We start from the raw sequence: 56722 nt of genomic DNA, 5'->3' as shown, positions 1-56722 counted from the left end.
CCGGCGGTGAGCGCGTCGAGCAGCACCGCCTGGCCCGCGTCGGACAGGTAGTACAGGTTGAGCCGCTCCCGGTCGGTAGTGCCCGGCGCGTCGGCGGGCAGTGCGGCCACGACCTCCCGCTCGTCGTGCCGCAGCGGCGCCTCGGCGAGGTAGCGCCCGGTGGCGAACCCGCCGTGCACGACCTCCAGCGTCACCCACGCCGGGGTGTCAGCGACGGGCGTGCGGGAGCCGACCGTGAGCGTGCCGTCGGCCATCCCGTCGAGCACGGCACGCCAGCGCGCAGCCCGCGGGGAGCCCTCCCCCGCGTGCCGCAACGCGCGCCGCAACTGCCCGAAGGCGTACCCCTCGCCGACCTGTGCCATGACCTGGAGGCGAGAGTCGAACTTCGCGCCCTCCCGGTGGCAGCCGGGTGTTCTGCCGCTGAACTACTCCAGGATGGACATGGAGGCGGGAATCGAACCCGCGCCCTCCCGGTCCCAGCCAGGCGGTCTGCCACTGACCTACTCCATGCTCGCGGTGAGCCTAGCGCCCCGCCCGCTCGATCACCTCCCGTTTTTCACAGGTGCCACACCGGTTCCCGCTCGGGGCGGTAGCCGCACGTGGTGCCCGTGGCGACCGACGCGCGCAGGTGCTCGGCCAGTTCCGGGTGGCGGGTGTCGAGCTTGCGCAGCGTGTCGCGGATGCGGGCCGTCACGGTCTTGCGGGCGCGTTCGGCCTCGTCGCCGAGGCGGCGGGTGCGGCCGCCGAGGCCGGTGGCCGTGCGGAGTTCTTCCAGCAGCAGTGCGCGTTCCTCGTCGTACTTCGCGGCACGCCGGTCGTCGCCGCGCTCCTCCGCCCGCGCGATCTGCTCGTCCAGTGTGGACAGGCGGGCGCGGTAGGCGGCCCTGGCCTCCTCGTCCAGCACCACGTCCCCGCCGAGGCTCGCCGCCGCCGCGACCTCCGCGCCGCCGGCCGGGTTCAGCAGGCGGGTCGCCGGGATCTCCTTGCCCGGCGCGCGAAGCAGCACGTGCAGGTCACGCAAACCTTTGCTGTCCGGCATGTGCACGGTCCGGCCCGCCATGGACAGCGCCCACGTCTCGCCGGTGAAGCGGAACTCGTTGTGCGGCAGGGACTCCCCCGGCCCCGCCGCAAGGTGCCGGATGCCGAGCGCGGCCGCCTCCCTGCCCACCGCGGCACGCAGTTCGGCGCCGCGCGGGCCCAGCGCGGTCGCGAGCCCCGCGCGCGCTTCCAGGGACCACGGGCGGGAGCCGAGCCGGTCGGCCACGTCCCTGGCGGACTCGAAGTGCGTGACCGCCCGCGCCGTCTCGCCGAGCACCAGCGCGAGGTGCCCCAGCCACAGCGGCACCGGCCCGCTGATGTCGCACCCGTACATGGACACCAGCCACGTGCCCGCGTGCGGGGCCAGCGACTCGTACAGCTCGGCGCACCGCGCCACGTCACCGGTCGCCACCGCCACCTGCACGCGCAGCCGCGTCAGCAGGCCCTCGTACGCGCTGGACACCGGTTCCCGCAACGCCTCCAGCTCCGCGAGGCACCGCGTGGCGGTCGCCGCGTCCCCGCTCGCGGCCGCGGTGATGCCCGTCAGCAGCGCCGGGAACGGGTACTTCACGTCGGCCGACCTCGCCAGGAGACCCGGCAGCTCGTCGTACCGGCCGCGCAGCATGTCCATCGCCCACCGCAGGTGGTGGTCGATGTACACGAACTGCTCGTGCGGCACGTCCAGGTCCCGCGCCGTCGTGAGGTAGGCCTCGGCCTCCGCGAACCGGCCGTGGAACGCCGCGATGATGTTGCGGTCCACGTACGTGCCGAACTCCATCGGTGTCGGCTCGCGCTTCTCCTCCGCCAGCGCCAGGAACTCGGTGAACCGCTCGTAGTAGGCCGGGTCGTTCAGCTCCAGCTTCGCCACCCAGCCGAGCGAGACCGCGTACTGCTCCATCTCGTAGTCGCCGGTGCGGCGCGCGATCGCGGCCAGTTCGTCGGTGAGCGCGAGCCGTTCCTCGGCGTGCCCGAGGCCCCAGAGCTGGTCGTGCTGCGTCCACAGGCTGAACCCCAGCGTGTCGTCGTCGCCGCCGTCCCGCGCGATCGCGATCACCCGCATGATCACCTCCTGCGCGAGGTGGTCGAGCGAGCCCGCGGGCGGGTCCACGCCGGGCACCAGCCGCTCGTACGCCCTGCGCAGCAGCTCGGCCTTCAGCTTCGCGCGACCGTCCGGGGTGGACAGGCCGTAGATGGTCAGCGCGGAGCGGGTCAGCACGGCGACGTCGTCGGCGGACAGCGCGATGCCGGCGACCTCCTCCAGCACCTGCCACGCCTCCGAGCGCTCACCGAAGTGGTGCAGCTGCACGCCGAGGTCCAGCCCGATCCGCGCCCGCCGGGGGTCGGCCGGGTCGAGCACCTCGACGGCGCGCCGGTAGTGGCCTGCCGACTCCTCGATCGCGAACCGCCGCCGCGCCTCCTTGGCCGCCGCGACCAGCAGGTCCACCACCCGGCCCTGGTCGAGCGCCGCGCGCCCGAGGTAGGCGTGCCGCGCGAGGTCGGCGGGGAAGATCCGCCCGGCCAGCGCGGGCGAGCGGTCCAGGGCACGCACGACGGCCGCGTGCCGCGCCGCCACGCCGTCCTCGTCGATCCCCTCGTACAGGGTCTCGCGCACCAGGTCATGGGCGAACGCGAAGCGCCCGTCGCCGAGCGTCACCACGAGCCGGGCCGCGACCGCCTGCGTGAGCTGCCGGTCGACCTGCGCGACCGGCGCGCTCACCGACGCCGCGAGCACCTGCCGGTGGAACTCCCTGCCCAGCACCGCGGCGGTGGTGAGCAACCCGGACACCGACGCGGGCAGCAGCGACAGCCTGCGCCGCACCGCGTCCCGCACGCCGGGCGCCACCGAGGCCGCGGAACCACCGCTGTGCCACAGCCGGGCGGTCTCCTCGACGAAGAACGGGTTGCCGCCGGTCCGCAGGTGCACCTCGGTGACCAGCGCCGGGTCCGGTTCGGCGCCGACCGTGCGGGCCATCAGCGCACCGACCTCGTCCCGGCCGAGCCCGGTGAGCGTGACCGTGGTGGCCTTGGCCCGCAACGGCGTCATGAGCGGCGCGAGCGGGTGGTCGACCGCGTCGACCTCCACGTCCCGGTACGTGGCGACCAGCAGCAGCCGCTCGAACCAGGTGTGCTGCGCGACGAACTCCAGCAGCCGCACCGACGACGGGTCGGCCCAGTGCAGGTCGTCGAGCACGACCACCACGGGCCGCCGCTGCGACACCGCGACCAGCGCGGACGTGACCGCGTCGTACATGCCGAACCCGTCGGCCGGGCCGTCGGTGTCCACCTCGCCGAGCAGGACCGCGAGCTGACCGCCGGACACCTCCGCCGCGGCCGCCCACTCCCCGGGTGCCGCGTGGCGGCGCAGCCCGCGGATCACCTGCACCCACGGCCAGAACCCGGGCGCGGCCGAGGAGTCCCAGCAGGAGCCGGACAGCACGAGCGCGCCCCGCGCCCGCGCCACCCCGACGGCCTCGGTGACCAGCGCCGTCTTGCCGATCCCCGCCTCGCCGGCGACCAGCACGAGCCCGCCGTGGCTGTCGGTGGCGCGGCTGATCTCGGCGCGCAGTACGCCCGCGGGGTGGTCCCGCCCGATGAGCCCGGATGCCATGCCGCCGATAGTAGGAGAAGGGTCCGACAAAAAGCCTATTCGACCGGCTCGGCGGGCATTTCGGACGAGAACACGAACACCCGGACCGCGTAACCGGTGTTCGGGTGCACCTGCGCGAGGTAGGCCGTCACCGGCTCGCCGACGATGCCCTCGACCGCGTCGAGGAACTCCTGCCTGGTCGCCTCGTGCAGCGCCTCGTGGTGCTTGATCACCGAGTCGCGGTAGCCGCGCTCGGACAGGACCGCGTCGGCGACGGTCAGCGTGTCGATGGACAGCACGATGAGGCTGACGGGCTCATCGTCGGACACCGACACCTGGACGTTGCGCGGACCGCGGCCGTAGAACGCGCGCTCGAGGCTGGTGATCTTCTCGGCGACGGCGTTCCGCTGCGCCTTGGTTATCCGCATCGCGGGCATTACCCTCTCGACCTGAGCATGTCGCTCACCCACCGAAAACCATAGTGGCTGATCGGGCCGTGCCGCAGTGACTCGCCGAGCGCGAGGAGCGGCGGTGCGACTCGAGCGAGACACGGCCCGTGGTGGCCGCGAGCGAGGTACGGCACGTACAGCGCACGGGGAAACCACGGGCGACCAAGCGAAAGGGCTTGTCTCGTGAGTAATTCGCGTCAGTTCGCCGTGCCCGCGTTGCGGGACCTCGTGCGCGAGATCGCGGCGGATCCCTCCGAATGGGCCGGTCAGGTCCGGTTCGACCTCACCGAACGGTTCTACCTCCGGCTGCGCCGCACCGACGACGTCGAGGTGTGGCTCATCTGCTGGGACATCGGCCAGGACACGTTGCTGCACGACCACGGCGGCAGTTCCGGCGCGTTCACCGTCGTGCGCGGGTCGTTGTTCGAGGACTTCGGCAGCGTCGACCGTCCCGGTCTGCGCACCAGGCGGCACGCCGAGGGGGACACCGTCGGTTTCGGCGTCGACTACCTGCACAACCTCGTGAACGTCGGCACCGAGCCGACGGTGTCCATCCACGCCTACTCGCCCCCGTTGCGTGCGATGAACTTCTACTGCTGGCTGCCGACCGGCATGCACCACCTGCGCGAGGTCCCGTGCGACAACCCGGAGCCGGACACCACCGCGCTCGAGGCCGAGGCGGCGCAGCTCCGGGAGGCCGTGCGATGAGCACCGTCGAGACACTGCTGGACGACGCGCGGTCCCACATCACCCGCTACACCCCCGAGGAGGCGGCCGAGGCCATGCGCCGCGGCGCCCTGCTCGTCGACCTGCGGCCGGTCGAGTACCGGTGGCGGTTCGGCGAGGTGCCCGGCGCCATCGCGGTGTCGCGGCACGTCCTCGAGTGGCGGCTGGACGTGACGAGCGAGCACCGGCTCGCGCAGCTGCGGTACGGCGACCGCGACCAGGAGATCGTCCTGATGTGCAACGAGGGCTACACCTCGAGCCTCGCCGCGTACCAGGTCATGCGCCAGCTCGGCCTGACCGACGTGAAGGACGTGGCGGGCGGGTTCGCCGCGTGGCAGGCGGCCGGACTGCCGACGGTGCGGCGGCTGGCCGGGTAACCTCTTTCTAGAACGTGTTCTAGTCGGAGGTGCGCATGGGACGGACGGCGCTGGTCACGGGTGGCGCGAGCGGGATCGGGCAGGCGTGCGCGGCCCTGCTCGCCGAGGAGGGGCTGTCGGTGGTCACCGCCGACCTGGCCCCCGGCGCGGACCTGCGCCTGGACGTCACGTCGTCGGCGGCGGTCGAGCAGGCCGCCGCCGACCTCTCCGTCGACGTGCTGGTGAACAGCGCGGGCGTCATCGGCCCGAACAAGCCGTTCACGGAGGTCCGCGACGACGAGTGGGCCGCGACGTTCGCGGTGAACGTCACCGGCGTGTTCCACATGTGCCGCGCGTTCGTCCCGGGCATGGTGGCCAGGGGCTGGGGGCGGGTGGTGAACGTCGCCAGCATCGCGGGCAAGGAGGGGAACCCGAACCTGTCGGCGTACTCGGCGAGCAAGGCCGCGGTCATCGGCCTGACCAAGTCGCTGGGCAAGGAGCTGGCGACCAGCGGGGTGCTGGTCAACGCGGTCGCGCCCGCGGTGATCGAGACACCGATGAACGCGGCGACCGCGCCCGCGGTGCTGGACCGGCTGGTGAGCCTGATCCCCATGCACCGCATGGGTTCCGCACGCGAGGTGGCAGAACTCGTGGCCTGGCTCGCGTCGGACCGCTGCAGCTTTTCGACGGGCGCCGTCTACGACATCAGCGGCGGCCGGGCGACGTACTAGGCGCTCGCCCGCGTGGGGACGTAGAGCATGCCGGGGAGGTAGTCGTCCGGCAGCGACAACAGTTTCGCCATGACCACCGAGGCGGGCCCCCGCTCCCGCCAGTGGTAGCGCCGCGGGGCCAGGATGTCCTGGTCGGGCGGCATGCGAGTGGCGACGGCGTCGTCCTCGCTGTGCAACTCGACGACGTCGAGGACGTCGTCGTGGGCGCGAACCCCGACGACGGCGACGACCTCACCGTGTTCGTCGCGCGGGTCGACAAAGCGGAAGCCCTTGCCGACCAGCGCGCGCAACTGGAAGTCGACGCTTGGCGCGGCGACACCAGTGGAAAACATCAAGCGCTCCGTTCCTTGGCGCCGGCGACGAAGGACAGGAGCTCACGCGTGGGCACCACGAGCACGGGGCCGTGGGGATCACGGGAGTTGCGCACGCCCGCCTGACCGTCGAACCAGCTCAGTTCAACACAGTTACCGACAGCGCCGCTGTAGCTGCTCTTGCGCCAGACCGCGCCGGGGAGTTCATCCGCCGAAACGCCGTTGTGGATCGTGTCCATGAGGGGACCCCACCTTCCGACATCGCAAACAGTGGGTGCATCTGCACGTGCATTGATCTCTTGAACAATATCACGGGCAAGTGCAGCGGTAAATGCACGTGCATTCGCCCTGGCACGCACACAGCTCCCGTCGTTCACTACGGAGCGTGCACCCAGAAGTGGTCCGACGCCGGTCTTTGTCACTGTCGGCAACAAGATCGGGAATCTTGAGGTCACGACCGGGTGATGCCCCCGAAGACATGCAGTCATGTCGGTATGCGCGAGCGCGACAGATAACGATTTGTCTCGGCGTGGAGGGTCACCCGAATGCAGGAACCGACTGTGGGCATTTCTGTGGACTGTGCGAAATGGACCCTCGGGTGTCCGGGGTGGGGTGTCGCCTCAGGCGGACCCGGTACCGCAGGGGTCCGGTTCGGGGGCGGGCCCGGTTCGGGGACGCCGGTGTCAACCTGTCCTGAACGGGCCTTTCAGGACACCGAGCCGTCGTCGAGGGGTGGCACATCGGGCGGACCAGTCCCGCCGGACCCGGGGGCCCGCTTCCCGGGACACGGCGTCCGGAAAGGCGCGTTCACGACAACCGCGAAGTCCTGAAAGGCGCGTTCATGCCACCCAGCGACCTGAACGGCCAGTTCAGGACAGCCGACCCCTCCTGAACGGGCCTGTCAGGACACGAGCCGGAGCCTCCCCGACGGGTGACCACTTCGGGCGGACACGCTCCGCCGGACCCGGAGCCCGCTTCCCGGGACACAGCGTCCGGAAAGGCGCGTTCTTGCCACCCAACGACCTGCACAGCCCGTGCAGGACAGCCGACCCCTCCTGAACGCGCCTTTCAGGACCCGAGCCCGGGGCCTCCCTGACGGGGGCGGTCCCTTCGGGGAGGCCCCGCTTCACAGAGCACGGGCCCGCTTCCCGGGACACAGCGTCCGGAAAGGCGCGTTCATGTCACCGACCGACCTGAACGGCCCCTTCAGGACCGCCAACCTGTCCCGAATCAGGACCCGAGCCGGGCGTCGCCAAAGGAGTGACACCTCGGGCCGACCCACTCCGCGAGACGTGGCGTCCGCAAAGGCCCAGCCACCTGACGCCGCAGCAGCGCCTCGGGATCAGATCTCCTGGCGGAACTTCGACAGGAGCTGCCTGCTGCGGTCGGGTGTCTCGGCGTCGACGGCCAGGCGGTCGATGACGCGGCCGTAGACCTCGAGCTCCTCGACGCGGTCCAGGTACAGCGCGCCGCTGAGGTGCTCGATGTAGACGATGTCCGGCAGCGACGGCTCGGCGAACCGCAGCATCGAGAACGCGCCCTCGGCCGCGTAGCCGCTCATGTTGTACGGCAGGATCTGCAGCGTCACGTTCGGCTGGCGGGTCAGCTCGAGCAGGTGCTCGATCTGCTGGCGCAGCACCCGCGGCCCGCCGATCGGGCGGTGCAGGACCGACTCGTCGACGACCGCCCACACGCGGGGCGCGCCCTGCCTGGTCAGGACCTTCTGCCGCTGCAGGCGGAGCGCGACGCGGCGTTCGCCCTCCTGGTCGATCAGCTCCGGTCTGCCGTGGCCGACGACGGCGCGGATGTAGTCCTCGGTCTGCATGAGACCGGGCACGAACTGCAGCTCGTAGCTCTGGATGAGCGACGCGGACTCCTCGAGCCCGACGAAGTCCTGGAACCAGTTCGGCATGGTGCCGGAGTAGCGGTGCCACCAGCCGCGCTCGTTGGACTTGCGGACCATGTCGAGGAAGACGCGACGCTCCTCCTCGTCGGTGACGCCGTACATGGTGAGCAGGTCGGCGACGTCGCGTTCCTTGAAGCCGACGCGGCCGAGTTCCATGCGGCTGATCTTCGAGTCCGACCCGCGGATGGCGTATCCGGCGTCGGCACGACTGATGTCGGCTGCCTCCCGGAGACGGCGAAGCTGGGCGCCGAGCACGATCCGCCGCGCCGTTGGCGCACCGGACTGCTCGCCGCCGCCGAACCTGGGAGACTCCTCGCCTCGAGGGTCTTCCGCGGGCATCCGCCCCTCCTACCGTGAAATCGACGGTCACCGCCAGAACACCCAGAGTACGCGCTCCGGGCGAGCTTGAGGAGACGCACCGCCGGATCGGACGAGCGCTGCGCCGTTCGGCGGCCCGGCAGCCGCCAAGTCAAAGATTATTGACACCGTGTCCACGTCACTTTACATTCGTCGATGTCAAAGTTGTTTTACATCGGGAGTCGGCGTGGCACTCGAAGAGAAGCGTGCGTGGATCATGGCGCTGGTCACGGCCTGCACGTACGCGGTCTACCTCGTCATCGTCCTCGGCCGCACGGGCGACGCGCCGGCCGCCGAGGTGCCGTACGCGGCGACGCTGCTGTGGACCGTCGGCACGGCGATCGTCGTGACGATCGTGCTCAGCGTGGCCGCCGCGATCGCCACGCCGGAGGACTCCAGGAAGAAGGACCAGCGGGACCGGGAGATCGAGCGGTTCGGCGAGTACATCGGCCACTCGTTCACCGCCATCGGCGGCGTCGCGGTGCTGGTCATGGCCCTGGCCGAGGTCGACCACTTCTGGATCGCCAACGCGATCTACCTCGCGTTCGCGCTGTCCGGCCTGCTCGCGTCCGTGGCCAAGATCTTCGCCTACCGCAGGGGATTCCAGCAGTGGTGAAGTCGACGAAGGTCACCAACTCGATCCGGGCGCTGCGGTTCGCCAACGGCGAGATGACCCAGGCGGAGCTCGCGGCGCGGATCGGTGTCACCAGGCAGACCGTCATCGCCATCGAGCAGGGGCGGTACTCGCCCTCGCTGGAGGTGGCGTTCCAGATCGCGCGGGTCTTCGGGGTCCCGCTCGACGACGTGTTCCAGTACCCGGACGGAGAGCAGTGATGAAAGCAGTGGTGCAGGACAGATACGGCCCGGCCGACGTGTTGCGGCTCGCCGACGTCGACACCCCGTCGCCCGGCGACGGCGAGGTGCTCGTGCGGGTCCACGCGGCCGGGGTCGACTACGGGGTGTGGCACCTGATGGCCGGGATGCCGCTCCTGGTGCGTGCCGCGATCGGCCTGCGCGCGCCGAGGAACCCCGTGCGGGGGCGGGACGTCGCAAGGACCGTCGCGGCGCTCGGGCCGGGTGTGGCGGAGTTCGAGGTCGGCGACGAGGTGTTCGGCATCTGCGAGGGCTCGTTCGCCGAGTACGCGTGCGTCCCGGTGCGCAAGTGCGTGCCGAAGCCCGCGAACCTGACCTTCGAGCAGGCGGCCGCGCTGCCGGTCTCCGGCCTCACCGCGCTGCACGGCCTGCGGGGCGCGGTCCGGGCAGGTGACACGGTGGTGATCACCGGCGCGGGCGGCGGCGTCGGCACGTTCGCGGTGCAGCTCGCGAAGGCGTACGGCGCCACCGTCACCGGGGTGTGCAGCACCGGCAAGGTCGACCTGGTCCGCTCGCTCGGCGCCGACGACGTCGTCGACTACACGCGCACCGACTTCGCCGACGGGACCCGGCAGTGGGACCTGGTGTTCGACATCGCGGGCCTGCGCAAAATCGCCCACCTGCGCAAGGCGCTCACGCCGAGGGGCAGGCTGATCCTGGCCGGCGGCGAGGGCGGCGGCCGGTGGCTCGGCGGCCTGGACCGCACGCTCCGGGCCATCCTGCTGTCCCCGTTCGTCAGCCAGCGCCTCGGCGGCCTGATCTCCACCGAGCCCCGCGCGGACATCGAGGAGCTGCGCGCGCTCGCCGAGGCGGGCACGCTCACCCCGGTCGTGGACCGCGCCTTCCCGCTCGCCGACACCGCGGCGGCCGTCCGCCACCTGACCGAAGGCCGCGCGAGGGGCAAGGTCGTCGTCACCGTCTGAGCCCTAGGCTGTACCCGTGACGAGCACCGCGCACGACATCACCACGCCCGGCAGGCCCCGAGTGGAAGAGGTCAGCGACGGGGTGCACGCCTACATCCAGCCCGACGGCACGTGGTGGATCAACAACACCGGCTTCCTGGTGGGCTCACGGGGTGTGGTCAGCGTCGACGCGTGTTCCACCGAACGGCGGACCCGCGCGTACCTCGCCGCGATCGCGGCCGTCACGCCGTTGCCCGTGCGCACGCTCGTCAACACGCACCACCACGGCGACCACACGTACGGCAACTACCTGTTCTCCGGTGCCACGATCGTGGCACACGAGGGCACCCGCGAGGGTGTGCGGCAGTGGGGCAAACCGTTCGACGCCCCGGTGTGGACGCCGGTCGAGTGGGGTGACATCGAGCTGGAGCCGCCGTTCCTCACCTACACGGACGAGGTCACGGTGTGGGTGGACGACCTGCGCTGCGAGGTGCGGCACGTCGGCACGGCGGCCCACACCACCAACGACAGCATCGTGTGGGTGCCCGAGCGGAAGCTGCTGTTCAGCGGGGATCTGCTGTTCAACGGGGGCACGCCCTTCCTCATGCAGGGGTCGATCGCGGGCGCCGTCAAGGTCCTGGAGGAGGTCGTGGCTCCGCTGGGCGCCACGACGATCGTGCCCGGCCACGGGCCGGTCGCCGGGCCCGAGGTGATCGACCAGGTCCTGTCGTACCTGCGGTTCGTGCAGCACACGGCCAGGGAAGCCAAGTCCGCGGGCCTCACCCCGCTGCAGGCCGCGCAGGAGGTGGACCTCGGCGAGTTCGCGGACCTGCGCGACGCCGAGCGCATCGCGGGCAACCTGCACCGCGCGTACGCCGAACTCGACGGCGCCGAGCCGGGCGCGCAGATCGACGTCATGGCCGCGATCGGCGACATGATCGCCTACAACGGCGGCAAACCGCTGAGCTGCCACGCGTAGTCGACGTGTTCGACGTGCCGCCGCCGGTGATGGAGGACTGCTGACCTCGATCTTCCGGTACCGTTGCGCTGTGTGAGCGAGGCGAGCGCGGACCCGTTGACCGGACGCGCTGTTCGCCTGTTCGAGTTCCTCGGCCGCACGCAGCAGCTCCGCGACCAGCCACCGAGCACCGTCGACGGGTACCGGTCGGTCCTGTGGCTCGACGACCTGCCCGACCACCCGGCGGTCACCTCCGCGCACCGCGGTGACCCGGACCCGGACGCCGACATCCTCTCCGTCGAACGGGTCGCCCGGCACGACCCACCCGCGCCGGGCGACCTGGCCGAATGGCTGACCGCGGACTGGCGCGACCCCGCGACCACGCCGGAGCTGACCGAGGAGGCGCCGCCCGAGCTGACGGAACGCTACGTCTCGTGGCTGGTCGACTGGCAGGTGTGGGCCGCGCGGGAACGTGCCGACCGGCCCGTCCGCGCCCGCTACGGCCAGCTCTTCGCGGCCTACGTCGCCGCGACCGGGAACCCGGAGGAGCTGGAGCTGGTCCTCGGCGTCGGCTGCCTCGCGTGGGCCGGGCCCGGCGCGCGCAGGCACCTGCTGACCGCGCCGGCCGGCATCCGCTTCGACGACGACACCGGGCGCCTGACCGTGCACCGCGTCGAGTCGGTCGCGGCCGCGGACATCGAGCTGGACATGCTCGACCCCGGCCTCGTGCCGAACCCGGGGCACGTCGCCGAGATCCGCGCGCTCGCCCGCGACCTCGAGGCGCACCCGTTGCACCGCAAGGAAACCGCGGCGCTCGTGCGCCGGGTCGTGCACGCGCTCGACCCGGACGGCGAGTACCGCGACGACGACGCGCCACCCGTGCCGGGGCAGAACGCGGTCGCCGCGTACGCGCCCGCGGTGATCCTGCGCCGCCGCTCGCAGCAGGGGCTCGTCGAGATCTTCGCCACGATCGTTGCGCAGCTGCGCGCGGACGGCGTCGTGCCGGACGGGCTGGCGCCGCTCGTCGACCCCGACCACCGGCCGCGGTACCAGGGTGACGCGCCGGAGGGCGCGCTGGTCGAAGTGGACGGTGACACGTTCCTCCCGTTGCCGGTCAACGACACCCAGCTCCGCATCGTCCGCCAGGTCGACGCGCAGGCGCAGACGCTCGTGCAGGGTCCGCCGGGCACCGGCAAGACGCACACCGCGGCCGCCCTGTTGTCGCACCTGCTGGCGCAGGGCAAACGGGTTCTCGTCACCGCGCACACCGACCGCGCCCTGCGGGAGGTCCGGGACAAGCTGCCCGCCGCGATCACACCGCTCGCCGTGTCGGTGGTCGGTTCGTCGCGGGAGGACATGTCGGACCTGAAGGTCGCGGTCGAGCGGATCGCCGCCGCCGCGACCGACCACGACGACGACGCGGCCGCCGGCACCATCCGCCGCTGCCTCGCGCACGTCGAACGCCTGGGGCTGCGCCGGGCCGAGCTGCACGAGCAGCTCGTCGAGGCCCGCCGCGACGAGGTCCGCGAGCACGAGCACGCCGGCTACCGCGGCACGCTCGCCGCGATCGCGCTGCGGTTGCGGCGCCAGGAACCGGAGTTCGGCTGGCTGCGCGACCACGCGGACGTGGCGCCGGACAGCACGCCGCCCCTCACCACACCCCAGGTCGTCGAGTGGCACGCGCTGCTCACCGACGCCGGCCTGATCGCCGACGAACCCGACGCCGAACGGCGGCTGGTCGCGCTGGGCATCGCGCCCGCGCCGCCGGTGTTCTCCGAGTTCGTCGCCGCGGAACGCGCGGCGGCCGCCGCCGAGCAGTCGGAGCTGAAGGCACACCCGGCCTTCGAGGCGGTGCGGGCGGTCGACCCGGCGGCACGGGTCCAGCTGCGCAGGCGGCTGTCCGAGCTGGCCGACGAGGCCGACGACCTGTCGCGCCGCCGTGAGCCGTGGATGCGGGAAGCGCTGGCCGACATGCTGGTCGGCCGGAGCCGGCTCTGGCAGGGCCGCGCACGGCAGATGGGCACGCTGATCGGCCAGGCGGAGACGCTCGTCGCCCGGCTCGGCCCGCTCACCACCGTCGAGGTGGCCGGCAACCCCGCTCCCCTGGTGCCGCTCGCGAGGCAGCTGCACGCCCACCTCGCGGGTGGTGCGCTGAAGACCGGTCCCGGCGGGGTGCCGAAGATCGGCGCGCTCACCCCGAAGGCGGTCAAGCAGGCGCAGCCGCTGTTCGAGCAGGTGCTGGTGGACGGCGTGCCGCCGACGTCGGCGGCGCAGGTCGACGCGTTCCTCGCCTGGGAGGAGGCGAGCCGCGTGCTCGCCGCGCTCGACCGTTCGCTGCCCGGCGACTCGTCGCTCCTGCCGGACGACCCGCTGGACGAGCGCCTCCAGTGGCACGGCACGGAACTGGACCAGCTGCACCGCGTGCTGCGGCTCGGGGAGGCGCTGGAACAGGAGCAGCACCGGTTCGTCGCGGCCGGGCTGCCGCGTCCGGACTGGACGGACGTGGCCGCGATCCGGAACTACGCGCGCCTCGTCGACGTGGCGGCGGCCGCCGACGAGCACGCCCGCGCCACGCTTCCGTTGCGGCGCCTGGAATCCGCGGTGGCGACCGTGGCGGACCGCGCGGACGCGGCGCCGTGCGTGGCCGCGCTGCTGGCGGCCGTCCGGGCGCGGGACGTGAGCGAGTACGCCGCGGCACACCAGCGCCTCGCGCGGCTGACGACCGTCCGGTCGATGCTCGCCCGCCGGGACGAGCTGGGCGAACGGGTGCCGCCGCGGTTGCGTGCCGCGGTCGTGGCGAACCCGGCGGCGTGGGGCGAGAAGCTCGCGACGTTCGCCGCCGCGTGGGCGTGGGCCGCGGCGGGTGCGTGGGTGGCGGCGCGGGGTGCGGTCGACGTCAACGCCGTGCAGGCCGAGATCGCGCTGACCGAGGAACGGATCCGCCGCGAGGTCGAGACCCTCGCCGCGACCAGGGCGTGGCGGCACGCGGTGTCGCCGGACCGGCTGACCGGGCAGGCGCGGGCGAACCTGGAGCACTACGCGTACCTGGTGCGCAGGCTCGGCAAGGGCACCGGCAAGTACGCGGCGCAGCGCCGTGCCGAGGTGCGGACCGCGATGGACCGCTGCCGCTCGGCCGTGCCGGTGTGGATCATGCCGGTGTACCGGATCGCGGAGCAGCTGCAGATCAGCCGCGACATGTTCGACGTGGTGATCGTCGACGAGGCGTCGCAGGCGGGGCTGGAGGCGACGTTCCTGCAGTACCTCGCGCCGCGCATGGTCGTGATCGGCGACGACAAGCAGGTGTCGCCGACCGCCGTCGGCGTCGACCAGCAGCAACTGCGGGACCTCGCGGCCCAGTACCTGGCCGACGACCCGTACCGCTCGGCGTGGCAGGACCCGCAGCGCAGCCTGTTCGACGAGGCGAAGATGCGGTACCGGGGCCTGCTGACGCTCACCGAGCACCGCCGCTGCGTACCCGAGATCATCGGGTTCTCGAACCGCGTCGCCTACGAACCGGACGGGATCCGGCTCGTGCCGGTCCGCCAGTACGGCGCCGACCGGCTGCCGCCGATCCGCGTGGTCAACGTGGGCGGCACCACCGAGGGCACCACGAACAAGGTCAACGCGGCCGAGGTCGAGGCCGTGGTGGAGCAGCTGGAGAAGTGCCTCGCCGACCCGCGCTACGACGGCAAGACGTTCGGTGTGATCTCCCTGCTGGGCGCCGCGCAGGCCAAGGCCGTCGAACGCAGGCTGCTGGAACGCGTGGCGCCGGAGGACTGGGCGGCGCGCAAGCTGCAGTGCGGCGACTCGGCGGACTTCCAGGGCGCGGAGCGGGACGTGATGTTCCTGTCGATGGTCGCCGGGGCCGCGGACCGGCTGATGCCGCTGACGCGGGAGATGTACGTGCAGCGGTACAACGTGGCGGCGTCGCGGGCGCGGGACCAGATGTGGGTGTTCCACTCGGTGCCGCTGTCGGCGCTGGGGAACCCGGAGGACATGCGGTTCCAGCTGCTCGACCACTGCTACGGCGTGCTGGCGGCCCAGGACGGCGAGGGCACGCTGACCACGCCCGTGCCGGCGGACGTGCGGGTGGAGCCGTTCGACTCGCTGTTCGAGCAGCGGGTGGCGAACCGCCTGGTCGCGCTGGGGTACGGGGTGGTCCCGGCGTACTCGGCGGAGCGGCTCAGGCTGGACCTCGTGGTCGTCGGCGCGCGGTCGCGGCTGGCGGTGCTGTGCGAGGGCGACACGTGGCGGGGCGCGCAGGCGTACGAGCGGGAGCTGGCGGCACAGCGCGACCTGGAACGGTGCGGCTGGCACCTGCACCGGGTGCGCGAGTCGGCGTTCCACGCGGACGAGCCCCGCACGATGGCCGCGCTGCTCGCGCGGCTGCGCGCGCTCGACATCGCCCCTAAGGGAGACCCGGGTCTTTACCCGGAAAGCCCTGTTTCGCCTGGTTAGCGCGCTACCCGGCGCGCACCATGGAGGTATGACCCACGAGTTGAGCCGTGCCCAGGTGCTGGCGATGGCGAGCCAGCGGGACCGGCGGTTCCACATCGCAGCCGAGATCTCGGTTGTCGTCCACGACATGGACGCACTGCGCGCGGCGGCCCGCCGCGCGTTCGACCACGGCCGCTTCGCGAGCGAGGCGGAACGGACCAGGGCGTGGGCGGCCATCGAGGACGACCCCGCCGGGCTGATCGGGCAGGTGCTCGACTTCGCCCGGCTCACCGAGGACGTCCCCGGCCTGCTCCCCCACACCGCGGAGTGGACCGTGCGCAAGGCGAGCTGACGGAGTCGAACGAGCCATGCGGACGATCACATCGCAAGTGGATCGTCCGTCGACCCCAAGCAGACCCTGGGCCGCCGAGCGGGAAAGCCTCATCCGATCGCGCCGCGACAAATCCCCAAATGGGCGAGCACTGGAACCAATGCATCAGCATGGGGTAGAACACCACGACGATCCGTCGCCCAGGAGTGGTGACTGAGTATCGCCACGACAACGCACCGTCACCGACCACCGAGGCGCGGGTGCGAACACGCGCAGTCACGTGCGATGTCTCGCCGCATCACTCACGCGCAGGGGGCGAAGTCGACAGGGCTACACAGGATGTCGCAGGGTAGTGACTGCTGACCAAACCTTCGCGCTGTCACCGGGCCGAGCTATTCGACATGGATGACTCTCTTAGCAGAGCATCGCATTCGATGATCGCTCCCGCCCTGTTTCGACCACCCGATCACTGGGATAGGGTGCGCCGATCGCACTCCGCGTAGCGACGACGCCACGTCTTCGCCTACTCCACGGAGAGTGATTTTCGAACACTCTTGCAATTCAGTTCGCTGCACGGGTGTGCATCCGGTACTGCTGAGTCGAACACGGAGGACTGGCCACAGTGACTACTCGTGGTGGCGGCGGAGAAGAGAGCGACAAGTAGCTCGTCCGCGAATTGTGTGGAACGTGGTGGACGCCAGTTCCGACAGGTGTCCACCGCGTCACCTCTTGACCTGCAAACGCATGCCAACATGCACGTCCGCAGGCAAGTCGTTGACGACCAACGTGACTTCGAACCGCCCGTCCTTGTTTCTGCCGCCGGCGACCGAGAACCTGGGGTGCGGTTGCTGGAAGTCGGCTTCCTCGAAGTACACCTCAACCCCTTTGGGAAGCACGACGACATACGTGGCGTGTTCGATTTTGAGCGCATGACTGAAGTTGAACCCGAAACTGTCAAGCTCACCCGCCATGAGAGGCGCACACTTTCGCGGCCACGCACGTTCGACTTCCACCTGTATCTCCGTCCCTCGCGGAACCGGAGAATGTAGGTGCGCAAGTATTTCCAGACGCCCGTCCGACAACCACGAAGGCGTTACTCGCCAACTCGGCCCACGACGACCGGCCCCCTTGACCCCACGAACATCGACGTGCACCCGTCGACGATATCTATGCGGTTGGGTCCACCTCGAGTCGGCCCGAAATCGCAAATAATACAGAAACTCCTGCAACGCCTCGGCACGAATGGTGATCAGCTCTTTCACGCTACCGTCTTTGCTGATCGTGGCTACCTGATTCCAATCCTTCACGAGCGCCACCGGCCGCGTCTGATCATATAGATGGTCGCAGTAACGGGAAAGCAGTTCACGAGCGTCGTCCCTGTCGCGCTTGAGCGCCCTTCTGTCCCGGAGCAGGATCAACATCAGCGACAGCAACACTAGAACCACAACAACAAGAAAGCCCGCCTTCACCGCGGCTCCACCCAGTGCGGCACCCAGCACGACCGCGAATCCCATGATTCCCACGACGGACTTCACGATAACGGGCGAGCCCTCGCCGTCCAGCAGATCGTCCAGCCACACCACGAACTTCGCCAGCATGGACCACCTCCGATCCGACGCAGGACCCCGCACACTGGAAGTCGGAAAGGGCGGCAGCTCCAGGCCCACTCAAGTAGCCCGCGGCGGCGCACTTGACCGCGATCACCAGCACTCGTCAGTATACGATCTCCCCGGGTTTTTGCTTCGTCGCGACCGTAAGTCGGCCGGCTCGTTGCGCAATTGAGGCACTAAGATCGACATGACGGCAATTGCCGTAAGAATCCGACAATAGTCGGCGCCCGTTCGCGAGGTCGCCACATCCTTGACCGAACCGTGCTATTTGCAGTCGCCCGTACGTCAATTGACTGGAATGACGGCGGAGAGACATCGCTACTGGCTGTGGACCACCCCAGGCCGGCACCGAACCCGCGCAAGCCACGCCCGCCGGTGCTCACCGCGGCCGGCGCGACCCCGGGATGTCCGCCTCGATGCGGGCAGCCGTCTTCAACAGCGGTGGCAGGAGGTCCCGGCGCATGGCTTCCAGCGACGTCCGGCTCGCGTGGGCGGACACGTTGACCGCGGCCACGACCGTGCCCGACCGGTCCCGCACGGGTGCGGCCAGCGCCCGCAGCCCCTCCTCCAGTTCCTGGTTCACGAGCGCCCACCCCTGCGCCCGCACCTTCGCGATCTCCACGCGCAGGGCGTCCACGGAGGTCAACGTCCGCGCGGTCAGCGGCGCCATCGTCACCGCCGCGAGGTAGGCCTCCAGCTCGTCGACGGGCAAGCCGGCCAGCAGCACCCGCCCCATCGACGTCGCGTACGCCGGGAAGCGGGTGCCGACGCTGATCGACACCGTCATGATCCGCGACACCGGGACGCGTGCCACGTACACGACGTCGTGGCCGTCGAGCACCGACACCGACGACGACTCGCTCACCTCCGCCACGAGGGCCTCGAGGTGTGACTCCGCGACCTCCGGCAGCGACAGCGACGACAGGTACGCGTACCCCAGCTCCAGCACCCGCGCGGTCAGCGAGAAGAACCGCCCGTCGCTGCGGACGTAGCCCAGCGCGGCCAGCGTGAGCAGGAACCGGCGCGCCACGGCGCGGGTCACGCCGGTGCGGGCGGCGACCTCCGACAGCGTCAGCTCCGGGTGCGACTGGTCGAACGCGCGGATCACGGCGAGCCCGCGTTCCAGTGACTGCACGAAGTCGGCACCTCGACCGGCCACGGGACCACCTTCGAGAAGTACGCAATGCGAACGACAGTTCTCCAGTCGCACGATAGTACGCGGGTCAACTGTTGACCTCACAATGACCGGCGCTCTAGGTTCTCCTGGAGAACGAGCGTGCGGTCTACGAACAACGGAGTTTCGCCCATGCGACGTCACCTCGCTGCGTTCCTGCTCGCGACCTCCCTGTTCGCCACCGCCTGCGGCTCGGAAGAAGGCCCCGCGGCCGGTCAGCCGGACAAGGTCACGGTCGGTGTCATCCCGATCCTCGACGTGGCACCGATCTACCTCGGCCTGCAGAAGGGCTTCTTCGACAAGCGCGACATCGACCTGGAGCTGAAGCAGGCGGAGGGCGGCGCGGCGATCGTGCCCGCGGTCGTCAGCGAGCAGTACCAGTTCGGGTTCAGCAACGTCGTCTCGCTGCTGCTCGCGCAGTCCGAGGGCCTGCCGGTCAAGGTCGTCAGCAACGGCAACAACTCCACCGGTGTGGACGGCGAGGACTTCGCCGGGCTGATGGTGAAGGGCGACAGCCCCATCACGTCCCCGAAGGACCTCGAGGGCAAGACGGTCGCGGCGAACACACTGCAGAACATCGTGGACACGTCCGTCCGCGCGTCGGTGCGCAAGGACGGCGGTGACCCGTCGAAGGTCAAGTTCGTCGCGCTGCCCTTCCCCGAGCAGCCCGCCGCGCTCGCGAGCGGACAGGTCGACGCGGTGTTCGTGGTCGAGCCGTTCCAGCAGGCGGTGCTCGCCGAGGGCGGGCGCAAGATCGCGTCCAGCTACGTCGACGCGGCCGACGACCTGACCGTCGCCGCGTACTTCACCTCGCAGCAGCTGCTGGCCGAGAACCCGGACCTGGTCAAGCGGTTCACCGAGGCCATGCAGGAGTCGCTGTCCTATGCGGACAGCCACCCCGACGAGGCGCGCCAGATCATCGGCACGTACACCAAGATCGCGCCCGAGGTGATCGAGAAGGTCACGCTGCCGAAGTGGCCCGCCGACATCAACCGGGACTCGCTGCGGACGATGGCCGACCTCGCCGTCGAGGACGGTCTCATCGACAAGGCCCCCGACCTGAACGCGCTGCTCCCGTGAAGGTGCTCCTCGGCCTCGCCGGGCTCGCTGGTTTCGGTGTCCTGCTGGAGATCGCGCCCCGGATCGGGCTGGTGCCCGCCCGGTACGCGCCACCGACGAGCGACATCCTGACCACGCTCGCCCAACAGGTGCGGCGCGGGGAGTTCTGGACCGCCGTGGGCGACACGCTGCTCACCTGGCTGCTCGGCCTGCTGATCGCGATCGCCCTGGGCGTCGCGATCGGCGTCCTCATCGGATCGGTGCCGGTGCTGCGCGCGCTGACCGCGTCGACGATCGAGTTCCTGCGGCCGATCCCGTCGGTCGCGCTGATCCCGCTGGTCGTCGTGCTGTACGGGTCAACGATCGAGGCGACCGTGCTCCTCGTGGTGTACGCGGCGTTCTGGCAGGTGCTGATCCAGACGCTCGCCGGCGTCGCCGACATCGACCCGGTCGCCGCCGACACCGCGCGGTCCTACCACCTGAACCGGTGGGCGCGGATCCGCTGGCTGGTCTGGCCGACCGCGCTCCCCTACGTCGTGACCGGCATCCGGCTCGCCGCGACCGTCGCGCTGATCCTGACCATCACCGGTGAGCTGGTCGTCGGCTCGCCGGGGCTGGGACAGGAGATCGCGAACGCGCGGTCCTCCGGTGCGGTGCCGGTGATGTACGCGCTCATCGTGGTGACCGGGTTGTTCGGGGTCGCCGCGAACGTGCTGACCAGGGCCGCCGAGCGCAGGGCGCTGGCGTGGCACCCGTCGGTGCGGACGGAGGTGCCCGCGTGATCAAGCGGATCGCACTCGCCGTCGCGCTGCCGGCCGTGCTGGTCGCCGTCTGGTGGTTCGCGAGCGCGGACAGCACCGAGTTCTACTTCCCGCCGCTGCGGCGGATCCTGGGCGTCTTCCCGGAGACGTGGTTCGGGCCGCGCATGGTCGACGACGTCCTGCCGAGCCTCGCCCGGCTCGGCATCGGCTACGCGGCCGCGCTCGTGCTCGGCATCGGCCTGGGCATGCTCATCGGCGCGAACCGCACGCTGCGCGCGGTCGTCGAGCCACTGCTGGAGTTCCTGCGTGCCGTGCCACCGCCCGTGCTCGTGCCGATCCTCATGCTGATGGCGGGCATCGGCGACCTGATGAAGGTGCTCGTGATCATCTCCGGCTGCGTGTGGCCGATCCTGCTGAACACGGTCGAGGGCGTGCGCGCGGTCGACGAGGTGCTCACCGACACGTGCCGCAGCTACAAGATCCGCGGCCGTCTGCGCATGTGGCACCTGGTGGTCCGGTCCGCGAGCCCGCAGATCGTCGCCGGCGCCCGGCAGGCGCTCTCCATCGGCATCATCCTGATGGTCATCAGCGAGATGTTCGCGGCGTCGAGCGGCATCGGGTTCACGGTGATCCAGTTCAAGGACGGCTTCCGGATCCCGCAGATGTGGAGCGGCGTGCTCCTGCTCGGACTGCTGGGTGTGCTGCTGGCGTGGGCGTTCCGGCTCGTCGAGCGACGCGTGCTCGGCTGGTACCACGGCATCCGCGCCGTACAGAAGGAGCGTTGATGCTCACCGTCAAGGGCCTGTCGAAGACCTACGACGCCAGGGGGCGCCGGGTCGAGGCGATCGGGGACGTGTCGTTCGACGTGGCGGACGGCGAGTTCGTGTGCGTGGTCGGCCCGTCCGGCTGCGGCAAGACGACACTGTTGCGCTGCGTCGCCGGGCTCCTCCCGCCGACCTCCGGCGAGATCGTGGTGGCGGGCAGGAAGGTCGACGGCCCACCGGACGGGCTCGCCGTGGTGTTCCAGGAGTACGGCCGCAGCCTCTTCCCCTGGCTGCGCGTGCAGGAGAACGTCGAGCTGCCGCTGCGTGCCGCGGGCATGGGCAAGGCGACGCGGCGTGAGCAGGTGACCGAGGCGCTCGACGCGGTCGGCCTCGCCGACGCGCACGCCGCGTACCCGTGGCAGCTCTCCGGCGGCATGCAGCAGCGCGTCGCCATCGCCCGCGCGATCGCCTACCAGCCGAGGGTGCTGCTGATGGACGAGCCGTTCGCGGCCGTCGACGCGCAGACCCGCGCGGACCTCGAGGACCTGATCCGGTCGGTGTGGCAGCGGCTCGGGCTGACGCTGCTGTTCGTCACGCACGACATCGACGAGTCCGTCTACCTCGGACAGCGGGTCGTGATGCTGTCGTCGTCACCGACCACGGTCGCCGAGGACCTCGCGATCGACCTGCCCGCCGAGCGCGACCAGCTCGGCACGCGGAGCGACCCGCGGTTCACCGAACTGCGCGGCCAGGTGTACGCCCAGATCCAGAAAGCCAAACAGGAGCGGACATGACAGCGCTGTTCGAGCCAGGGACCATCTACAGCGGCGGCTGGATTCCCGCGAGCGGTGGCGACACCGCGATCGTCGAACCCGCTACCGGCGCGGAACTCGGGCGCACCGGTGTCGCCGACGCGTCCGATGTGGACGCCGCGTGTGCGGGTGCCGCCGCGGCGCAGCAGGCGTGGGCGGCCGCGACCTTCTCCGACCGCGCTGCCGTGCTGCGCAAGGCGGGCGCGGCGATCGAGGCGAGCTTCGCCGAGCTCCAGGACTGGGTGGTCCGGGAGACCGGCGCGGTGCCGGACATGGCCGCGTTCGCCGTCGGGGTGGCGGCTCAGGAGTGCTACGAGGCGGCGGCGCTCGCGTCCCAGCCACCCGGTCAGCTCCTGCCGACGGCCGAGCCGAGGCTGTCGATGCTGCGCCGCGTGCCGGTCGGCGTGGTCGGCGTGATCTCGCCGTTCAACGTGCCGCTGATCCTGTCGATCCGCTCGGTCGCGCCCGCGCTCGCGCTCGGCAACGCGGTGGTGCTCAAGCCGGACATCCGCACCCCGGTCAGCGGCGGGTTCGCGATCGCGCGCGTGTTCGCCGAGGCCGGCCTGCCGGACGGGTTGCTGCACGTGCTGCCCGGCGGCCCCGACGCGGGCACGGCACTGGTCGAGAACCCGCACGTGCGGGTCATCTCGTTCACCGGCTCGACCGCGGTCGGCCGCAGGGTCGGCGAGCTGGCGGCGAAACACCTCAAGCGGGCGCACCTCGAGCTGGGCGGCAACTCGGCGCTGGTCGTGCTGGACGACGCGGACGTCGAGCGCGCGGTGTCCGCGGGCTCGTGGGGGTCTTTCCTGCACCAGGGCCAGATCTGCATGACCACCGGCCGCCACCTGGTGCACGAGCGGGTCGCGGACGCCTACGTCGAGGCGCTCGCCGCGCACGCGACCGCCCTGCCCGTCGGCGACCCGGCGAAGGAGCGGGTCGCGCTCGGCCCGCTGATCGACGAGGGCCAGCTCGGCAAGGTCCACGACCTCGTCACGTCCACTGTGGACGCGGGCGCCCGGTTGGCGTGCGGCGGCACGCACGATGGCCTGTTCTACCGCCCGACCGTGCTCGACCAGGTCGGCACCGACATGCCGGCGTACGCCAACGAGGTGTTCGGCCCGGTCGCGCCGATCGTGCGGTTCGCGAGCGAGGAGGAGGCCGTGGCGCTCGCGGCGGACAGCGAGTACGGGCTCTCGCTGTCCATCCTGACCGGCGACGCCATGCGCGGGCTCGCGCTCGCCGAGCGCGTCCCCACCGGCATCGTGCACGTCAACGACCAGACCGTGAACGACGAGGCGGTCGCGCCGTTCGGTGGCGTCGCCGCGTCGGGCACCGGCGCCCGGTTCGGCGGTCTCGCCAACCTGGACGCGTTCACCGAGTCGCGGTGGATCACCGTCCGCGGACAGATCCCCGCCTACCCGTTCTGAGGAGGGAACTCATGGCCGCATCGACGACACAGCTGCCACCGTTCCGGGCCGACCACGTCGGCAGCCTGCTGCGCCCGGCCGCGCTGCTGACCGCGCGCGACGACCACAAGAACGGGCGGATCTCGGCCGAGGAGCTGCGCGCGGTCGAGGACGAGGCGATCCGGCAGGTGGTCGCCATGCAGGCCGAGGTGGGCCTGCGCTCGGCGACCGACGGCGAGTTCCGCCGCACGTCGTGGCACATGGACTTCATCTACCGGCTCGGCGGCATCTCGTCCGCGCCGGACGACGCGATCAAGGTCCGGTTCGAGAACCCGGACGGCGTCATCGAGTTCACCACCGCCGCACTGCACGTCGACGGCCCGGTCCGGCTGCGGGAGACGATCTTCGCCGACGACTTCCGGTTCCTCGCCGACGTCGCGGGCGGCGCGGTGACGCCGAAGCTCACCATCCCGTCGCCGAGCATGGTCCACTACCGCGGCGGCCCGGCCGCGCTGGACCAGAAGGTGTACCCGGACGAGGAACAGTTCTGGACCGACCTGTCCGCCGCGTACAAGGAGCAGGTGCGGGGCGTCCACGAGCTGGGCTGCCGGTACCTGCAGCTCGACGACACCTCGCTGGCCTACCTCAACGACCCGGCGCAGCGGGCAGAGCTGACCGCCCGCGGCGACGACGCCGAGCACCAGCACCTGCGCTACATCCGGCAGATCAACGCGGCCATCGCCGACCGGCCCGCCGACCTGCGGGTCACCACGCACATGTGCCGCGGCAACTTCCGGTCGTCGTGGGCCGCGTCCGGCGGCTACGACTTCGTGGCCGAGGCGCTGTTCTCGGAGCTGGCCGTGGACGGGTTCTTCCTCGAGTACGACGACGAGCGGTCCGGGAGCTTCGCACCGCTGCGGTTCGTGCCGCCGGGCAAGAACGTCGTGCTGGGCCTGGTCACCACGAAGCGCGGCGAGCTGGAGTCGAAGGACGACCTCAAGCGCCGCATCGACGAGGCCGCGAAGTACGTCCCGCTCGACCAGCTGTGCCTGTCGCCGCAGTGCGGGTTCTCCTCCACCGTCGAGGGCAACGCGCTGACCTACGACGAGGAGGTCGCGAAGCTCGCACTCATCGTCGAGACCGCGGCGGAAGTCTGGGGCGACTGACCGACCGGTCGTGCTATTGTGGCCGCCATGAGCAAGGGTGAGGCCACCCGCGAGGCGATCCTGGACACGGCGAGCCGGCTGGCCCGGTCCGTCGGGCTGGGCGGCATCACCATCGGCACGCTCGCGACCAGCGCGGCGCTGTCGAAGAGCGGCCTGTACGCGCACTTCCGGTCCAAGGAGTCGCTGCAGGTCTCGATCCTGGAACACACGCGGGCCCGGTTCGTGGCCGAGGTGGTGGCGCCCGCGCTGACCGAGCCGCGCGGCGAGCCACGCGTGCGCGCGCTGTTCGAGAACTGGCTGGCCTGGGACGACCAGCCCGGCGGCTGCCTGTTCGTGGCCGCCTCGTCCGAGCTGGACGACCAGCCGGGGCCGGTGCGCGACCGGCTGGTCCGCTACCAGCAGGACTGGCTGGACTCGCTCGCGGAGGTCTTCCGCACCGGCCTGTCCGAGGGCCACTTCCTGCCCGGCGCCGACCCGGAGCAGTTCGCGTTCGAGGTCGACGGCGTGATGCTGTCGTGCCACATGTCCGGCAGGCTGCTCGGCGACCCGCACGCGCAGTCCCGGGCCCGCACCGCGTTCGAGGCCCTCCTGGACCGGGCGCGGGCCTGACTTCTCCCCTTCTGAAAGGACGCAGACGTGTCGCTTCAAAAAAGCACGATCGTTCGTCTTAAAATGGTGGCTGTCCGTACCGCCTTCGGCACGCTGGAACGCGTGGCCCCCGACCTCGGCGCCCGCTGGGCCGAACGGCTGTGGCTGTCGGTGCCGCCCTACCGCGGCAAGAGCAGACCCGGTGTGCTCCCCCGCGGCGAGACCTTCACGGTCACGGTGGCGGACCGCACGGTCGTGGGCACGGCGTGGGGCAGCGGCCCGGTGGTGTACCTGGTCCACGGCCGAGGTGGCGTCGCCACGCAGCTGCACCCGTTCGTGGCGCCGCTGCTCGCGGCCGGGCACCGGGTCGTCACGTTCGACGCGCTGTCGCACGGTGCGTCGGACCCCGGGTTCGTGAGCCCCCGCCACTTCACGATCCCGGAGATGGCGAGTGCGTTCACGGCCGTGGTGAAGGCACAGGGGCAGCCGCACGCGGTGATCGCGCACTCGCTCGGCTGCGCGTCGGTGTTCTACGCGCTGCGCGACGGCGTGCGCCCGTCCCGGCTGGTGTTCCTGGCGCCGATGACCCAGCCGACGCCGTACACCACGGTCTTCGCGGCGACGCTCGGCTTCGGCGAACGCATCCGCACCCGCATGATGGACCGGGTCGCCGCCCGGGTGAACACGCCGTGGGACGACTTCGACATGCCGACGCAGGTCACCCGCATCGCACCGCCGCCGCTGCTGACCGTGCACGACCCGGCCGACCGCGAGACCCGCTACGCCGACAGCGTCGCGATCGCCGAGGTGTGGCCGGAGTCGGAACTGGTGACCGTCAAGGACCTCGGCCACTGGCGTCTGCTCCGCGACCAGGAGACGATCAACCGCGCGGTCGCGTTCGCGACCGTCCCGGCCCCGGCGGCGAAGCCGAGCCGCCCCCGGGCAGCCGCGGGGTGACGCCGGTCAGCCCGTGACCCGGTGCAGGCGCAACGCGTTGCCGCCGAGGATGCCGAGTGCGAGGCGCTCGGCGTCCGCGGTGGTCAGCGCGTCCTCGGCGAGCCACGTGTCGGTCAACGTGTTCACCGCGCGCCGCCACAGCACCGCGCCCAGGTAGTGCAGTTCGGGCAGCACGTTCCCGTCCGACGAGTACAGCACCGAGTCGAACGGCGCCACCTCCAGCACCTCGGCGAGCACGGCGGCCGACCGGACGCCCACGAAGGGAATGGTCAGCCCGAGGTCGACGTGCACGTTGTCGAACACGTGCGCCAGGTACGCGGCGTTGCGGTGGAACGGATAGCAGTGCAGCAGCACGACCTGGCACGGCGCGACCCGCAGGAAGTCCGTCAGCAGGTCGGGATCCGACATCGACAACCGCAGATCCGGGTCCCCGAACCCGGTGTGGATCTGCAGTGGCAGCCCGCGCTCGGCGCCGACGCGGGCTGCCTCGTGCACCACCCACGCGAGCAGCACGGGATCGGTGAGCGGGGCGTCCTTGGCACGCAACCAGGACGTGGCGGCCCGCACCGCCTCGGCACGCGCTGGCTGCGCGGCGGGCAACGCCAGCCCCCACCGGTACGCGACGATCGACTTGAACGCGATCGCCGGCGCGACGTACAGCGCGGCTTTGATCTTGTCCAGCAAGGCGTCGGGCGAGGTCGCGGTCTTCTGCACGGCCTCGGCGACGGCCTCGATCCGCACCACCTCGTGGCCGGTACCGCCGCCCAGCTCCGCCAGCCCGGCCGGTGAGGTCACCGGCCCCGGCACGTAACCGGTGTCGACGAACCAGTGCCGCACCCCGGCCGCGGTGAGCAGTTGCTTCGACACCTCGTGCCAGCCGAGTTCCGCGCGCCGCCACAGGTACTCCTCGGCGGGCGCGAGCGCGGGCATCCCCAGCACGGGCGCGCACCAGCGCCGCACCGACAACCCCAGCAGCGACCGGAACGGGTGCCGCCGGGCGCTTTTGGCCTCGGACAACCATTCCCGGGGATCCACCTCCCCCGTCGCCACTCCGTGACAGTGCTGGTCGACCAACGACACGACATCGGCGACGCCCAACGTTCACCTCCGCGGAATCGGCTCACCAGCGCCAGAGAACGGCTGAGGTTAGCGCCCCCGCGTCGAGGCCCGAACAGCGCTCCGCCTCCGCGCGCCGCACGGTCGTGATCGCGTCGTGCAGTTCCGGTCCGAGCGCCGCCGCGAGCACGGCCGACGACGCCAGCGCGGCGGCCGCCGCCGAGGCCGACGTCGGCAGCCGCGGCACGGATCCGTCGCCGGTCGCCGGGTCGCCGGTGACCGGCGGTGGCAGCCGCAGCCGACCGGTCACGCCCGCGAGCCCGGCCGCCAGCACGGCACCGATCAGCAGGTACGGGTTCGCGGTCGCGTCGAAGCACTTGACCTCGGCGTTGGCCGACGGCCCGGTGATCAACCGCAGCGCGGTCTCGCGGGTTTCGTGGCCCCACGCCTGCCAGATCCCGGCCCACCGCGACGGCTGCAGCCGCAGGAACGACACGGGATGCCCGCACCCGATCGCCACCAGCGCGGGCAACTCCCGCAGCACACCGGCGAGGAACGCCTCGCCATCGGCACGCAACCCGAACGGGCCGTCGCCACCCGACATCAGCGACCCGGCCGCGTCGTGCACGGACAGGTGCAGGTGTGCGCCCGACCCGGCCCCGTCCGGGTCGACCGACGGCGAGAACGTGGCGCGCCAGCCGTGCGTGCGGCTGCGGGAGCGGATGGTGTGCCGGGTCAGCACGGCGTCGTCGGCGGCGGCGACCGGATCGGCGGGCGCGGTGGAGATCTCCAGCTGCGCCACCGCGTACTCCGGGTGGAACTGTTCCACGGCGAGCCCCTGCGCGGTCAGGTCCGCGACGAGCTCGGCCGCGTAGGCCGCGACCTGTTCGAGCCGGATCTGTCCGTAGGCGGGGCCGTCGAAGGCGGGCACGAACCCGTCGGCGCCGGCGCGGCCGAGGATCCACTCGTGCTCGAACGCGGCGAGCACGCGCAGGCCGTGCGCCGCGAGCGCGTCCACCTGCCGCGCGGCGAAGGCCCGCTGGCACGCCACGAACCGGGTGCCGTCCTGGAGGTACTTGTCCGCGGGCGCCCAGCCCCACCCCGGCTGCGCCGACAACGCGACGAGCCGTGACATGTCCGGCGCCAGCCGCAGGTCACCGTCCGGCCCGCCGAGGTAGCGCCCGGCGACCATGACGTCGTCCGACCCGAACGCCTCGAAACACGGCGATGCCCCCACCGCGACCGGCAACCGGTCCAGCGGCACGGTCTTCACACGCGTGATCCCGGCGTTGTCCACGAACGACAACTCGACGAGCACCACCCCAGCACCCCGAAGCTCCTCAGGAGTCATCCCCCCATCCTGGCCCCGAACACCGCGAGTCGCGCTCTCGCGCATACCGAGTTGTCAGTTTCGTGCACCCACACCTGCACGAAATCGACAACTCGGTGTGCGTGCGAGCGCGACTCGCGGTGTCCTGGCGGGGGTTATCGGGGGGTCAGCCACGTGTGCAGGGTCGTGGCGTCTGCGTGGAACGACTCCGGTGAGTCGTCGCGGACGAACTCCAGGAGTGCGTGCCGGTCGGCGGGGAGGGCCGCGAACACCGGGCGCCACAGGGACTCGCGTGCGGCGAGCGGGAGGCGGGTGCCGTCGTCGGCCCAGCTGAACACGTGCACCGCGACCGGGTCCAGCGCGGGCACGGCGGCCAGCGCGTCCTCGACGGTCGAGCCGATCGGCGGCTGCCAGTACGGTCTCAGCGCCGGTACCGCGGCGAACAGGTCCAGCGCCGACTCGAGCGTGTCGGTGAGCGTGTTCGCGTGGTACTCCACCGCGATCTCCACGCCTTCGCCGTTCGCCAGCGCCGCGGCCTTCCGCAGTTCCTCGACCACCGCCGCCCGGTCGGGTTCCTCCGCCGAGCCCTGCGCGCCCGCCCACACGCGGATCCGCGGCGCGCCGAGGGCGAGCGCGGTCTCGAGCACGGGACCGAAGTCGCCGTCCGCGCGGTAGTAGGAGCCGTACGCCTCGACCGCGAGGCCGTGGTCGGCGCCGCGGGCCGCGACCTCGCGCGCGGTGCGGAGGTCGCCGACGGGGACGTGCACGTCGCCGCCCCACTCGATCGCCGCCAGGCCCGCCCCGGCCGCGAGCGCGATGACCTCCGCAGGCGTCAGCTGCCGGAACGTCACCGACACCAGGCCCGGGATCACGTCACGTCCCGCGGCGTCCAGCCGAGTTCGCGGCGGGCCTTCTCGATGCTCATGGTCTTGCCGGTGGCGTCACCGCTGATCGCGTACACGTCGAAACCGTGGCCGCGGCGGTGCAGGGCCGCCTCGATCGCGGCCGCCACGTCCCGGCCGGACGTGCTGATCGCCCGCTTCATGGGGGTGTCCCCACGCGGCCACTCGTCGTCCGCCGCGGGGAAGCACAGGCGCAGACAGATGGCGTCCATGCCGTCCCACCGGTCGGTCGCCGTGCGGCACACCTCCTCGCCGAGGCGCTTCGCGAGCCCGTAGAAGTCGGTGGCGGACGGCGGCACCGACTCGTCGGGGAACGTGATCATGCCGGTCAGTTCCTCGTACGGGTACACCGACATGCTGCTCGTGTAGACCACGTGCCGGACCCCCGCCTTCGCGGCGCCGGTGAGCGCGAGGTACAGCCCGGACACGGCGACGTCGAAGTGCTGCCGCGCGTTCTCCGGGCTCCCCCAGCCCGCCAGCGGGCCCATCGCCATGAACACCAGCGAGTCCACTTCGGACGACAGGGACGCGACGAGGTCCACGTCGTGCAGCTCACCGGTGTGGTAGTCCACTCCGGACACCGGCGTGCGTGGCGCCTTCAGGTCCAGCACGCGGACCTCGTGCGTGCGTGCCAGCACCGGCACCACCAGCGAGCCGACCAGACCACAGCCACCGATCACCAGCAGGCGCATCCGTTCCTCCCCTTCACACCTCGACGTGCGCGTCCCGGCCCGCGCGCAACCCGATCAGCGCGTGCGCCGCGGCGACGCCGACGAGCACCGACAGCGGCACCCGCCAGCCACCGGTCGCGTCGTGCAGCGCACCGAACAACGTCGGCCCGACCGCCGCGACGAGGTAGCCGATCGACTGTCCCATACCGGACAGCGCGGCGGACGAACGCGGGTCCGCGGCCCGCAGGCTGAAGAACGCGAGCGCCAGGAAGAACAACGCGCCCGCGCCGATCCCGGTGACCAGCACCCACACCAGGGCGAGGTCCGGCGCGACCAGCAGCCCGAGGTAGCCGGCCATGGCGAGCAGCGACGACGTGCACGCGACCGCCCGCTGGTCCCGCAACCGGACGAGCAGCAGCGGCACGACGACGCTCATGAGCACGCCGATGATCTGGTACGCGAACAGCAGCCAGCCCGCGGTGGCCGGGGTGGTGCCGTAGCTGACCAGAATGGACGGGTACCAGGACAGCACGGTGTAGAAGCCGGTCGCCGACAGCGCCATGAACACCGCGCACTCCCAGGCGAGCAGCGACCGCCACGGCGTCGCGCCCTTGCTGACCTCGGGCACCACCTGGTTGCGCCGCGACAGCCGCGGCGTCCACACCGCCAGGGCGATCAGCACGAACCCCGCCCACACGCCGAGCGCGGTCCGCCACCCGCCGGGCAGCGCGTCCGCCATCGGCACGGCCACCCCGGCGGCGGTGGACGCGACGATGCCGATCACGGCCGTGTACACGCCGGTGACCGCGCTCACGTGGTCCGGGAAGTCGCGTTTGATCAGGCTCGGCATCAGCACGTTGCCCGCCGCGATCGCGGCGCCGAGCAGGACCGTGCCCACCCACAGCAGCCCGCTGACCGGCAGCGACCGCAGCACGATCCCGGCCGCGAGCAGGGCGAGCGCCAGCCACAGGAGCCGGTCGGTGCCCAGGCGCCTGGCGAGCCGGGGGACCTGCGGCGACACCACGGCGAACGTGAGGAGCGGCAGCGTGCCGATGAAGCCGGCCTCGCCCGCCGTGAGCCCGATGTCCGCGCGGATGGTCTCCAGCACCGGCCCGACCGAGGTCAGGGCGGCCCGCAGGTTCGCGGCGAGCAGCAGGAACCCCGCGATCATGAGGACGCGACGAGCAGTGCCCTCGTTAGCAGTCCTCACGATCGTCACGGTGGTCAACCTCTCACACGGTCGAGTGAGGCGGCAATGATGAGATGACGGGGTGCGCTGGATCGAACTCGAGAACGCCGTGAACGTCCGCGACCTCGGTGGGCTGCCCACCGAAGGCGGGCACCGCCTCCGCACCGGACGGCTCGTCCGGTCGGACAACCTGCAGGACCTCTCGCCCGCGGACGTGACCCGTCTCGTCGACGAGGTCGGGGTCACCACCGTCGTCGACCTCCGCAGCACCGGGGAGGTGCAGTCGGAGGGCCCCGGGCCGCTGACAGCGGTGTCCTCGGTCGAGCACCTGCACCTGTCGCTGCTGCCGGAGTTCGGCGAGATGACCGACGTGGCGAAGGACGCGCTCGCGCTGAACCGGGAACGCGCGCTCCAGCGCGACCCGGAGAACGTGGCCGACGCGTTCTACTTCGGCTACCTGGAGGACCGCCCGGACAGCGTGGTCGGCGCGTTGCGGGCGATCACGAACGCCCCCGGCGCGGCGCTCGTGCACTGCGCGGCAGGCAAGGACCGGACCGGGGTGGTGATCGCGATGGCGCTGTCGGTCGCCGGCGTGCCGCGCGCGGAGATCGTGGCGGACTACGAGGCGACCGGCGAGCGCATCGAGCTGATCCTCGACCGGCTGCGGTCCTCCCCCACCTACGCGCGCGACATCGACAACGTGCCCGCCCACGAGCACGACCCGCGCCCGGACATCATGCGCCGCTTCCTGGCCCGCCTCGACGAGGACCACGGCGGCCCGCTCGGGTGGCTCGCCGCGCACGGGTTCGACAGGGTGGACGCGGAGAAGCTGCGGAACAAGCTGGTCGAGGAGTGAACATGACCGAGTCGGTGCTGGTCACCGGTGGTACCGGCGGCCTCGGCACGGCCGTGACCACCGCGTTCGCGGAGGCCGGCTGGCGGGTGGTCGTGCCGTACCGGTCGACCCCGCCGTCGGGTGTCGTGGGCGTGCGGGCGGACCTGACGGACCCGGCCCAGGTGGCGGCGGCCGTCGAGGTGGCGGCGGCGGAGGGCCCGCTGCGCGCGGTCGTCCACCTGGCGGGCGGGTTCGCGATGGGCGGCCGCGTGCACGAGACGCCGGTCGAGGAGTTCGAGGCGCAGTTCCGCACGAACCTGCGCCCGACGTACCTCGTGTGCGCGGCGGCGATCCCGAGGTTGATCGAGGCGGGTGGTGGCTCGATCGTGTGCGTGTCGTCGAAGGCCGCGCTCAACCCGTTCGCGGGCGCGGCGGGCTACGTGACGTCGAAGGCGGCGGTGCTCGCCCTGGTCGACGCCCTGGACGCCGAGTACCGCGCGGACGGCATCCGCGTGAACGCCGTCCTGCCCGGCGTGATCGACACGCCGGCGAACCGCGAGTCGATGCCCGGCAGCCGCAAGAACTGGGTGGACCCCGCGGACATCGCGAGGACGATCCTGTTCCTGGCGGGCGACGCGTCGAGCACGGTCAGCGGCGCGCACATCCCGGTCGACCGGGCGTGATACCGCCCAGGACGTAGCCGGGGAGCCGCCCGCGGGCCGACGCGGCGGGCGGCGCGGCACGCGCATGCTGGCGGCCATGCGCATCAGCCTGAACCTGACGAACTTCTCGTGGCCCGACGGTGTGGCCGGGCTGCTCCCGGTGGTCCAGGCCGCCGAGGACGCGGGCGTCGACACCGTGTGGGTGCCCGACCACCTGATCCAGGCCGACCCGTTCGCGTCGGTCGAGGAGCCGGTGCTCGAGGCGTACACGACGCTCGGTTTCCTGGCGGCGCGGACCGCCCGGGTCCGGCTCGGCACGATGGTGACCGGCGCCCCGTACCGGCCGCCCGCGCTGCTGATCAAGGCGGTCACCACGCTCGACGTGCTGTCCGGCGGCCGCGCGTGGCTCGGCATCGGCAGCGGCTACCACGAGGCGGAGGCGTCGATGATGGGCCTGCCCATGCCGCCGGTCGCCGAGCGGTTCGAGCGCCTGGAGGAGATCCTGCGGCTGGCGCACCGGATGTGGGCGGGCGACGAGTCGCCGTTCGAGGGGCGGCACTACCGGCTGACCCGCCCGCTGAACATCCCGAACGCGGCGAAACGCCCACCGATCCTCATCGGCGGCTCGGGTGAGAAGAAGACGCTGCGGTACGTGGCCCGCTACGGCGACGCCTGCAACCTGCCCGACATCCCCGACGGCGGCGCCACGCTCCGGCACAAGCTCGCGGTGCTCGCCGCGCACTGCGCCGAGGAGGGCCGCCCGTTCGAGGCCGTCGAGAAGACGGTGGCGAGCCGGTTCGACCCGGCCACGCTGCCCGACCGCGTCGCCGAGCTGTCCGCGCTGGGCGTCGACCACCTGGTGCTGATCACCACCGGACCGTGGACGGTCGAGGCGGTGACGTCGATCCGGCTCTGAGCTTGCGCTGGAGCGCGCTCCAGGTCGTACGTTGGCTGTCGTGAAGCTCGGAGTGCACCAGATCGCGTTCACCGTTCCCGACGGGGCCGCCGGCATCGCGCCGGAGCTGGTCCGCCTCGCACACGCCGTCGAGGAAGCGGGGGTCACCCACCTGTCGGTGATGGACCACTACTTCCAGATGGAACAGGTCCTGCCCGCCACCGACCCCATGCTGGAGGGCTACACCACGCTCGGCTTCCTGGCCGCGCACACGTCGACCGTCCGCCTCGGGTTGCTGGTCACCGGCGTGACCTACCGCCACCCGGGCCTGCTCGCGAAGATCGTGTCCACGTTGGACGTGCTGTCCGGCGGCCGGGCCGAGCTGGGCATCGGCGCCGCGTGGTACGAGCGCGAGCACCGCGGCCTCGGCGTGCCGTTCCCGTCGACGGCGGAGCGGTTCGAGCGCCTGGAGGAGACGCTGCGGATCTGCCGCCAGATGTGGGACCAGGACAACGACGGCCCGTTCGAGGGCAAGCACTACCAGCTGGCGGAGACCCTGTGCCACCCGGCGCCGATCTCCAAGCCCCCGATCCTGATCGGCGGCGGCGGTGAGAAGAAGACCCTGCGGCTCGTGGCGCAGTACGCGGACGCGTGCAACCTCTTCACCCCGTCCCCGGAGGACGTCGCCCACAAGCTGGACGTGCTGCGCCGCCACTGCGACGACGTGGGCCGCGACTACGACTCGATCGAGAAGACGGCCAACCTCTACGGCCCGATCACCGACACCTTCGTCGACGACGCGGCCACCTACGCCAAACTGGGCATAGAAACCATGATCGTCATGCCCCCGGGCGACACCCCAGCCAAATACGTGGACGAAGTGGTAGCTCCACTGGTCCCCCGCCTAGCCACCCTGTAACCCCGCGAGTCCCCCTCTCAAGACCCGCGAGTCCCCCGTTCAAGACCCGCGAGTCCCCCGTTCACGACCCGCGAGTCGGCGGTTCGGCGCTGTCGCCGTTCGAGCCGAACCGCCAGTTCACCGGCCCGGAACGGAAGACTCGCGACTTCCGATGGGGAGAGGATTCCGGAACTGGTCGCCCGGATCCAGCAGGTCACGGGTCCCCGCGAAGCGGGGGCGGCCGCCCGTGTTGGGGTTGCGTCGGCGGGTGGCGCTGACGCTGGTGGCGTTGCGGTCGGGTCCGCCGGGCGGATGGTGATCGTGGACGGCACGAACGTGCCGGTGGGAATCGCCGCAAAGATCGGGCCACCCACGACGTTGCCTACTCGGGAAACTCCACACGCGGGGTCCCCACGCTCGGAGACTCGCGGGTCCCGAACGGGAGACTCGCGAGTCGCGAACGGGAGACTCGCGCGTCCGGAACGGGAGACTCGCGGGTTCTGGGCGGGGGACTCGCGGGGTTCCGGGGAACCTCAGGGTTGGGTCAGGGTTTCGACCGGATGCCCTGAGTGGGGCCGGGGCAATACGTTGAGCGCGTGCCACTCATCGAGACCAGCGCGCTGCAGAAGCGCTACGACAACAAGGTGACCGCGCTCGCGGATCTCACCGTCGCGATCGAGCCCGGGGTCGTGGGCCTGGTCGGGGTCAACGGCGCGGGCAAGAGCACCCTCATCAAGCTCGCACTGGGGCTTCTCGAACCGACCGCCGGGCAGATCCGCGTGCTCGGCCTCGACCCGGTCGCCGACGGCGACCGGGTCCGCGCCCGCGTGGGCTACATGCCCGAACACGACTGCCTGCCACCCGACATGATCGCGGCCGAGTTCGTCACGCACATGGCGCGCGTCAGCGGCCTGCCCAAGGCGATGGCCCGCGAAAGAGCCTCCGAGACCCTGCGCCACGTCGGCCTGTACGAGGAGCGCTACCGCCGCATCGGCGGCTACTCCACCGGCATGAAGCAGCGCGTCAAGCTCGCGCAGGCCCTCGTGCACGACCCGGAGCTGCTGCTGCTCGACGAACCGACCAACGGCCTCGACCCCGCTGGCCGCCGCGCGATGCTCGACCTCGTCCACCGCATCGGCACCGACTTCGGCATCTCCGTCGTCGTCTGCTCGCACCTGCTCGGCGAGATCGAACGCATCTGCACGTCGCTCGTCGCGATCGACGCGGGCCGGCTGCTCCGCTCCGCCACCCTCGACTCGATGACGCAGGCCCGCGACCTGCTGATGGTCGAGGTCGACGAGGACGCGGACGCGCTCGCGCGGCTGCTCGTGAGCCAGGGCATGGAGGTCCGCACGGACAACCGCGTCCTGTACGTCCGGTTCTCCGACGACGAGGTGTACGACCGCATCCGCGACGCGGTCGCCGACCTCGACCTGCCCCTGCACCGCATCGAACGTCAGCGCCACCAGGTGGCCGACCTGTTCCGGGAGGTGGCCAGTGCCTGACACCGGCGTCATCCACGACATCGGCTACCAGCGCTACGAAGGCCCTCGGCTGGGCCGCGGCTACGCGGCGCGGTCGCTGTACGTCCACGGCGTCCGCTCCGCCTACGGCCTCGGCCGCAGCCCGTGGGCGAAGGTCCTGCCGATGGCGGTCCTGGCGTTCGCGAGCCTGGCGTCGCTGATCCTGGTCGTGGTCAACACCCAGCTGCCCACGCAGGTGATCGACTACGTGGGCATCGCGTCCACGTTCACCTACGCCGCCACGGTGTTCGTCGCGGTCGTCGCGCCCGAGCTGGTGTCGGTGGACCTGCGCAGCAACCTGCTGCAGCTCTACCTCTCCCGCCCGCTGCGCAAGAGCGACTACGCGCTGACGAAGCTCGCGTCGCTGGCGACGGCCACGTTCCTGCTGTTCGCCATCCCGATGCTGATCATGTTCCTGGGCATGGCGTTCAACACCGACGCGGGCATCGGCGGCGTCTTCGACGAGCTGGGCGGTTTCGCACAGGGCCTGATCGCCGCCGCGATCCACGCCGCGCTGCTGTCCGCGCTCGGCCTGCCGCTCGCGTCGCTGACCGGCCGCCGCGTGTTCGCCTCCGGCATGATCATCGCGTTGTTCCTGCTCACGGCCCCGATCTCGGGCGCGCTGCGGGCGTTCGGCAACGGCGCGCTGGAGTACCTCGGCGGCCTGCTCGACCCTTCGAGCCTGCTCAACGGCGTCGACCAGTGGCTGTTCGGCCCGGGCATCGGCATCGTCCAGACCGGTGACTACGGCGCCGTGTACGCCCTGGTCACCGCGGCACTGACCGCGCTGGGCACGTTCCTGCTGGTGCTGCGCTACAAGAAGGTGAAGTCGTGACGGACATCGAACTCAACGGCGTCTCCCGCTGGTACGGCAACGTCGTCGCGGTCAACGACGTCACGCTCACCATCGGCCCCGGCCTCACCGGCCTGCTCGGCCCGAACGGCGCGGGCAAGACCACGGTCCTGCACCTCATGGCCGGGCTGATGGCCCCGTCGCAGGGCGACGTCACGGTCGGCGGCCAGCCCGCGTGGCGCAACCCCGAGATGTACCGGACGCTCGGCCTCGTCACCGAACGGGAGAGCGTGCCGGGCTTCCTCACGGCGTGGGAGTTCGTGCTGGCCAGCGCGAAGCTGCACAAGCTGCCGGACCCGGCGGAGGCGGCTCGGCGCGCGCTCGCCATCGTCGAGCTGGAGGACGCGCAGGACCGCCGCATCTCGACGTACTCGAAGGGCATGCGGCAGCGCAGCCGGGTCGCGGCGGCGCTGGTGCACGACCCCGGCGTCCTGTTGCTGGACGAGCCGTTCAACGGCATGGACCCGCGTCAGCGGCTCCACATGATGGAGCTGCTGAACCGCATGGCGGACGAGGGCAGGACCATCCTGTTCAGCTCGCACATCCTCGAAGAGGTCGAGCAGCTGTCCGGCACGGTCCAGGTCATCGTCGCCGGGCGGCTCGCCGCGTCCGGCGACTACCGGCACATCCGCCGCCTGATGACCAACCGGCCGCACCAGTTCACGGTCACCTCGTCCGACGACCGGCTGCTGGCGACCGTCCTGATGGGACTGGAGTCGGTGTCCGGCGTGAGCCTGGAGCCGGCCGGGGTGCTGGTGCAGGCCAACGACTACGGCACGTTCACCCGTGCGCTCGCCAAGCTGGCCCGCGAGCACAAGATCCGCATCACGCAGCTCATCCCCTCGGACGAGTCCCTCGAGAAGGTCTTCTCCTACCTGGTGGCGACATGAACCTGACGATCATGAGTCTCACCGCGCGGGCCATGCTGGGCCGCAAGCGCGTGCTGATGCTCCTCCCGATGCCGGTGATCCTCATCGGCCTCACGCTGCTGGGTGTCACGTCCGGCGAGAGCGAGGCCGAGTGGGGCCCGGTGGTGTTCTCGTCGCTGGGCATCAGCGTGATCCTGCCGCTGACGGCGTTGATCGTCGGCAGCAGCGCGCTGGGCCTGGAGATCGACGACGGCACGATCACGCACGTGCTCACGAAACCGTTGCCGCGCAGCGAGATCGTGCTGTCCAAGCTGGCCGTGGCGTGGCTCGTGACCACCGTCGCCACGGGCGTGCCGCTGGCCGCGGCCGCGCTGATCGCGGGCTCCGGCAAGCTGGCCGTCGGGCTGGTGATCGGCGCCGCGATCGGCGGGCTCGCCTACAGCGCGTTGTTCCTCGCGCTGTCGGTGATGACGAAGCGGCCGGTCGCGGTCGGCCTCGTGTACATCGTGCTGTGGGAGAACATCCTGGTCAGCTACGTCAGCGGGGCCCGGGTCTTCAGCGTCCGCCAGCACGCGACAGCCATCGCGGACTCGATCGGGAACACGCGGCTCATCGACGCCTCGGTGTCCGTGACGACGGCCCTGATCATGTCGGTGATCTTCATCGTGGTGGGCACCGTGGGCGCGACGCAGCGGCTGCGGTCGTTCGCGCTGACCGGCGAGGCCAACTAGCGCCACGGGTGAGCCGGGCCCGTCCCGGCTCACCCGTCCGTCGCCAGGACGGCCATCGTGTACGTGTTGTGCCACCTGCCGTCCCACCACAGGGCGTCGCGGTGTTCGCCCTCCACGCGGAAGCCGCACTTCTCGTAGACGTGGCGGGCACGCGGGTTGTGCGCGAACACCTCCAGGTGGACCCGGTGCAGGCCCGCGTCCTCGAACGCGTACCGGACCGCGAGCCGCGTCGCCTCCGTGCCGATGCCCTTCCCGAACGCGTGCGACGCCAGGACGATCCGGAAGTTCACCGAGCGGTTGTCCTCGTCGAGGTCGTTCAGCACCACCTCGCCGACGAACGCGCCGCCGTGCAGGACCGCCCAGTCGGCGCGGTCGTCCGCCTGCCGCACCTGCTCGAGCCACGACCGGATCTGCGCCCGCGTGAACGTCGCGTGGGTGCCGGTCAGCCGCCGGGACTCCGCGTCGTGCAGCACCGCCCACTCGCCATCGAGGTGCTCCGGGCCCAGCGGGACGAGCGTCACCCGCTCCCCGGTGAGCGTCCGCTGTTCCTGAAACGCTGAGATCACACTCTCAGCAAATCACGGGCAGTATGAAAGCGTGATCAGAGACCTCGTGCGCCGATCGGCGCTGTTGGTGCCGGTCGGCGCGCTGGTCGGCGCCGGCTGGCAGGTGCCCGCCGCGATCGGCGGCCGTCCTCAGGGAGCGCGCCTGGACCGCATGCGGCGCTCGCCGCACTTCCGCGACGGCAGGTTCCACAACGACGTCGAGACCGCGGTGGCGGGGCCGCCGCCGTCCGGGGCCATGCGCGACCTCGTGCTCGGCAAGGAGGTGCGCCGCCCCCGCCGGCCCGTGCCGCTCGAGAGCGCACCCGACTTCACCGGCGTGGACGGCCTGCGCGTCTCCTGGCTCGGGCACGCCACCGTGCTGGTCGAGATCGAGGGCAAGCGCGTCCTGTTCGACCCGGTCTGGAGCGACCGGGTGTCGCCGTCGACGCTGCTCGGCCCCAAGCGCCTGCACCCGGTGCCGTGGGCGCTCGACGAGCTGCCGGAGCTGGACGCGGTCGTGATCTCGCACGACCACTACGACCACCTCGACATGATGACGATCCGGCGGCTCGCCGCCCGGCAGCCGTCGCTGCGGTTCGTCGTCCCGCTCGGCGTCGGCGCGCACCTCGAGCGCTGGCGCGTCGCCCCGGCGAACATCGTCGAGCTGGACTGGGACGAGCGGACCGCGCTCGACCACGTCGAGGTCGTCGCCACCGCCGCGCAGCACTTCTCCGGCAGGCTCCGCCCCGGGGGCAACGGCACGCTCTGGGCGTCCTGGGTGCTCAAGGGCCGCGACCGGAGCGTCTTCTACACCGGCGACTCCGGGTACTTCGACGGATATCGCCGGATCGGTGACGAATATGGCCCGTTCGATGTCACGTTCATCCAGATCGGCGCCTACTCGCCGTACTGGCCGGACATCCACATGACACCGGAAGAGGGAGTGGAGACTCACCGGGCCGTGCGCGGAGAGTTGCTCGTGCCGGTGCACTGGGCGACGTTCAACCTCGCCATGCACTCGTGGTCCGAGCCGGTCGAGCGGCTGCTCACGGCGGCCGACGACCTGCGGGTCGCGATCCCGAGGCCCGGTCAGGCGCTGGACGTCGACGAGGTGCCGTCGCCGGACGGCTGGTGGCGTGCCGTGGCGTGACGCCGCGCGAACAGCACGGTCCCGATGACCAGCAGCGGTGACACGAGCGCGACGCCGCTGCTCGCCACCACCAGCACCGCGAGCCCGCCCTCGCGCACGGCGTCGTCGCCGAGGGCGCGGACCGGGATCGTGTCGCCCGGCTCGTCGTCGAAGGCCAGCTCCACCTCGCCCGACCGGCCGTCCCACCGGGACTCGCAGTCGTCGTCCTCGCAGCTCACGACCCGCGCCTCGGTGTGGGCGCCGCGCACGTACGTCCACGAGGCGTCGAGGTAGGCGAAGCCGAACACGACCGCGGTGAGCAGGGCACCCACACCCGCGTACGCGGCGGAGACCAGGACGAGCCCGGGCTGGTGCTCGACGATCGCGCTCACCACCGCCACCACGACGAGCACCACGCCCGCCGCCACGGTCGCGAAGACGAACACGCGCCCGCCGGTGATGGCCCACGCGCCGGCCGCCACGACGAACAGGAGTCCGAAGAGGACGGTCAACCACCCGCGGGCGCCGCTGGGCTCGCTCACAGTGACTCCGTTCCGTCGGCTGTGCCGGGAACAGAGAGTCTGCCCAGCTCTCCGGCGCGTGGCAACCGCCGGCAGGCGGTCACGGGGTCAGCGCCCGTTTGACGATCTTGCCCATCTCGTTGCGGGGCAGGGACTCCCGATAGCGGACCACCCTCGGGCGTTTGTGCGGGGCGAGCAGGCGAGCCACGTGGTCGGCCAGTTCCGCCGGGTCCGGCGCCGCCCCGTTCGGCACCACCCACGCGACGATCCGTTCGCCCAGGTCGTCGTCCGGTTCGCCGGTCACGGCGACCTCGGCCACCGCCGGGTGGTCCAGCAGCGCGTTCTCGATCTCGCCCGCGCCGATCTTGTAGCCGCCGCTCTTGATGAGGTCGGTGGCGCGGCGGCCGACGATCCGCACGTACCCGTCCGGGTCGCGGACCGCCATGTCGCCGGTGCGGAACCAGCCGTCGTGCATCACGGCCTCGGTCGCGTCGGGGCGGTTCAGGTAGCCGAGGAACAGGTTGTCGCCCCTGACCTCGATCTCGCCGACGGTCTCGCCGTCCCGCACGGCCAGCTCGTCGCCGTGGTCGTCCACCAGGCGCAGGTCCACCCCGGGCAGCGGCAGGCCGACGGCCCCCGGCCTGCGGTCGCCCGACGCGCGGACGCTGCAGTTCATGAGGGTCTCCGTCATGCCGTAGCGCTCGACGACCCGCTGCCCGGTGGCCGCGGCGAGCCGTTCGTGGTCGGTGGCGGGCAGCGCCGCCGAGCCCGAGACCAGCAGACGGGCGCCGCCGATCGCCCTGGCCAGCGCGGGATCGGCCGCGCAGTCCTGCGCGAGGCGGTGGTACATGGTCGGGACGCCGAACATCATCGTCGCCTCGCCCGCCAGCGCCTCCCCCGCCGCGCTCGACGAGAACCGCCCCAGGTGGTGCAGGGTGCCGCCGCGGCGCAGCGGGCCGACCACGCCGACGATCAGGCCGTGCACGTGGAACAGCGGCAGCCCGTGCACCAGCACGTCGTCGCCGGTCCACTCCCACACCTCGGCCAGCGCGTCCAGGTTGGACGTCACCGCGCGGCGCGGCAGCACCACGCCCTTCGGCGGGCCGGTCGTGCCGGACGTGTAGACGATGAACGCCGGGGCCTCCGGGGGCAGGTCGGCCGGGGTGACCTCCCGGTCGGCGGGGGTCGTGGGGACCGCCCGCCTCGGCAGGTCCGCCAGGCCGCCCGGGAGGTCCACGTCGGCGGCCAGCACCAGGTCAGGGGTGCTGTCGGCGACGATGTGGGCCAGTTCGCGCTCGCCCACCTTCGGGTTGACCGGCACCACCGGCACCCCCGCGACCAGGGCCCCGACCACGGCGACGCACGTGTCCATGGTGTTCGTCGCCCACACCGCCACCCGGTCCGCGCCGCGGAGCGTGTCCGCCAGCTCGGCCGCCAGCAGCGCCAGCTCGTGGTAGGTGAGCGAGTCCGCGCCGAACCGCAGCGCCACGCGGTGGTTGCCGGTCACCAAGTCCGGGAACATGCCTCTCCCTGCTTTCGAGCCACTGTCGACCGCCGTGCCCCACCCTAGGTGGCATGGACCTCGCAGACCGCGCCGCCGTCACCGACGTCGTCACCCGGTTCGGCTGGTGCCTCGACCGGCGGGACTGGGACGGGCTGAAAGCGCTCTTCACCGACGTCGTCCACACCGACTACACGGCGCTGTGGGGCGGCGAACCGCAGGAGGCGGGCGTCGACGAGCTGCTCGCCACCGGCAAGCAGGGTTCCTGGCGCCGCACCATGGACGGTCTCGAGGCGACCCAGCACCTGATCACGAACGTCCTCGTCGACGTGGCCGGGGACACCGCGACCGCCACCGCGAACGTCGTCGGCGTGCACCGGCTCACCAACCCGCACGGATCTCCACTGTGGACGGTCGGGGGCACGTACGGTTTCCGCCTGACCAGAAGCGGCGACGGGTGGCGCATCCGGGCGATCAAGCAGGACATCACGTGGGTCGACGGCAACCAGCAGGTGCTGTTCCTGGCGGCCATGCGCGCCGCGTGAGCACCGGTCGTCCAGGGAACCTGCCCGCGCGTCCATTCCGGTACCGCCAGGCGGATCCGACCGCGTAGCGTGACCGGCCATGGTGGCACTGACCCTCGTCGTCGCGCTCGTGAACCTCGTCCTGCTCGGCGCGGTGCACGGCGTCTTCTTCGCGTACTCGAACTCGGTCGTGCCCGGACTCGACCGCGTCGACGCCGAGCAGGCCGCCGCGGCCATGCGCGGCCTGAACGTCGTGATCGTCAACCCGAGGTTCCTCGCGACGTTCGCCGGGCCGCTGCTCACCGCGGCCGCCACCGGGTTCCTGCTGCTGGGGCTCGACGAGACGACGCCTGCGCTGCTGTGCCTCGCGGCCGCCGCCGTCTACCTGCTCGGCTGCCTGGCCGTCACCGGGCGCGTCAACGTGCCGATGAACAACGCGCTGGAGGCCGGGTCGCTCGGCTGGGCCGAGTTCGCCCCGCGCTGGCGGCGGTGGAACACGGTGCGCACGGTGTCGAGCATGGTGGCCCTCGTACTGTGCGGGATGGCCCTGTACCTCTGGCATCGCTGACCCAGGTCGTACCCCGAGCGCGCCAAGTTCCAACCCCAGGTGGACGACAACGCATGCCCCGGCGCCGTAACTTCCTTGCACACCACAGGAAGGGGCAAGGACATGCGATGGTTGACGGTACTCGCGGCGGTGGCGTTGGCGACCGCGACGGCGGCCGCGCCCGCGGCGGCGAAGGGCGAGGACCCGCGCGCCGCGTTCGCACGGATCCTCCAGCAGCAGAGCGACGCCTGGTACGAGGAGGACGGCGCCGCGTTCGCCGCGACGTTCACGCCGGACGGGGACGTCGTGACGTTCAACGGCGACCACCTGCGCACACGACAGGGCATCGCCGAGGGCATGCAGTACTACTTCGACACCTACATCGACCACACCAGGCTGCGCACGCTCGACGAGCACGTCCGGTTCGCCGGACCGGACCTCGCGGTCATCGTGCGGACCTCGTGCCAGCTCGTGCCACCCGCGACGGAGTGCAGGCCGGATTCGTTGTCACGCAACACCAACGTGATGGTGAAGCGGCACGGGCGGTGGCTGCAGGAGTCGTTCCAGAACACCAGGGTCGTCGCATTACCCTAGTGTCCGTGGGCCTCCTCCAGGGAGGCGCCGGCGAGGCGTTTGGCGCGGCCGCGGATGAACGTGGGGCACTCGCGGACGTCCGGGTGCGTGCACGCCAGCCCGTGGGCGATGGCGGTGCGCGCCGCCTGGGCCTTCGCGATCCGCTCGTCCAGCTCGGCGAGTTTCCGCTCCGCCAGCTCGCGCCACGAGCCGCGCCGGGTCATGACCTGCCTGACCTCGCGGAGGGTGTAGCCCGTGTCCCGCAACAGGAGGACCTCCCCCACGAGGTCGACCGTCGACGGCGGGTAACGCCGCCTGCCCGCCACCCGTTCGGGCGCGGGGAGGACGCCGAGCTCCTCCCAGTACCGCAACGCGGAGGTCGCGACACCGGTCGCCTTGGCGAGTTCACCGATGGTCAGCATGTTGACGTCAAGGGTACTTGAAGTCGTTGGCTGGGCCCATGACGTTCAAACAGTGGATGATCAGCCAGTTCGGGCGGCCGAGGGGTGTCGGCGGCCGGGTGTCGGGGTGGGTCATGGCCCACCGCGGCTCCAACCGACAGCGCAACCGGTGGGTGGTGTCGTTGCTGGACGTGGGCCCGGACGACCGGGTGCTCGAGATCGGCTTCGGCCCGGGCGTGGCCCTCGCCGAGCTGGCGCAGCGCAGCAGGCACGTCCACGGCATCGACCACTCGGACCTGATGGTGCGCCGGGCCCGCAAACGCCTCGGCGAGCGGGTGACGGTCACGTGCACGTCCGTGGCCCGGTTGCCGGACTTCGCGGAAAAGCTCGACGTCGTCCTGGCCGTGAACTCGATCGGGTTCTGGCCGGAACCGGCCGACCGACTGCGCGAGCTGCGCGAGCGCCTGCGCCCGGGCGGCCGGATCGCACTGGCCACCCAACCGCGCTGCCCGGGCGTGACCACGGACGCGGCAGGCGAACAACTGCGCACCCTGCTCACCGAGTCCGGCTTCACCGACCTCCGCACAGAGCACCTGACCCTCACACCGGCGGTCGTCTGCGTCATCGCGGCCACCCCGAACACCCCATGAGCCCCGTTGACGTGCCCCGCGTACGCAGGCGGCCGCCGCCGCCCAGCAACAGCCCCGCCACACCCCGAGCACCCACACCGCCCGAGCAACAGTCAGGCGATCCAGCACCGCGCCAAGCCACCCCTGGCCCACGACACCCCGAGCGCTGACTGCCTCAGGAACCAGACCCCACCGGCACCCCCACCCAACCCTGGCGACCGGACCAACAACACCGCCAGCGCGCCCCACACCGAACCCCCACCCGAGCACCGACGACTTCCGGGAGCCAACCCCACCCGGACCCAACCCCCGGCAGCCAACCAACAACCCTTCAGCGCCTCCCGGCATCAAAGCCATCACCAGCTCACCACACCCGAGCACCGACAGCTTCGAAACCAACCCCAACCGCCCCCCCCCAGAACCAACCCGACAACCCAACCAACAACACCGCCAGCGCACCCCACACCGAACCCCCACCCGAGCACCGACGACTTCCGGGAACAACCCAACCGGACCCAACCCCCGACAGCCACACCAACAACCCCTCAGCGCCTCCGGGGACTGCCCAGACTGTGGTTGACGGTCGGGGTGTGGTGGTGTGCGGCAGTGTGGACGGCGACCGGGGCGAGTCGGCCGAGGCGTCCCTGTCGGCGTCGTCGGCGGTAGGTCTTCTCGATCCAGGTCCATCGCAGCGTTGTCGCCACACGCGCCGACCCGTCCCTGTCCGAGTGCACGACCGTGGCGTTCACAGGGCGATCACACCTCACTTCGACCTTCGACGCGGTGCGGTTCCGGTCGACCAGGTTGTCACGCCCGGCTGGCCCGGCGGCGTTCGTCAGGTGCGCGTCGTCCCGACACCCCGGGACACTGGGTCACGTTTCCCACTGGTGGAACGCCTGCGTGGAGAAGCCCAGCACCCGGCAGGTCACCGCCACCGGACCGGCGTGTCCGTGGCGGCGATGTCCCGCCAGACTCGCCATCAAAACCCCACCACACCCCGAACGCCAACAGCTTCCCGAAACCGACGCTCGCCACACCGACCCCGGGCAGCCGATCGAGCACCGTCGACGCTCCCACCACGCCAACAGCAGCCGCCGTCAGTGCCCACCCTCAGCGTCGACGCCCGCGAGCATCAACCTTGGCAGCAACACCGTCAACGCTCCCCCACCACACCGAACGCCGTCAGTCCCAGCGCACCTTGAGGGTCGGCGGCTTGCGGAACACCAACCCGGACGGTGCGGTCGGTTCCGCCAGGCGCAACCGCGGCAGGCGGTCCAGCAGCGCGGTCATCGCGATCTCCGCCTCCGCGCGTGCCAGGCGGGCGCCCAGGCAGAAGTGCGGGCCCAGTGCGAACGCCAGGTTGGCGCGAGCGTTGTCCCGGCGGATGTCGAACACGTCCGGGGCCGGGAACACCTCGGGGTCGCGGTTGGCGCCCGCGATCGACACGCGCACCAGGTCGCCCTTCGCGATGTCGGCGCCTGCCAGTGTCACGTCGCGGGTCGCGTAGCGGTCGACCACCGACGCGGCCGGCTCGTAGCGCAGGGACTCCTCGATGGCGTTCGGCAGCAGGGTGCGGTCGGCGCGGATGGCGGTGAGCGCGTCGTCGTGTGTGAGGAGGTGCAGGACCAGGTTGGCGATCATGCTCTCGGTGGTGTCGATGCCGCCGAACATGAGCACCGCCGTGTTCGCGACGACCTCGTCCGGTGCGAGGTCGATGCCGGTGAGCAGGGAGTCCGCTGCCGGGTCGGCGATGGTGCGCAGGACGCTCTCCCCCAGTTCGCGGAACGCCGCGGCGCCCGCCTCCGTCGGTGGCTGTCCCGCCGTCACCGCCGACACCGAGTCGACCAGCGCGGCATACCACGTGCGGACCGCGGCCGGGTCGACGCCGGTCAGGCCGAGCGCGTCCGCCACGACCGCCAGCGCCAGCGGGCCCGCGAACTCCGCCCGCAGCTCCGCCGAGCCACGCGGCAAGAGGTCGTCGATCAAGTGCTTTGTCGACGTGGCGACGAACGCCGCGTAACGATCCCGCACCGGCGCCGGGCGGAACGGTGGCACGAACGGGTCCCGGTGCCGGGCGTGCACCGGGCCGTCGAGTGACAGCATGCTCGGGCCGACGACCGTCGCCGTGGAGAAGCGCGGATCGTCCACTGTGAACGTCGCCGCGTCCCGCATCACCTGCTGGGCCAGCGCGTAGCCGGTGACCAGCCAGCCGTCGAGGACCGGCACCCACGCGACCGGCGACGTGGCGCGGAGCCGGGCCAGCACGGGGTGCGGGTCGGTGGTCAGGTCGTCGAGGGTGACGGTCACGCGGCCGAGTGTAGGCACGCTCCCCGTCCCGCTATTGAAACGTGTCAATCCTGGTGTCTTGACGCGCTCACCAGCGCTCGGCTACGTTGCCTGAAACGTTTCACGAACCCGTGCAGGCGGTGAGCGCGTGACGGCAAAGGTGCCCCCGCTACTCGAGCTACGCGATGTCCACAAGTCGTTCGCCGCGGTCCACGCGTTGCGGGGAGTCTCCCTGGAACTGCACGCCGGCGAGGTCCACGGGCTCGCCGGCGAGAACGGGGCGGGCAAGTCCACCGTGGTGCGGACGATCGGCGGCGAGCACCGCCCGGACGCGGGCGTGGTGCTCGTCGACGGCGAGCCCGTCGAGTTCGCGGGCCCGCGCGACGCGCAGCGGCACGGGATCGCGGTCATCCACCAGGAACCGAGCCAGTTCCCGGACCTCACGGTCGCGGAGAACGTGTTCATGGGCCGCCAGCCGCTGCGGTCGTTCCGCCGCATCGACCGGGCCGCCATGAACGCGAAGGCCGCCGAGCTGTTCGAGTCGCTCGGCGTGCCCATCGAACCGGGCCGGGTCACCCGCGGCCTGTCGATCGCCGACCAGCAGATCATCGAGATCGGCAAGGCGCTGTCGGCCGACGCGCGGATCATCGTGATGGACGAGCCGACCGCCGCGTTGTCCACTGTGGAGGCGGCGCGGCTGTTCCGGGTGGCGCGGCGGCTCGCGGAGAACGGCGCCGCGCTGCTGTTCATCTCCCACCGGCTGGAGGAGATGTACGAGATCTGCCACCGCGTGACCGTGCTGCGCGACGGGTCGCTGGTGACGAGCTCCCCCATGGCCGAGATCGACCGGGACACGCTGGTCCGCAGCATGGTCGGCCGGTCGGTGGCGCAGCTGTACCCGTCGCAGGACACGGAGGCCGGGGACGAGGCGCTGGTCGTGACGGGCCTGACGCGGGCCGGGGTGTTCGCGGACGTGTCGTTCTCCGTGCGGCGCGGGGAGATCGTGGGGCTCGCCGGGCTGGTCGGGTCGGGCCGGTCGGAGGTCGCGCGGGCGATCTTCGGCGTCGACCCGCTGGACTCCGGTCAGGTGTCGGTGAACGGCAGGCGGTTGCCGCTGGGCGATCCGAGGGCCGCGATCCGGGCCGGGGTGGCGATGGTGCCGGAGGACCGGCGTGAGCAGGGCCTGGTGCTGGACCTGTCGATCGAGCGGAACGCCACGCTGCCCCGGCTGGGCGCAGTGTCGCGGTGGGGCCTGGTGAGCAGGTCGCGGGAGCGGTCGCTCGCGGCGAAGTGGGCCGACCGGCTGCGGGTCAAACGGCGGCGGCTGGCCGACCCGGTGGCGACGCTGTCCGGCGGGAACCAGCAGAAGGTCGTGCTGGGCAAGTGGCTCGCGACCGAACCGGACGTGCTGATCGTGGACGAGCCGACGCGCGGCATCGACATCGGCGCGAAGGTCGAGGTGCACGCGCTGCTGGCGGAGCTCGCGGCGGCCGGGATCGCGGTGCTGATGATCTCCTCCGAGCTGCCGGAGGTGCTGGGCATGGCCGACCGCGTGCTGGTGATGCACGAGGGACGCCTGACCGCGGAGCTGTCCAAGGAGGACGCCACGGAGGAGTCGGTGCTGCAGGCCGCGACGGGAGGTGCGTCATGACCGCACGGCGGCGGTGCTGTGCAAGGCGCCGGGTGGCCGGGGGTGGCGGGTGATCAAGCCGTCCGCCAGGGAGTCCGCCTTCGCCGGGCGTGAGCTGGGGATCGTCGTCGCGCTCGTGGCGGTCGTCGGGGCCGCCACCATCGCGCGGCCCAGTTTCCTGTCCGGGCAGGGCATCCACGACCTGTTCCTGAACGCGTCGATCATCGGGCTGCTCGCCATCGGGCAGGCGCTGCTGGTGATCACCCGCAACATCGACCTGTCCGTCGGCTCGGTCATGGGGCTCACCGCGTACCTGTCCGGGCAGCTGTTCCTCGTGGACAAGGACCTGCCGGTCGTCGTGGTCGTACTGGCGGGGATCGGGCTCGGCGCGGTGTGCGGGGCGATCAACGGCGCGCTGGTGGCGATCGCCAAGGTGCCAGCGCTGGTGGTCACGCTCGGCACGCTGTACGTGTTCCGCGGCATCGACTACGCGTGGGCGTCCGGCACGAACACCACCCAGATCAACGCCTACCAGATGCCGCAGGGCTTCCTCGACCTCGGCAGCGGCTCGCTGCTCGGCATCCCGAACCTCACGCTGATCACGCTGGTGGTCCTCGCGATCACCGCGTACGCGCTGCACAACTTCCGCGCGGGCCGCGAGCTGTACGCGATCGGGTCCAACCCGGACGCCGCGCGCCTGGACGGCATCCCGACCGGGCGGCGGGTGTTCTCCGCGTTCGTGATCTCCGGCGGGCTGGTTGGGCTCGGCGGGGTCATGCACGCCGCGTACTTCGGCACCATCAACGCCTCCGTCGGCACCGGCCGCGAGCTGGCCGTGGTCGCGGCGGTGGTGGTCGGCGGGGTCGCGATCTTCGGCGGCGGCGGGACCGTGCTGGGCGCGGTGCTCGGGGCGCTGCTGCTGACCACGATCACCAGCGCGCTGCCGATCCTCGGCGTGCCCGCGTTCTGGCAGCGCGCGGTCGACGGCGCCGCCCTGCTGGTCGCGATCTCACTGGACCGGGCGTTCATGGTGCGCCTCGCGGAACGACTACGGGCCGAGAGGGCGGTGCGCCGTGCTTGACCGGTTGCTGCGCTGGGAGAGCGTTCTCCTGCTGCTCTGCGTCGGGGTGTTCGCCGTGGGTTCGGCGAGCGACGGGTTCGCCGAGCAGGGCAACATCAGCTTCCTGCTGCTGGACTACAGCGAGGTCGCGCTGCTCGCGTTCGCGTTGCTGCCGATCGTGCTGACCGGCGAGATCGACCTGTCGGTGGCGTCCACGCTGGGGTTCTGTTCCGCGCTGACCGGCACGCTGTGGGACGCGGGCATGTCGTTCGAGACGATCGTGCCGCTCGTGGTCCTCGCCGGGGTGGCGCTCGGCTCGGTCAACGCGGTGCTGGTCGTGCGGTTCGGGTTGCCGTCGCTCGCGGTCACGATCGGCACCCTGGGGCTCTACCGCGGCCTGGCGTACGTGCTGCTCGGCGACCGCGCGGTGACCGGCTTCCCGGAGAACTACCGCCCGTTCGCGACCGACTCGGTCCCGGGCACGTTCCTGCCGTACGCGACGATCCTGGTGCTGGTGGTGGGTGCGCTGATCGCGGTCATGGTGCACGCCACGACGGTCGGGCGGTCCCTGTACGCGATCGGGCTCGGCACCGAGACCGCGCGGTTCTCCGGCATCCGGGTGAACCGGATCAAGTTCGGGCTGTACCTGCTCTCCGGCGGGCTGGCGGCGGTCGCGTCGCTGATCTACACCCTCCGCTACAACAGCGCCCGCGCCGACAACGCGAACGGCATGGAGCTGGTCGCGGTCGCCGCGGTGCTGCTCGGCGGGGTGTCGATCTTCGGCGGCCGCGGCACCGTGCTCGGGGTCGCGACCGCGCTGCTGGCCATGGCCGGCCTGCGCAACGTGTTGTTCCTCGACGATGTCAGCAACGAGATCCAGAACGTCATCACGGGACTGCTACTGATCCTCTCCGTGCTCGTCCCGGTCGTGTTCAAACCGAGGAGGACCAAAGATGCTCCGCTCGAACCGTCTGTTGTGGACGCTGAGCGCCGGACTGGCGCTGACGCTGGTGGCGAGCTGCGGCGGGACCACCAAGGGGTCTGACGCCGCCGCGGGCGACGGCGCGGGCGCGACCGCGAAGGAGGCGGACCCGAACGCCCCGGTCAAGGAGGGCCTGAAGATCACCTTCCTGCCGAAGGAGATCGACAACCCGTACGAGGTGCTGGTCGACGAGGGCGGCATCGACGCGGTCACGGAGCTGAAGGGCACGGGCAAGGAGGTCGGGCCGTCGGACGCGTCGGCGTCCTCGCAGGTGTCCTACATCAACACGCTGATCCAGCAGAAGCAGGACGCGATCGTCATCGCGGCCAACGACCCGAACGCGGTCGCGCCCGCGCTGAAGGACGCGATGAGCAAGGGCATCGCGGTCGTGACCTACGACTCCGACGCGGCGCCGGACGCGCGGCAGATCTTCGTCAACCAGGCCGACTCCGAGGAGATCGGCCGGTCGCAGGTGAAGCTGATGTCCGACCAGATCGGCGGCAAGGGCAAGATCGCGATCCTGTCGGCGACCCCGAACGCGACGAACCAGAACACCTGGATCGAGTTCATGAAGGACGAGCTGACCAAGCCGGAGTACAAAGACATCGAGCTGGTCAAGATCGCCTACGGGGACGACGACGACCAGAAGTCGTTCCAGGAGGCGCAGGGTCTGCTGCAGTCCATCCCGGACCTGAAGGGCATCATCTCGCCGACCACGGTCGGGATCTCGGCGGCCGCGCGGTACCTGTCGTCGTCGCCGTACAAGGGCAAGGTCAAGCTGACCGGCCTGGGCACGCCGAACCAGATGCGGCAGTTCATCAAGGACGGCACGGTGACCGAGTTCGCGCTGTGGAACCCGGTGGAGCTGGGGTACCTGGCCGGGTACGCGGCAGCGGCCCTCGCGTCCGGGCAGATCAGCGGCGCCGAGGGTGAAACGTTGAAAGCGGGCAAGCTCGGCGAGCGGGAGATCGGCAAGAACGGCGAGATCATCCTCGGCCCGCCGACCAACTTCAACGCCGGCAACATCGACGACTTCGACTTCTGATGCCCATGCCGCGAAAGGGGTGCCGCCGACGCGCCTTTCGCGGCACCGGGCGGACGGGGGTGGGCTGATGCGGCGGGTGTGCTTTCTCCTCAAGGTCCGCGAAGACCGGATCGAGGAGTACCGGCGGCGGCACGCCGAGGTGTGGCCGGACATGCTGGCGGCGCTGCGCGAGACGGGCTGGCGGAACTACTCGCTGTTCCTCCGGCAGGACGGGTTGCTGGTCGGCTACTTCGAGACCGACGACCTCGACGCGGCGCTCGCCGGGATGGCGGCGCGCGATGTGAACACCCGGTGGCAGACCGAGATGGCGCCGTTCTTCGCAGGGCTCGACGGCGCGCCCGACGAAGGCATCACGCCACTGACCGAGGTCTTCCACCTCGACTAGGAGAACCGATGATCGACCAGTCAGCCGTCAAGGCGGCGCTCCGCACCCAGCACATCGAGACCCCGTCGTGGGCGTACGGCAACTCCGGCACCCGCTTCAAGGTGTTCGCGCAGGAGGGGGTGCCGCGCAACGCCTACGAGAAGGTCGACGACGCCGCCACCGTGCACCGGTTCACCGGGGTCGCGCCGTCCGTCGCGTTGCACATCCCGTGGGACCGGGTCGACGACTACGGCGACCTCGCGAAGCACGCGAAGGAGCGCGGCATCGAGCTGGGCGCGATCAACCCGAACGTGTTCCAGGAGGACGACTACCGGCTCGGCAGCGTCTGCAACCCGGACGAGGCGGTCCGGCGCAAGGCGCTCGACCACCTCCTGGAGTGCGTCGACATCATGAACGTGACCGGGTCGCGGGACCTGTCGCTGTGGTTCGCCGACGGCACGAACTACCCCGGCCAGGACTCGATCCGCGCGCGGCAGGAACGGCTCTCCGAAGCCCTGCACGCGGTGCGCGACCGGCTGTCCGGGGACCAGCGGATGCTCATCGAGTACAAGCTGTTCGAGCCCGCGTTCTACACGATGGACGTGCCGGACTGGGGCACCAGCTACGCGCACTGCGCCGACCTCGGCGAGCGCGCCAAGGTGCTGGTGGACACCGGGCACCACGCCCCCGGCACGAACATCGAGTTCATCGTCGCGTTCCTGCTGCACCGCGACAAGCTCGGCGGGTTTCACTTCAACTCGCGGTTCTACGCCGACGACGACCTGATGGTGGGCGCCGCCGACCCGTACCAGCTGTTCCGGATCATGGTGGAGATCGTGCTGGGCGGCGGGCTCGACGCGAGCGCCGGTGTCGCGTTCATGCTCGACCAGTGCCACAACATCGAGCCGAAGATCCCGGCGCTGATCCGGTCCGTGCTCAACGTGCAGGAGGCGACCGCGAAGGCGCTGCTGGTCGACCAGGACGCGCTGCGGGCCGCGCAGCAGGACGGGGACGTCCTCGCGGCCAACGCGGTGCTGACCGACGCGTTCGCCACCGACGTGCGCCCCCTGCTAGCCGAGCTGCGCGAGGACATGGGCATCGACCCCGACCCGATCGCCGCCTACCGGCGGTCGGGGCACTTCGAGAAGCTCCGCGAAGACCGCAAGGACGGCGCCGCCGCCGGTTGGGGAGCATGAGATGAGAAAACTGGGTGTCCTGTTCGCGGCGCTTCTTATGGTGGTGCCGACGACCGTCGCCGCCGAACCGGTCGCGGGTCCCGCGGTGCGCCTCCTGCGGGACACCCAGCTCGACCCGGCGGCGCTGTACTTCGTGTCCTACGACGGGCTGGTCAACAACGAGTCGTTCGCGCAGGACCCGATCCTGACCTACGGCGCGTTCCAGTACGCGACGTGGTACACGGCCGACCGGAGCGCGGTGGTGGCGCGCCGCAAGACCGGCACGGCCACGTGGCAGAAGGTCGTGCTGCCGCACCGGCTGTCGGCCAACGACTCGCACAACGTGATCTCGCTCGGCGTCTCGCCGCGTGACGGCCGCCTGCACGTCGCGATGGACACCCACAACACGCCGGTGTTCTACGTGAAGTCCACGGCGGGCGTGGTGGACCGTCCACAGTGGTCGATCGCCGACTTCGGCCCGGTGCGGCGCACGCTGGACGGCGTCGATCTCGGCGGCATCAGCTACCCGCGGTTCCTCGTCACGCCCGAGAAGAACCTGCAGCTGAGCTACCGCACCGGCGGCTCCGGCAACGGCACGCTCGAGCTGGCCGAGTACGACGGCACCTGGCGCAAGCTCGGCAGGTGGACGTCGGCGACCGGCAGCTACACCGGCCCGAACGGCGTGGTCAGCACCACCCGCAACATGTACCTGCACGGCCTCACCTACGGCCCGGGCGGCCGCTTGCACGCCGCGTTCACCTGGCGCGAAGGCAACGCCGAGGTCCTCTGCAACCCCGGCGGCCTCACCAACCACGACACGGGTTACGTCTACAGCGACGACCGCGGCCGCACCTGGCACCGCGACGACGGCACGCGGGTCCAGACACCCGTCGCCGTCGACCCCAACCTGGTCGTCGACCCGCTCGACCCCGACCACGGCCTGATGAACCAGGAGAGCCAGGCCGTCGACTCGACCGGCACGCCGCACGTGGTCATCAGCTACGTGCCGGGCCGGTTCACCCAGTGCGTCACCAGCTACGCCGCGGACCGCACCCGCTGGGCCCGCACGTTCCACCTGACCAAGAAGAACGGCGTCTGGACCAAGCAGGAGGTGCCCGTCCCGCCGAACGCCACCGGCCGCACCCGGATCGTGTTCGACCGGGACGACAACGCCTACCTCGTCATGCCCTACGGCCGGATCGTGGCCGCGTCCGAGGCGAGCGGCTGGACGGACTGGACCGTGCTGTACGACCGGCCGGGCATGAACGTCTTCGGCGAGGTGAACGTCGACCTCGCCGGCGACGTGCTTTCCGTGCTGTACCAACAACGTTCGACCGGCACCACGCCGTCGCCGATCCGTGTCGCCGACTTCCGGATCGGCTGAGGAGGAGAACCATGACCAACAGGCGCCCCAGGATCGGCCTGATCGCGGGTGGGCTCGGCGCGTACTGGCCGCAGTTCCCGGACCTCCTGCCGACGCTGCAGGAGTCGTCGCGGTACGTCAGTGAGCGGATCAAGGGCTACGACGCCGAGATCGTCGACGTCGGGTTCATCTCCGACGCGCAGGAGGGCGCGAAGGCCGCGGAGCGGCTGCGGGAGGCGGGCTGCGACCTGATCGTCGGGTTCCTCACCACCTACCTGACCGCGACCATGCTCATGCCGGTCGCGCAGCGCAGTGGCGCGCCGGTGCTGCTGATCAACCTGCAGCCCACGGAGTCGATGGACCACGCCACGTTCGACACCGGGCAGTGGCTGGCGTACTGCGGCGCGTGCCCGCTGCCGGAGATGGCGAACGCGTTCACCCGTGCGGGCATCGAGTTCCGCAGCGTGTCCGGCTACCTGCGGGACGAGCGGGCGTGGGCGCGGATCGGCGCGTGGATCAAGGCGGCGAGTGTGCGGAAGGTGCTGCGGCACGGCAGGCACGGGCTCATGGGGCACCTCTACCCCGGCATGTACGACGTGTCGACCGACCTCGCGATGGTCAACGCGCACTTCGGCGGGCACGTGGAGGTGCTGGAGTTCGACGACCTGCGGGTGCGGGTCGAGGAGGTCACCGACGCCGACGTGGCCGCGCGCGTGGCGGCGGCGCGCGAGGTGTTCGAGGTGACCGAGTCGGTCGACGACGAGGACTTCGCGTGGGGCGCCAAGGTGTCCGTCGGCCTGGACCGCCTGGTCGACGACTTCGACCTGGACAGCCTCGCCTACTACCACCGCGGCCTGAACGGCGAGCAGCACGAGCGGCTGGGCGCGGGCATGATCCTCGGCGCGAGCCTGCTCACGGCGCGGGGCATCCCGGCGGCCGGCGAGTACGAGCTGCGCACCAGCCTCGCCATGCTGATCATGGACGTGCTCGGCGCGGGCGGCTCGTTCACCGAGTTCCAGGCGCTCGACTTCACCCGCGGGCACGTCGAGATGGGCCACGACGGGCCGGCGCACCTGGCGATCTCGGCGAAGAAACCGCTGCTGCGCGGCCTCGGCGTGTTCCACGGCAAGCGTGGCTGGGGCGTGTCGGTCGAGTTCGACGTGGCCACCGGACCGGTCACGCTGCTGGGTGTCGGCCAGACCCGCGACGGCCGGTACACGCTGGTCGCCGCGGAGGGCACGGTCGCCGACGGGCCGCACATGAAGATCGGCAACACCACCAGCCGCGTCGACTTCGGGCGCGACCCCGGCGAGTGGACCGACGACTGGTCCGCGAGCGGTGTCGGGCACCACTGGGCGCTCGGCACCGGCCACCGGCTGGCGGAGCTGAAGGCGGTCGCGAGCCTCCTCGGGGTGGAGCTGATCACGGTAACGTGAGGCCGTGACGCGCCTGATCATCGACACCGACCCCGGCATCGACGACGCGATCGCGTTGTTCGCCGCGCTCGCCTCCCCCGAACTGGACGTGGCCGGGCTGACGACCGTGTTCGGCAACGTGACGGTCGAGGTGGCGACCCGCAACGCGCTGACGCTGCTGGACGTCGCGGGCCGCGCGGACATCCCGGTCGCACGGGGCGCCGCCGCGCCCATCGCCATGGACTACCTGGGTGCGATCCCGCACGTCCACGGCGAGGACGGCCTCGGCGACGGCGGCGAGCTGGTGGCGCCCACCCGGGCGGCGCTGGACATCAGCGCCGCCGAGTTCCTGTGCCGGG

Annotated in this window: 56 protein-coding genes, 2 tRNA genes and 1 pseudogene (1 of these 59 only partly in view); 39 read left to right on the top strand and 20 right to left on the bottom strand. The window is 71.3% G+C overall.

All coding sequences use genetic code 11. The features are described 5' to 3' along the window. Positions 1-363: 363 nt before the first annotated feature. The 4 genes from ACYQ77_RS07905 to ACYQ77_RS07890 all read right to left on the bottom strand — a co-directional run bounded on the left by ACYQ77_RS07905 (position 364) and on the right by ACYQ77_RS07890 (position 4053). Positions 364-435 (bottom strand) — tRNA-OTHER (locus tag ACYQ77_RS07905). A 1-nt stretch (position 436) separates the two neighbouring features. Next, positions 437-510 (bottom strand) — tRNA-OTHER (locus ACYQ77_RS07900). 46 nt (positions 511-556) lie between these two features. Next, on the bottom strand, positions 557-3646 hold the full coding sequence (locus tag ACYQ77_RS07895; protein WP_459708910.1) for an ATP-binding protein: 3090 nt from the start codon (positions 3644-3646) through the stop codon (positions 557-559). A gap of 35 nt (positions 3647-3681) precedes the next feature. Further along, positions 3682-4053: a Na-translocating system protein MpsC family protein gene (locus ACYQ77_RS07890; RefSeq protein ID WP_459708908.1), complete on the bottom strand. Its 372-nt coding sequence runs from the start codon at positions 4051-4053 to the stop codon at positions 3682-3684. 204 nt (positions 4054-4257) lie between these two features. Here ACYQ77_RS07890 and ACYQ77_RS07885 point away from each other — a divergent pair, with 204 nt between their 5' ends. From ACYQ77_RS07885 to ACYQ77_RS07875, 3 genes are read left to right on the top strand one after another with little or no spacing between them, the layout of a single operon-like run. Continuing rightward, a complete protein-coding gene (locus tag ACYQ77_RS07885) occupies positions 4258-4782 on the top strand; it encodes a cysteine dioxygenase (RefSeq protein WP_459708906.1) in 525 nt (174 codons plus the stop codon). Further along, positions 4779-5177, top strand: a complete 399-nt coding sequence (locus ACYQ77_RS07880) for a rhodanese-like domain-containing protein (RefSeq protein ID WP_459708904.1) — start codon at positions 4779-4781, stop codon at positions 5175-5177. Before ACYQ77_RS07885 ends, ACYQ77_RS07880 begins: the two co-directional genes overlap by 4 nt. A gap of 35 nt (positions 5178-5212) precedes the next feature. Further along, positions 5213-5887 (top strand): SDR family NAD(P)-dependent oxidoreductase, encoded by a 675-nt coding sequence (locus ACYQ77_RS07875; RefSeq protein WP_459708902.1) that lies wholly within the window; start codon positions 5213-5215, stop codon positions 5885-5887. Here the strand turns inward: ACYQ77_RS07875 and ACYQ77_RS07870 are convergent. From ACYQ77_RS07870 to ACYQ77_RS07860, 3 genes are all read right to left on the bottom strand, one after another. Continuing rightward, on the bottom strand, positions 5884-6219 hold the full coding sequence (locus tag ACYQ77_RS07870) for a hypothetical protein (protein ID WP_459708900.1): 336 nt from the start codon (positions 6217-6219) through the stop codon (positions 5884-5886). The genes ACYQ77_RS07875 and ACYQ77_RS07870 overlap by 4 nt on opposite strands. Continuing rightward, entirely contained in the window at positions 6219-6437 is a 219-nt protein-coding gene (locus tag ACYQ77_RS07865; protein ID WP_459708899.1) for a DUF397 domain-containing protein, read from the bottom strand. Before ACYQ77_RS07865 ends, ACYQ77_RS07870 begins: the two co-directional genes overlap by 1 nt. 1103 nt (positions 6438-7540) lie before the next feature. Continuing rightward, positions 7541-8443, bottom strand: coding sequence for a helix-turn-helix domain-containing protein (locus ACYQ77_RS07860; RefSeq protein ID WP_459708897.1), 903 nt, complete (start codon positions 8441-8443; stop codon positions 7541-7543). Between the two features lie 205 nt (positions 8444-8648). Here ACYQ77_RS07860 and ACYQ77_RS07855 point away from each other — a divergent pair, with 205 nt between their 5' ends. The 6 genes from ACYQ77_RS07855 to ACYQ77_RS07830 all read left to right on the top strand — a co-directional run bounded on the left by ACYQ77_RS07855 (position 8649) and on the right by ACYQ77_RS07830 (position 15983). Next, on the top strand, positions 8649-9077 hold the full coding sequence (locus ACYQ77_RS07855; protein ID WP_459708896.1) for a hypothetical protein: 429 nt from the start codon (positions 8649-8651) through the stop codon (positions 9075-9077). Beyond that, on the top strand, positions 9071-9295 hold the full coding sequence (locus ACYQ77_RS07850; RefSeq protein ID WP_459708894.1) for a helix-turn-helix transcriptional regulator: 225 nt from the start codon (positions 9071-9073) through the stop codon (positions 9293-9295). The genes ACYQ77_RS07855 and ACYQ77_RS07850 overlap by 7 nt, the downstream gene beginning before the upstream one ends. Continuing rightward, complete coding sequence (locus ACYQ77_RS07845; RefSeq protein ID WP_459708892.1) at positions 9295-10257, top strand: NAD(P)-dependent alcohol dehydrogenase; 963 nt, start codon at positions 9295-9297, stop codon at positions 10255-10257. The genes ACYQ77_RS07850 and ACYQ77_RS07845 overlap by 1 nt, the downstream gene beginning before the upstream one ends. A gap of 16 nt (positions 10258-10273) precedes the next feature. Continuing rightward, complete coding sequence (locus tag ACYQ77_RS07840) at positions 10274-11215, top strand: MBL fold metallo-hydrolase (protein ID WP_459708890.1); 942 nt, start codon at positions 10274-10276, stop codon at positions 11213-11215. 72 nt (positions 11216-11287) lie between these two features. Further along, entirely contained in the window at positions 11288-15652 is a 4365-nt protein-coding gene (locus ACYQ77_RS07835; RefSeq protein WP_459708888.1) for an AAA domain-containing protein, read from the top strand. 28 nt (positions 15653-15680) lie between these two features. Continuing rightward, positions 15681-15983 carry a hypothetical protein gene (locus ACYQ77_RS07830; protein WP_459708886.1) on the top strand — a complete coding sequence of 101 codons (303 nt, stop codon included), beginning with the start codon at positions 15681-15683 and terminating at the stop codon, positions 15981-15983. Positions 15984-16684: 701 nt separating this feature from the next. On the opposite strand, the gene ACYQ77_RS07825 is transcribed toward ACYQ77_RS07830, so the two are convergent. Continuing rightward, the gene (locus ACYQ77_RS07825; protein WP_459708884.1) at positions 16685-17560 is read right to left on the bottom strand and encodes a hypothetical protein; all 876 of its coding nucleotides are present in this window, start codon (positions 17558-17560) and stop codon (positions 16685-16687) included. 391 nt (positions 17561-17951) lie between these two features. Continuing rightward, positions 17952-18731: an IclR family transcriptional regulator domain-containing protein gene (locus ACYQ77_RS07820; RefSeq protein ID WP_459708883.1), complete on the bottom strand. Its 780-nt coding sequence runs from the start codon at positions 18729-18731 to the stop codon at positions 17952-17954. 147 nt (positions 18732-18878) lie between these two features. Here ACYQ77_RS07820 and ACYQ77_RS07815 point away from each other — a divergent pair, with 147 nt between their 5' ends. From ACYQ77_RS07815 to ACYQ77_RS07780, 8 genes are all read left to right on the top strand, one after another. After that, a complete protein-coding gene (locus ACYQ77_RS07815; RefSeq protein WP_459708881.1) occupies positions 18879-19826 on the top strand; it encodes an ABC transporter substrate-binding protein in 948 nt (315 codons plus the stop codon). Next, on the top strand, positions 19823-20587 hold the full coding sequence (locus tag ACYQ77_RS07810; RefSeq protein ID WP_459708879.1) for an ABC transporter permease: 765 nt from the start codon (positions 19823-19825) through the stop codon (positions 20585-20587). The genes ACYQ77_RS07815 and ACYQ77_RS07810 overlap by 4 nt, the downstream gene beginning before the upstream one ends. Beyond that, positions 20584-21351, top strand: a complete 768-nt coding sequence (locus ACYQ77_RS07805; RefSeq protein ID WP_459708878.1) for an ABC transporter permease — start codon at positions 20584-20586, stop codon at positions 21349-21351. The genes ACYQ77_RS07810 and ACYQ77_RS07805 overlap by 4 nt, the downstream gene beginning before the upstream one ends. After that, on the top strand, positions 21351-22124 hold the full coding sequence (locus ACYQ77_RS07800) for an ABC transporter ATP-binding protein (RefSeq protein WP_459708876.1): 774 nt from the start codon (positions 21351-21353) through the stop codon (positions 22122-22124). The genes ACYQ77_RS07805 and ACYQ77_RS07800 overlap by 1 nt, the downstream gene beginning before the upstream one ends. Beyond that, complete coding sequence (locus ACYQ77_RS07795; protein ID WP_459708874.1) at positions 22121-23569, top strand: benzaldehyde dehydrogenase; 1449 nt, start codon at positions 22121-22123, stop codon at positions 23567-23569. Before ACYQ77_RS07800 ends, ACYQ77_RS07795 begins: the two co-directional genes overlap by 4 nt. Before the next feature lie 11 nt (positions 23570-23580). After that, the gene (locus tag ACYQ77_RS07790) at positions 23581-24714 is read left to right on the top strand and encodes a 5-methyltetrahydropteroyltriglutamate--homocysteine S-methyltransferase (RefSeq protein WP_459708872.1); all 1134 of its coding nucleotides are present in this window, start codon (positions 23581-23583) and stop codon (positions 24712-24714) included. Positions 24715-24741: 27 nt separating this feature from the next. Then, positions 24742-25323, top strand: a complete 582-nt coding sequence (locus ACYQ77_RS07785; protein WP_459708870.1) for a TetR/AcrR family transcriptional regulator — start codon at positions 24742-24744, stop codon at positions 25321-25323. A gap of 63 nt (positions 25324-25386) precedes the next feature. Further along, the gene (locus tag ACYQ77_RS07780) at positions 25387-26259 is read left to right on the top strand and encodes an alpha/beta fold hydrolase (protein ID WP_459708868.1); all 873 of its coding nucleotides are present in this window, start codon (positions 25387-25389) and stop codon (positions 26257-26259) included. 6 nt (positions 26260-26265) lie between these two features. On the opposite strand, the gene ACYQ77_RS07775 is transcribed toward ACYQ77_RS07780, so the two are convergent. From ACYQ77_RS07775 to ACYQ77_RS07755, 5 genes are all read right to left on the bottom strand, one after another. After that, a complete protein-coding gene (locus tag ACYQ77_RS07775; RefSeq protein WP_459708866.1) occupies positions 26266-27276 on the bottom strand; it encodes an amidohydrolase family protein in 1011 nt (336 codons plus the stop codon). Positions 27277-27379: 103 nt separating this feature from the next. Next, positions 27380-28666: a type I glutamate--ammonia ligase gene (locus tag ACYQ77_RS07770; RefSeq protein ID WP_459708865.1), complete on the bottom strand. Its 1287-nt coding sequence runs from the start codon at positions 28664-28666 to the stop codon at positions 27380-27382. A gap of 134 nt (positions 28667-28800) precedes the next feature. Beyond that, complete coding sequence (locus ACYQ77_RS07765) at positions 28801-29517, bottom strand: sugar phosphate isomerase/epimerase family protein (protein ID WP_459708863.1); 717 nt, start codon at positions 29515-29517, stop codon at positions 28801-28803. After that, positions 29514-30239, bottom strand: coding sequence for an NAD-dependent epimerase/dehydratase family protein (locus ACYQ77_RS07760; RefSeq protein ID WP_459708861.1), 726 nt, complete (start codon positions 30237-30239; stop codon positions 29514-29516). Before ACYQ77_RS07760 ends, ACYQ77_RS07765 begins: the two co-directional genes overlap by 4 nt. Before the next feature lie 13 nt (positions 30240-30252). Next, positions 30253-31428 carry a CynX/NimT family MFS transporter gene (locus ACYQ77_RS07755; RefSeq protein WP_459708859.1) on the bottom strand — a complete coding sequence of 392 codons (1176 nt, stop codon included), beginning with the start codon at positions 31426-31428 and terminating at the stop codon, positions 30253-30255. A 61-nt stretch (positions 31429-31489) separates the two neighbouring features. On the opposite strand from ACYQ77_RS07755, the gene ACYQ77_RS07750 reads away from it, so the two are divergent. The 8 genes from ACYQ77_RS07750 (at position 31490) to ACYQ77_RS07715 (ending at position 38673) form a co-directional block, all read left to right on the top strand. Then, entirely contained in the window at positions 31490-32263 is a 774-nt protein-coding gene (locus ACYQ77_RS07750; protein WP_459708857.1) for a tyrosine-protein phosphatase, read from the top strand. Between the two features lie 2 nt (positions 32264-32265). After that, positions 32266-32925 carry an SDR family NAD(P)-dependent oxidoreductase gene (locus ACYQ77_RS07745; RefSeq protein ID WP_459708855.1) on the top strand — a complete coding sequence of 220 codons (660 nt, stop codon included), beginning with the start codon at positions 32266-32268 and terminating at the stop codon, positions 32923-32925. 76 nt (positions 32926-33001) lie between these two features. Continuing rightward, positions 33002-33820, top strand: coding sequence for a TIGR03560 family F420-dependent LLM class oxidoreductase (locus ACYQ77_RS07740; RefSeq protein WP_459708853.1), 819 nt, complete (start codon positions 33002-33004; stop codon positions 33818-33820). Positions 33821-33860: 40 nt separating this feature from the next. Beyond that, positions 33861-34718: an LLM class F420-dependent oxidoreductase gene (locus ACYQ77_RS07735; protein WP_459708851.1), complete on the top strand. Its 858-nt coding sequence runs from the start codon at positions 33861-33863 to the stop codon at positions 34716-34718. A 575-nt stretch (positions 34719-35293) separates the two neighbouring features. Further along, complete coding sequence (locus ACYQ77_RS07730) at positions 35294-36202, top strand: ABC transporter ATP-binding protein (RefSeq protein ID WP_459708849.1); 909 nt, start codon at positions 35294-35296, stop codon at positions 36200-36202. Further along, entirely contained in the window at positions 36195-37055 is an 861-nt protein-coding gene (locus tag ACYQ77_RS07725; protein ID WP_459708847.1) for a hypothetical protein, read from the top strand. The genes ACYQ77_RS07730 and ACYQ77_RS07725 overlap by 8 nt, the downstream gene beginning before the upstream one ends. Next, entirely contained in the window at positions 37052-37963 is a 912-nt protein-coding gene (locus ACYQ77_RS07720; protein WP_459708845.1) for an ABC transporter ATP-binding protein, read from the top strand. Before ACYQ77_RS07725 ends, ACYQ77_RS07720 begins: the two co-directional genes overlap by 4 nt. Continuing rightward, positions 37960-38673 carry an ABC transporter permease gene (locus ACYQ77_RS07715; RefSeq protein ID WP_459708843.1) on the top strand — a complete coding sequence of 238 codons (714 nt, stop codon included), beginning with the start codon at positions 37960-37962 and terminating at the stop codon, positions 38671-38673. The genes ACYQ77_RS07720 and ACYQ77_RS07715 overlap by 4 nt, the downstream gene beginning before the upstream one ends. 29 nt (positions 38674-38702) lie before the next feature. Here ACYQ77_RS07715 and ACYQ77_RS07710 read toward each other — a convergent pair whose 3' ends face one another. Beyond that, positions 38703-39239: a GNAT family N-acetyltransferase gene (locus ACYQ77_RS07710; RefSeq protein ID WP_459708841.1), complete on the bottom strand. Its 537-nt coding sequence runs from the start codon at positions 39237-39239 to the stop codon at positions 38703-38705. 31 nt (positions 39240-39270) lie between these two features. Between ACYQ77_RS07710 and ACYQ77_RS07705 the strand changes: the two genes are divergently transcribed. Beyond that, entirely contained in the window at positions 39271-40368 is a 1098-nt protein-coding gene (locus tag ACYQ77_RS07705; RefSeq protein WP_459708840.1) for an MBL fold metallo-hydrolase, read from the top strand. Here the strand turns inward: ACYQ77_RS07705 and ACYQ77_RS07700 are convergent. Both ACYQ77_RS07700 and ACYQ77_RS07695 read right to left on the bottom strand, forming a co-directional pair. After that, the gene (locus ACYQ77_RS07700; RefSeq protein WP_459708838.1) at positions 40308-40889 is read right to left on the bottom strand and encodes a hypothetical protein; all 582 of its coding nucleotides are present in this window, start codon (positions 40887-40889) and stop codon (positions 40308-40310) included. The genes ACYQ77_RS07705 and ACYQ77_RS07700 overlap by 61 nt on opposite strands. A 79-nt stretch (positions 40890-40968) precedes the next feature. Next, positions 40969-42390, bottom strand: a complete 1422-nt coding sequence (locus ACYQ77_RS07695) for an acyl-CoA synthetase (RefSeq protein ID WP_459708837.1) — start codon at positions 42388-42390, stop codon at positions 40969-40971. 53 nt (positions 42391-42443) lie between these two features. Here ACYQ77_RS07695 and ACYQ77_RS07690 point away from each other — a divergent pair, with 53 nt between their 5' ends. The 3 genes from ACYQ77_RS07690 (at position 42444) to ACYQ77_RS07680 (ending at position 44034) form a co-directional block, all read left to right on the top strand. Continuing rightward, entirely contained in the window at positions 42444-42914 is a 471-nt protein-coding gene (locus tag ACYQ77_RS07690) for a nuclear transport factor 2 family protein (protein ID WP_459708835.1), read from the top strand. Positions 42915-42993: 79 nt separating this feature from the next. Further along, entirely contained in the window at positions 42994-43461 is a 468-nt protein-coding gene (locus tag ACYQ77_RS07685) for an anthrone oxygenase family protein (RefSeq protein WP_459708833.1), read from the top strand. 102 nt (positions 43462-43563) lie between these two features. Continuing rightward, positions 43564-44034 (top strand): SgcJ/EcaC family oxidoreductase, encoded by a 471-nt coding sequence (locus tag ACYQ77_RS07680; RefSeq protein WP_459708830.1) that lies wholly within the window; start codon positions 43564-43566, stop codon positions 44032-44034. Here ACYQ77_RS07680 and ACYQ77_RS07675 read toward each other — a convergent pair. Beyond that, positions 44031-44435: a MerR family transcriptional regulator gene (locus ACYQ77_RS07675; protein ID WP_459708829.1), complete on the bottom strand. Its 405-nt coding sequence runs from the start codon at positions 44433-44435 to the stop codon at positions 44031-44033. The two genes, ACYQ77_RS07680 and ACYQ77_RS07675, sit on opposite strands and share 4 nt — an antisense overlap. A 38-nt stretch (positions 44436-44473) precedes the next feature. On the opposite strand from ACYQ77_RS07675, the gene ACYQ77_RS07670 reads away from it, so the two are divergent. After that, complete coding sequence (locus tag ACYQ77_RS07670; RefSeq protein ID WP_459708827.1) at positions 44474-45064, top strand: class I SAM-dependent methyltransferase; 591 nt, start codon at positions 44474-44476, stop codon at positions 45062-45064. 524 nt (positions 45065-45588) lie between these two features. On the opposite strand, the pseudogene ACYQ77_RS07665 reads toward ACYQ77_RS07670, so the two are convergent. Next, positions 45589-45787 (bottom strand): annotated as a pseudogene (locus tag ACYQ77_RS07665) (hypothetical protein); the annotation flags it as partial. 438 nt (positions 45788-46225) lie between these two features. Further along, positions 46226-47350 carry a cytochrome P450 gene (locus ACYQ77_RS07660; protein WP_459708825.1) on the bottom strand — a complete coding sequence of 375 codons (1125 nt, stop codon included), beginning with the start codon at positions 47348-47350 and terminating at the stop codon, positions 46226-46228. A gap of 127 nt (positions 47351-47477) precedes the next feature. Here ACYQ77_RS07660 and ACYQ77_RS07655 point away from each other — a divergent pair, with 127 nt between their 5' ends. The 9 genes from ACYQ77_RS07655 to ACYQ77_RS07615 form a co-directional block, all read left to right on the top strand. Next, entirely contained in the window at positions 47478-48980 is a 1503-nt protein-coding gene (locus ACYQ77_RS07655; RefSeq protein ID WP_459708824.1) for a sugar ABC transporter ATP-binding protein, read from the top strand. A gap of 49 nt (positions 48981-49029) precedes the next feature. Further along, entirely contained in the window at positions 49030-50040 is a 1011-nt protein-coding gene (locus ACYQ77_RS07650; protein WP_459708822.1) for an ABC transporter permease, read from the top strand. Beyond that, positions 50033-51064, top strand: a complete 1032-nt coding sequence (locus ACYQ77_RS07645) for an ABC transporter permease (RefSeq protein ID WP_459708820.1) — start codon at positions 50033-50035, stop codon at positions 51062-51064. The genes ACYQ77_RS07650 and ACYQ77_RS07645 overlap by 8 nt, the downstream gene beginning before the upstream one ends. Then, positions 50973-52046, top strand: a complete 1074-nt coding sequence (gene rhaS, locus ACYQ77_RS07640; RefSeq protein ID WP_459708818.1) for a rhamnose ABC transporter substrate-binding protein — start codon at positions 50973-50975, stop codon at positions 52044-52046. The genes ACYQ77_RS07645 and rhaS overlap by 92 nt, the downstream gene beginning before the upstream one ends. Positions 52047-52113: 67 nt before the next feature. Then, a complete protein-coding gene (locus ACYQ77_RS07635; RefSeq protein ID WP_459708816.1) occupies positions 52114-52431 on the top strand; it encodes an L-rhamnose mutarotase in 318 nt (105 codons plus the stop codon). Positions 52432-52439: 8 nt separating this feature from the next. Then, complete coding sequence (gene rhaI, locus ACYQ77_RS07630; protein ID WP_459708814.1) at positions 52440-53606, top strand: L-rhamnose isomerase; 1167 nt, start codon at positions 52440-52442, stop codon at positions 53604-53606. A gap of 1 nt (position 53607) precedes the next feature. Then, entirely contained in the window at positions 53608-54969 is a 1362-nt protein-coding gene (locus tag ACYQ77_RS07625; RefSeq protein ID WP_459708813.1) for a BNR repeat-containing protein, read from the top strand. An 11-nt stretch (positions 54970-54980) separates the two neighbouring features. After that, on the top strand, positions 54981-56384 hold the full coding sequence (locus ACYQ77_RS07620; protein ID WP_459708811.1) for an arabinose isomerase: 1404 nt from the start codon (positions 54981-54983) through the stop codon (positions 56382-56384). Between the two features lie 4 nt (positions 56385-56388). Continuing rightward, positions 56389-56722: the 5' end (the start) of a nucleoside hydrolase gene (locus ACYQ77_RS07615; protein ID WP_459708810.1), read on the top strand. 602 nt of this gene lie beyond the right edge of the window; the window shows 334 of its 936 coding nt (coding positions 1-334); it begins with the start codon at positions 56389-56391; the stop codon falls past the right edge of the window.

It is taken from the genome of Actinophytocola sp. KF-1, from assembly GCF_054661535.1.
The sequence above is the reverse complement of the archived record's forward strand: the minus strand, read 5'-3'. Positions and strand labels throughout refer to the sequence as shown.

Bases quoted from the DNA above. Each gene is read 5' to 3' on its own strand.
- ACYQ77_RS07895 (WP_459708910.1), bottom strand. From the start codon at position 3,646: ATGGCATCCGGGCTCATCGGGCGGGACCACCCCGCGGGCGTACTGCGC.
- ACYQ77_RS07890 (WP_459708908.1), bottom strand. From the start codon at position 4,053: ATGCGGATAACCAAGGCGCAGCGGAACGCCGTCGCCGAGAAGATCACC.
- ACYQ77_RS07880 (WP_459708904.1), top strand. From the start codon at position 4,779: ATGAGCACCGTCGAGACACTGCTGGACGACGCGCGGTCCCACATCACC.
- ACYQ77_RS07875 (WP_459708902.1), top strand. From the start codon at position 5,213: ATGGGACGGACGGCGCTGGTCACGGGTGGCGCGAGCGGGATCGGGCAG.
- ACYQ77_RS07870 (WP_459708900.1), bottom strand. From the start codon at position 6,219: ATGTTTTCCACTGGTGTCGCCGCGCCAAGCGTCGACTTCCAGTTGCGC.
- ACYQ77_RS07865 (WP_459708899.1), bottom strand. From the start codon at position 6,437: ATGGACACGATCCACAACGGCGTTTCGGCGGATGAACTCCCCGGCGCG.
- ACYQ77_RS07860 (WP_459708897.1), bottom strand. From the start codon at position 8,443: ATGCCCGCGGAAGACCCTCGAGGCGAGGAGTCTCCCAGGTTCGGCGGC.
- ACYQ77_RS07845 (WP_459708892.1), top strand. From the start codon at position 9,295: ATGAAAGCAGTGGTGCAGGACAGATACGGCCCGGCCGACGTGTTGCGG.
- ACYQ77_RS07830 (WP_459708886.1), top strand. From the start codon at position 15,681: ATGACCCACGAGTTGAGCCGTGCCCAGGTGCTGGCGATGGCGAGCCAG.
- ACYQ77_RS07825 (WP_459708884.1), bottom strand. From the start codon at position 17,560: ATGCTGGCGAAGTTCGTGGTGTGGCTGGACGATCTGCTGGACGGCGAG.
- ACYQ77_RS07815 (WP_459708881.1), top strand. From the start codon at position 18,879: ATGCGACGTCACCTCGCTGCGTTCCTGCTCGCGACCTCCCTGTTCGCC.
- ACYQ77_RS07800 (WP_459708876.1), top strand. From the start codon at position 21,351: ATGCTCACCGTCAAGGGCCTGTCGAAGACCTACGACGCCAGGGGGCGC.
- ACYQ77_RS07795 (WP_459708874.1), top strand. From the start codon at position 22,121: ATGACAGCGCTGTTCGAGCCAGGGACCATCTACAGCGGCGGCTGGATT.
- ACYQ77_RS07790 (WP_459708872.1), top strand. From the start codon at position 23,581: ATGGCCGCATCGACGACACAGCTGCCACCGTTCCGGGCCGACCACGTC.
- ACYQ77_RS07785 (WP_459708870.1), top strand. From the start codon at position 24,742: ATGAGCAAGGGTGAGGCCACCCGCGAGGCGATCCTGGACACGGCGAGC.
- ACYQ77_RS07780 (WP_459708868.1), top strand. From the start codon at position 25,387: ATGGTGGCTGTCCGTACCGCCTTCGGCACGCTGGAACGCGTGGCCCCC.
- ACYQ77_RS07770 (WP_459708865.1), bottom strand. From the start codon at position 28,666: ATGACTCCTGAGGAGCTTCGGGGTGCTGGGGTGGTGCTCGTCGAGTTG.
- ACYQ77_RS07760 (WP_459708861.1), bottom strand. From the start codon at position 30,239: ATGCGCCTGCTGGTGATCGGTGGCTGTGGTCTGGTCGGCTCGCTGGTG.
- ACYQ77_RS07745 (WP_459708855.1), top strand. From the start codon at position 32,266: ATGACCGAGTCGGTGCTGGTCACCGGTGGTACCGGCGGCCTCGGCACG.
- ACYQ77_RS07740 (WP_459708853.1), top strand. From the start codon at position 33,002: ATGCGCATCAGCCTGAACCTGACGAACTTCTCGTGGCCCGACGGTGTG.
- ACYQ77_RS07715 (WP_459708843.1), top strand. From the start codon at position 37,960: ATGAACCTGACGATCATGAGTCTCACCGCGCGGGCCATGCTGGGCCGC.
- ACYQ77_RS07695 (WP_459708837.1), bottom strand. From the start codon at position 42,390: ATGTTCCCGGACTTGGTGACCGGCAACCACCGCGTGGCGCTGCGGTTC.
- ACYQ77_RS07690 (WP_459708835.1), top strand. From the start codon at position 42,444: ATGGACCTCGCAGACCGCGCCGCCGTCACCGACGTCGTCACCCGGTTC.
- ACYQ77_RS07685 (WP_459708833.1), top strand. From the start codon at position 42,994: ATGGTGGCACTGACCCTCGTCGTCGCGCTCGTGAACCTCGTCCTGCTC.
- ACYQ77_RS07680 (WP_459708830.1), top strand. From the start codon at position 43,564: ATGCGATGGTTGACGGTACTCGCGGCGGTGGCGTTGGCGACCGCGACG.
- ACYQ77_RS07675 (WP_459708829.1), bottom strand. From the start codon at position 44,435: ATGCTGACCATCGGTGAACTCGCCAAGGCGACCGGTGTCGCGACCTCC.
- ACYQ77_RS07670 (WP_459708827.1), top strand. From the start codon at position 44,474: ATGACGTTCAAACAGTGGATGATCAGCCAGTTCGGGCGGCCGAGGGGT.
- rhaS (WP_459708818.1), top strand. From the start codon at position 50,973: ATGCTCCGCTCGAACCGTCTGTTGTGGACGCTGAGCGCCGGACTGGCG.
- ACYQ77_RS07635 (WP_459708816.1), top strand. From the start codon at position 52,114: ATGCGGCGGGTGTGCTTTCTCCTCAAGGTCCGCGAAGACCGGATCGAG.
- rhaI (WP_459708814.1), top strand. From the start codon at position 52,440: ATGATCGACCAGTCAGCCGTCAAGGCGGCGCTCCGCACCCAGCACATC.
- ACYQ77_RS07625 (WP_459708813.1), top strand. From the start codon at position 53,608: ATGAGAAAACTGGGTGTCCTGTTCGCGGCGCTTCTTATGGTGGTGCCG.
- ACYQ77_RS07620 (WP_459708811.1), top strand. From the start codon at position 54,981: ATGACCAACAGGCGCCCCAGGATCGGCCTGATCGCGGGTGGGCTCGGC.